Raw genomic sequence first — 49196 nt, forward strand, 5'->3', positions numbered from 1 at the left:
TCGTAGTTGATCACGCCGTGCTGCAGGAAGGTGAAGTGGAACCGCGGCTGCCCGAACTTCGACGCGGGCAGGGGCTTGGTGACGAAGTCCGCGATGTGCGACGACGCGACGTGCTCGGCGTGGAGCATCAGTTGCACCCACTCGAGCGACCGGAACGCGATCATCCGGAACCCCTCGCGCTGCAGGCGGTCCCAGTCCTTGGAATCGCGGTTGAGCACGAAGTAGGCGTTGATGTCCGGACGGTGCCGTCGAACGTACCGGTAGGCGTGTTCCGCGTTGTCGTTCGCGTCCGTGTCCCGATCGATGAACACCCACGCGCCCTGGAACCGTTCGCGTGCGCGGCGCGTGCGGGCCAGCGTCGGTGCCAGGGCGTTCCGGAGTGCGGTCTTCTGCAGGGAGTTCCGGGTCGTGATCGCACGCTCGCGCACCGCTCGCCAGACGTGCTGCTTGTTGGTCAGCTCCACCTCGTTGGGATCGACCACGCGTCGGCGCTGCGCCAGGATCTGCGGTTCGAGCTGGCGGCGGGTCAGGGTTGCGTAGTGGTTCGGCACTTCACCCCGGGCGAAGACGACCTGCTGTCCGTCCACGTGCATCTCGGTGACGTGGCCGCGGGGGATCCAGATCACGCGCCGGCGAACCAGCGGCCGACCGTAGAAGACGAAGTCCTGGACGGTCTCGAACTCGGGGACGACCTCGTGTCCGTCGACAGCGATCTGTTCCGCCGGGATCTCGCCGGTGAACCAGTACTGGAGCTGCACGAGTTGGTGGGCCTCATCGACCTGGGCGAGGTTGACGGTGTTCGGGCGGTCCGGTTCGTCCCGGTACCCGACGAGCATCGCCCGCCGCACCGCGAACTCCACGGGCAGTAGGTCGAAGGAGCGGACCGCTTCCGGACCGACTCGCTGCAGGACCGCAGCCGCCAGCTCGTGGAACTCGTCGAACGCATCGGCGGGGGCGAGGGCCGAGGGCGACCGGATCGCACGCTCGCGCCGGAAGTACCCGACAAGGTCGTAGAGGACGGTGTTCGCCACCCAACGATCGATGCGTCCGGTCGCCGACGCCTCGTCGAGGAGCCCGAGGTGACCGTGACGGAGCACATCGGTGTACTTCCGTCGGTCCTCGTGGCTGGTCTGCATGGTGGAGCTGCCGTCGCCGCGCTGACGGTAGCGGTACTTGGCCGAGGCCATCAGACCGATCCGGTGCAGTCCGTTGCGGAGCAGGTAGCGCGCGACGAAGTGGGCGTCCTCGAACGTGGGTCGGACACGACCGTCGAACCGGAGACCCGCCGCCTCGACGAGGTCACGACGCATGAACGCCGCGTTCACGCCGGTCTGCACGATGGGGTCCAACCGCATGTCGACGATGCGCGATCCCTTCTCGAAGCGCTTGCGGGACGGGTGCCCGTCCGTCACGCCGCCGTCGTCGTCCAGGAGGAGCTGATGGGCCGCGAGGAGCGCGACATCGTCCGACGCGTGCAACTCGATGAACTTCGCGACCTCTTCGAAGTAGCGTTCCTCCAGCTCGTCGTCGGCGTCGACGAAGGTGACCCACTGCCCGGTGGCCCGGGCCAATCCGGTGTTCCGTGCGTCGGCGATCCAGGCGTTGTCCTGATGGATCACGGTCACGTCGGCTCCGGCGGACCTTGCCCAGTCGTCGAGGAGCGACCCCGTCGAGTCGGTCGACCCGTCATCGACGAACACGAACTGCACACGGTCGTGGTCGAACGTCTGCCGTTCGAACGACCGCAGGAGCGTCGGGAGGTACCGTTCCACGTCGAGTGCCGCCACGACGACGGAGATGAGTGGTGTGGTCCGGATCGCTGAGTCCATCGGTCGATCGGCTCCCTGTCGTCGTGATGCACGTGCTGCGATAGTTTAGGGCTGAAGTCGAGGTTGGCTCGTCGCGCACTGCGCAACCCGAACGTGATGAACTCCAGGAGAAGTGCTGTGGGCGGACCCCTTCCCCTGCTGTCGGTCGTCGTGCCGGTCGGCAGCGTCGGCCCGTGGTTCGACGTCGCGCTGGAGGCGCTCCGGTCGCAGAGCCACCGTCGGCTCGAGATCATCCTCGTGCTCGACGGGCTCAGCTCCGGGGTGACGGAGTCCGTCCGGTCGCTCGCCACCGAAGACCCGCGCATCGTCGTGCTCGAGATCGGGGAACGTGGCGGAGCCGGCAACGCCAGGAACACCGGGCTGCGCGTCGCGACCGGCGACTTCGTCGTGTTCGCGGACGCCGACGACCTCGTGCCGCCCGCTGCCTACGAACGGCTCCTCGCCGTGTTCGCCGAGTCCGGTCCGGTGCTCGTCAGCGGCAGGGCTGAGCAGTTCACCGGGGACGGGCGCGAGTCGACCTACTGGACGACGGACGACGCACTCTGGACGACCGGGGGGACCGGCCTCCGACTCTCGGACACGCCGCAGCTGGCCTTCGACCACACACCCTGGAACAAGGTCTTCAACCGCACGTGGTTGCTCGAGTCCGGCGTCGAGTTCCCGACCGGCACCACCTGCGAGGACGTTTCCTGGTGGGCGCGGCTCGCGGTGGGAGCGAGGGTCGACGTGCTGCCCGAGGTGGTGTACCGCCACCGGCGACACGACGAGTCGGTGACGTCGGGCATCGGCCGGGGCGACGACCTGGACGACTGGGTCGAACAGACCCGTGCAGCAGTCGAGACGTACGCGGCACACGGGGCGGATGGGGCGACGGCGGCTTTCGGACGGCGGCTGATCCGCCGAGAGGCGTGGACGCGGGTCCGCGGGATCGGCGTGCTCGACCCAGCCGGCGCCCGCCTGCTCGCCGATTTCGTGCGGTGGATCGGCACCTGGGTCGACGAGACCGAGTTCGACGACCTCAGCGCCTACCCCGGCGCCGCCTACGCCCTGCTCCGGGCGAAGGAGCCGGGACTCGCGGCCGAGCTCGTCGAGACGTTCGACCGCCCGGCAGAGGACGTCGTCCTGCGGTGGGGCAGTCTCGCCGCCGAGTGCGAGCGGGCCCTCGGTCCCGATACGGAGCGCGGCGCTGACCTGTGGCGCGAACGCCTGTTCCGGCCGGTCGTCGATGCCGCACAGCGCGGCGATCCGCTCCCTGTCCGTCCAGAGCTCGTCGCGGCGTTCTGGGACGAGTTCGTCGGCCGTGGGCTGGACGAGCACGAACAGGTCGTGCTGTCCGCGTTGCGGGACGGAGCAGTGGACGACGTCGTGTTCCTCCGACGCAATCGTCGCGTCCGTGCGACCGCCGACCGACACCGTGGTGGTCTCCGGATCAGCATGACGGGTCTCGAGCACCCGGCACCGGGGAGTGTCGTGCTCGAGCGCGACGGAACCCGGACGGCAGTGCACCGGGGCGTGCTGTCATCGGACACGGTCGTGTCGTCGGCGAGGCCTCGGCCGGGTGACCGGTGGAGCGTCGAGTTCACGCTGCGCGACGGGCGGATCCACCGTGTCGAGGTGGCCGTCGCACCGTCGGCACTGCGCCGCGTCGCCGCCGTGCTCAGGACGAGGAGTCGGCCGTGAGCGCACAGCTCTCCGTCGTCATGCCCGTGCACGACGTCGCGCCGTGGATCGAGGAGCAGCTCGACTGTGTCCTGCGGCAGGATGTCGACCTCGAGGTGATCGTCATCGACGACCGGTCCACCGACGAGACGGTCGCGATCGTGGAGCGGATCGCGTCCGGCGACCCCCGTGTGCGACTGCACCGATCCCGAGCAGCGGGGGGAGGCGCCGCCCGCAACCAGGGGATCGACCTCGCGCAGGGCGAGTACCTGGTGTTCGCCGACGGTGATGACCTGGTACCTGACGGGGCGTACCGGCCGCTCATCGACGCAGCCGAGCGCAGCGACGCCGTGATCGCGCTCGGCCGGCACCTCAAGTTCAGCTCCGGGTCGACCTGGGAGCCCATGTCGAGTTGGTACGACGTCCTGACCGAGTCGGTGACGGACCTCCACGCCATGCCGAGGCTCTTGGCGAACCGCGCATGCTGGAACCGGGTCTTCCGCGCCGACTTCCTGCGGGCGTCGGGCGTCCGGTTCCCGAACGCCCCGCGCTCCAACGACATCGTGCCGATGGTCCGCGCGTTCCTCGCCGCGGACCGTGTCGCGGTGGTGCCGGAGGTCGTCTACCTCTACCGCGAGCGTCCGGGAGCCTCGTCCATGACCGCGAGGGCGTCGGGCATCGATGGCGTGCTGAGCTACTTCGATCAGGAGATCGAGGTGGCATCACTGCTCGCCGATGCCGCCCCGGAGGTCCGCCGCGCGCACGCCGAGGTCGTCCTCGACGCCGACGGGTACGTCCACCTCGAACGGTTCCTCCGCGGCCAGCCGGATGCGAACGACCTGCACCGGGTCATCGGAGCGGTGCACGATCTGCTCGCGGTCGTGCCGACCGCCGATCGTCAGGCGCTCCGTGCCGAGCGACGAGCGCTCTGGTTCGCGGTGGCCAACGGAGCGGGGGAGATCGCCGTGCGCCTCGCGTCTGCGCTGCACGACGCGCGCGACGACCGCGACGTGCCGCCGGTGCTGCTCCGCGCCTGGGTGGACGTGATCCGCTCGGTCGGTGTGCTCGGAGAGGAAGCGGTCTTCGCACTCGATCGCGGATCCCTTGTGAACGACGGGCCGTTGGTCCTGCTGGCGAACCGCGCGGAGCACACCGACGTGTCGGTGCTCGGATCCGCCGTCACGGACCTGGGTCCGCTGACGGCGGGGGTCGAAGGGAACTCCGAACTCCTGCGCGCGATGGCGGGTGCCGTCCACGGGCAGGACCCGCTCGCAGTGCAGCTGGTCTCGATGGTGCGGCACCTCGCACCGCTCGTCGTCGACGAGGCGCACCCGGACGCCGGCGGCCTGACCTTGAGCGGACCAGTGGCCGGGACGGTGCCTGACGGGGTCTCCCTCGACATGGTCCTGACCGCAACCCCGACCGAAAACGCCACTCTGACCGGAGCCGGGGCAGCGGGTACCCAGGCCGTCCTCCGGGTCGATCACCGCTCATCCCGCTGGTCGCTGCGCCTGGAGAACGGCGACATCGCCACCGGCAGACACCGTGCCGTGGTCCGGATCTCGTTCCGTGGTTTCCGGCTCGACTTCCCGGTCGTGACCGCGAGGATGCCGCTCCCGCCCGTTCCGAGCGGCGTGCAACTGCAGCCCCTGGCCGACCGTGCGGACGGCTGGCGGTTCCTCGTCGACCGTCGGGTGCCGAGCGGGCACTTCGCCCGACGGCTCCTGCGCGCAGCGCGCGCCAGGCTCAGGAACTGAGGCTGGCGAGTTCGTCGGCCGGGTGCCCGGCGATCAGGGCATCGCCGATGACCATGCGGTCGAGGTCGGCCATGAAGTCCTGGAAGAACGGTCGGCCGAAGTGCCAGGGCGAGATGCCGTAGGGGTGCGCGCCGTCGGAGTGGTACGAACGGTCGCGGTTGTCGATGGTACGGAGGTCGTGACGGGCAGCGATCGAACGGTAGAGCGAGTCGTACCGGTCGTTCTCCCGCAGCAGCCGCTTGTACAGGTCATCCCGTTTCTGGTCTCCGCGGTACTTCACGAACTCCAGGTCGCCGGTGCTCGTCCGGTAGTACGAGCTGTACCGGAAGCAGTTCAACACCAGGGTCGTCTCCGGGAGCGCCTGTCTCTGCCATGCCACGAGCTCATCGACGGCCTGCTCGAGGAGCGGCACGTACTCGGCGCTCGCGTTCGCCATGTGCAGGGTCGTGAACCCCTCACCCGCCGCGAAGAAGTCCGTCTTCCGGAAGCTGTTCGGGTTGTTCGTGATGGTCGCGTCGCCGATCCGCGCGAGCCCGTACCGGACGTCGGAGTAGAGGTCGAACAGCAGGTAGTCGGGCGCGAACGACTCGAGTTCTGCGCGGTCCGACTTGGCGATGTCGCGCGCCATCGTGCGCGCCCCGTGCTCGTTGACCTTGTCACCCGGCTGGATCCGTTGCGCGATGTCCGGAGCGACGGGCGCCGACAGGAAGCTCACGAGACCGGTCTGCCACGCGAGCGGACCGAGGTCGTAGACGTCCTTGTAGTGCGGGTTGTTCCGCGTGATGAACGCTTCTCGCGTGACGCACGAGCCGATGATGGCCACCTTGATCCGTGACACCGAGTTCTCCGTTCGATCGAGCATGAGCCAGCAACAAGGGTTGATTATGCCTCAGGGCGCGTGGCGGTCCGCGTCGGCAGGCCAGCCGTCGTGCGCCGCAGGAGCGCCTCGTACCGGCGGGAGACCGCGAACGGCGCGAGCCGGGCCGTGAACCCGAGTGCGGCACCGCCTTCCGGCAACGGCTCCGACAGCACCCGGGCGAGCGCGCCGGCATCACCGGGTTCGAACCACCGGACCCAGGCTTCACCGCCGAAGTCACTCCGGAGGTGCGCTTCGTCGGGCAGCACGACCGGCACGCCGAAGGTCGCGGCGAGGTGGAGGCTGCCGGAGTTCAGGACGCGCCGGTACGGCAGCACCGCGATGTCCGCGGCGTCGAACCAGCGCTTGACCTCGGCGTCGGCCACGTAGTCGTGGTGACGGACGGTGCGGAGCCCTTCGGGCACGAGCCGATCGATGGTCGCTTCGTCCTCGGCCGACGTCCTCCCGGCGAGCAGGAGGACGAACCGGCCGGCGGCGGACGCCTGCTGCAGGGCCTCGATCAGGACGTCGACTCCCTTGTACGGACGGATCTGTCCGAAGAAGAGCACGGCGACGTCGTCGTCATCGAGTCCGAAACGTGCTCGTGCCTCCGCCCGGGACCCGTTGCCGTCGTAGATGCCGCGGTAGCTCGGGTGGGGGAGGTGTTCGACCGTTCGCCCGGAGAGGTCGTAGAACGGCGCCACCACGTCGCTCGTGCGGGAGTTCATGACGTGCACCGTGTCCGCGGTCGCGGCCAAGTAGCGGTTCAGCGCGATCTCGTGCTCCTCGTGCCGGACGTCGTGTGCGAGCGCGTTGTGGATCGTCCAGACGACCCGGGCGCCGTGTGCCCGCGCTCCGTCGACCGCGGCTCGGAACCGAGCGAGTCGGGCAACGGCCTCGGCGGCGTCGTCCGCACGCTGCACGATCGGAGCTGTCCAGTGCACGTGCACGACGTCTCCAGTGCCGAGGGAGCTCAGGTCGTGCTCGAAACGCTCGAGCCTCGCGGACTCGAGGACGTCCCACCCCGAGGCGCGTGGAGCCAGGAGCATGAGGTTCAGGTACGGGTTGTCGCGGTAGACGGGGAAGACCGCGAGCCGCGGTGGACGGCCGTCGCGAGGACGCGAGCGCGCTGTTGGAGCCACATGGCGATCCTACGAGGGGTCGCCGGTGCTCCGGTCGATAGCATCGAGGGATGTTCAGAGCTCGATCCAAGATCACCACCGATACACCGCTGACCTTCGCCGTGTCGGGTGACTCGGTCACGGCCCGCCCCGAGTCCTGGCGTGACCAGCTCGGCGATCGCCGTCTTCGGCTGGTCGGAGGCTTCGCCGAGGACGGTGCGACGTCCGAGCGTGCGTTCGGTCAGGTCCGTCGTTCACTCGCCGACGTGCTCGTGGTCATGATCGGCATGAACGACGTCCGGGAGGGCGTGCCCTTCGAGGAGATGACCGCGAACATCGAGAAGATCGTGCGGTTCGCGGAGTGTCAGACACCCCTGATCTGCTTGGTCCCGCCGAACAACCGCACCAACGGCACGGTGAACCAGCGTACGAACGGTGTCGTGGCGAACCGGCACCTGTTCGACCTCGGTGCGCGACGAGGGTGGGTGGTCGCGGATCCGTTCGCCTTCGCCCGGGCCTCCAACAACTCGTGGGGTGGCGGCATGTCCGAGGACGGCGAGCACCCGCTCCCGCACGTCTCCGCAGAGGCGGCGGTCCGCATGCGCCTGTTCATCCGGCAGGCAGCGGCGACGATGGGTCTCAACCAGTGAGATGAGGTCGGTCGGCGCTCAGTCCAGCGTCGCGACGATGTACTCGGCCTCGTGGAGGACCGAGCAGAACGCCAGCCCCTCGTGGTCGAGCGCATCGCGCTTCCGGATGACCGCGCCGCACACAGCGCACTTGGTCGTGAAGGTCGACCGCATTGCATCCGAGAGGAGCGACATGCGAGCAGCCTGCTCCGGCAAGGTGAACAGCAGGCCTCGTTTGTCTCGGAACCTGGTGAACGTGCCCGAAGAATCCGCCTCAGAATCGAAACGCTCAGCTCCGCGGGCTCGTGGTGTTCGCTCGCCACCTGCGCCGAGGGAGCGCTCACAGCGACCGGACGACCTGCCCCGCCTCCGCTGCAGCACCGACCACGACGGCGAAGTCCCCCTCCGCGACGGACTGCCCCTCCGCCAGCCACACGACGTTCCGCGCCCCCGGCTGCGGCACGAACGACGAACCACCCGGCCCCGAAGACGGTGCCCCCACGACCAGCACGGTCACCTCGTCCAACCCGCTGGATCCCCGGTACCAGGACGTCGGCATGTCGACCTGCACCACGTGTCCCGCGGCTTCGAGTGCGATGACCAGTGCGGACACGTCCGCGACGCGCGTGCCGTCGTGCTTGACGGCGATACGGAAGCCAGCAGCCCCCTCCTCCCGGACGACGACCGGTCGCGAGGACCGCACCATCACGCCGTGGCCCTTGGGGAGCCCGGGGGCCACTCCGAGGTAGCGCAGTCCGGCTGCGTCGTACCGGTCGACGGCGTCGGCGTCGGGGTAGCGCCCGCGCCAGCGCTCGTCGAAGATGCGGCGGTTGTCGACCCGGGCGTCGTCCCGGCCCGGCGTGCGGCTCTCGTGGTGGACGACGACCGACGACGGGACGACGACGAAGGCGGAGCCCGCCGGTGACGCCGTCAGTGCGCGGAGGCACAGGTCCACGTCCTCCAGTCCGTTGGCGTACACGGGGTCGAACCCGTGCCAGCGGATCAGGTCGACGGCACGGAACGCCGCGGCGGCTGCGGTGATCGCCGAGAACCGCACTGCGCCGGCGGAGCCCGACCCGAACACGCGGTCGGCGTCGTGCCGCGGGTGCTCGCCGAGGAAGTGCCAGGGCAGCACCTTGTCCCCGCCGAACACCGTGCCGGCGGCCTGCACGACGCCGTCCGGGTACAGGAGCAGGGGCTGCGCGCCGAGGACCGACGGGTCGTCCAGCGCGCCGACGAGCGGCCGCAGCCAGCCGGTGGTGACCTCGGTGTCGTTGTTGAGCATGACGACGGTGCCGCCCGAGGACCGGGCGAGTCCGAGGTCGCTGCCCAGGGCGAAGTTCCGGTTCCGGTCCTCGCGCTGCAGGACCACCCGGGGTTCGTCACGGAACCATGCACCGAGGATCGCGGAGACCGATCGCGGAGAGCCGTTGTCGACCAGGACGACCTCGACGCGGTCGCCGTCGTGGTCGGCCGCGCCGAGGACGGCATCGACGGCGCGCCGGGTCATCGTCCAGTCGCGGAACACCGGGACGACGATCGAGACGAGTCCGGTGTCGCGCGTCGGTGCTGCGGACGCCAGGGCGTCCCAGTCGATGCGGTGGTGGGCGAGCGCGACCTCCTGCCACGACGCGGGCTGGGCGGAGGAGACCCGTCGCTGGTCCCGCACGTTGTCGTAGTCGACGCCGATGACGGGCACGTACGCGGGCACCCCGAACCGCTGCCCGATGCGGAGCAGCCACTCCCAGTCGATCCAGCGTCGGAGCGTCTCGTCGAACGGGCCGACCCCTGCGGCGACGTCACGGCGGACCACGAGCGCGTTGAGGTCGATGAAGTTGCCCGCGAGCAGGTCGTCGAGCGTGCCGTCCTCGCCGCGGTACGTCTCGACGGGAGCGGTCCGGTCGTCCGCGTTGTTCGCGCCGACCATCCGCAGCCCCGTGTGCACGGCGGGCCCGTCGGTCTCGAGCAGTGCCGCGAGGGCTGCGGTCAGGTGTTCCGGACGCCAGGTGTTGTCGGCGTCGAGGAACGCGACGAAGTCGCCACGCACGGCCGCGAGTCCGGTGTTCCGTGCGGCGCCGGCACCGCCGTTCTCCCGCTCGAGGAGCCGGATGCGCCCGTCTCCGGCAGCGAGCCCGCGCACGACGTCGACGGTGTGGTCGCCGGACCCGTCGTCGACCACGAGGAGTTCCCAGTTCGTGTGCTGCTGCGCTCGCACCGAAGCGATCGCCGCACCGACCACGTCGGCGCGCCGGTACACCGGCATCACGATCGACACGAGCGGTTGCTCCGCGTCGCGCCGCGCGACACCGCGCGGGTACCGGCCGAGGGCCTCGGCGACCTCGGGCCCGTCCCACGTGGACCGGTAGCGTCGCCGGGTGCGGTGCTGCGCACCGGCGAAGGCGCGCGCATCGGCGACGGCTGCGTCGCGTGCGGCGCCCCAGGTGGGAGCGTCGCCACGGCGGCCTGGAGGCACGGGGAGCGTGGTCGCGTCGGTCGCGTTCCGCAGGAAGTGCCGGAGCGCATCGAGCGTGGTCGCCGGGCGGTCGGCTCCCGGCACCGAGGCGGCGTACACGCCTGCGTCGAAGAGCGGCCCGGTCTGGAAGAGCTCGGGGCCCTCCTGGTGCAGGGCGTCGTACCAGGACATCGCGGGGACGGGCTGGTGCTCGCGCATCCACTCGTGCTCGATGAGCGGGTGCAGCGAGAGCCCACGCTGCCCGTCGTTGTGCACGTAGAACGCGACGGCGTCGGCGTCGGTGTCGAACGTCCGTCCGGTCTGTGCCTCGAAGTACGCGCGGTCCAGTACCTCGAACTCGGCGATCCGCCGGGCCCAGCGGTCGAGCCGGTCGGTCACGGTCAGTGGTCGGTCCGGGCCCCGGAAGGGTCGGGCGAGGCGCCGTGCGACGCGGCCGATGCCCTTCGCCTCGGCCATCAGCGGCGCCCCGGCAGTCGTGCGGCGACCTTCGCGATCGCCTGGCCGGTGCGGAAGGACCTGCTCGCGCGCAGGTCGGTGAGCTCCCGGCGCAGGCGCACGACCTCGTCCGCTGCGCTGGCCGCGGCGACGTCGGCGGCCGTGAGGTCGAGGGGGAGCAGCGCCGCCCACCGACGTTCGAGCGCGTCGGCCGTGCCCGCGAGCGGGGCCGTCAGCGCGTCCTCGATGCGTGCACGGGCGTCGGTGACCGCGCCCGGTGCGACGACCACGGCGAAGTGGTCCACGACGGCCGCGAGGGCGTCGGCGCCCGTCCGGTGCGCTCGCGACGACCACGGCACCGCGTTCTGCGCGGCCCGCACGACCACCAGGTGGAGCGCCCGCCGGTTGGCCGCGACGACGTCCGCGGGCGCCGGGTCCACGAGCACGGCGACCGTGACGAGGTCGTCCGGGCTGGGGTCTCCGGTGGTGACGGTCCACGCGGCCGGTGCCGACGTACCGGCGGGGAGCCGGGCCTCCAGGTCGAAGCCGTCCCCGAAGGCCGCGTCGACCTGGCGGACGAGCGTGTCGGCGTCCTCGACGTGCCGCAGGTCCACGGCGAGCCGCGGGCGCTGCCCCGAGGGGACGAGGACGTCGGCGAACCGCTCGGTCGCCGTCATGCCGTGCCGCTGGTACGCGGCCACTGCGTCCGGCAGGAACGGGTAGCGACCCTCGAGCACGCGCTGGTGCGCGGCGCGCAGCGCGCTGCGGTTGCCGGAGAAGCTCTTGCCGCCGGCGTGCAGGACCAGCGCGCGGTTGGCGATCTTGGCGAGCCAGCCGTGGGCGGCGATCCGGAGGCAGTAGTCGTTCTCCTCGCCGTAGCCGGGCGCGAAGGCCTCGTCGAACAGACCGTGCTCGGCGATCAGCTCGCGGCGGGTGAGGAAGCAGAAGCCCATCGCGACGGGCAGGACCTGGGACACCGGGAGCAGCGGTGCGAGCTCGCCCCAGACCCGTCGCGTGCGGTCCTCGGTGCGGGCGGCTCCCCGGTTGGTCAGGCGGTAGGGGATGCTCGCGATCGTCGCGTTGTCACTGCGCGCGGTCACGACACCGGTGCGGTCCTCGTCGAGGACCGCGAGCATCGCGTCGAGGAACCCCGCCGTCGGCACGGCGTCGCTGTTGAGGAGCAGGACGGCCTCTGTGCCGGCGTCGTCGGCGCCGCGGTCGAGTTCGTCCACGGCACGGTTGCACGTGCCGACGAACCCGAGGTTGTGGTCGTTCCGCTCGTACCGGAACCCGGGGCGGTCGCCGATCCGGTCGAGCAGCGCCCGCTCGATGGTGTCCGCCTCGGGCCCGCAGTCGTTGACGAACAGCGCGCGGTGCCGTTCGGTGTCGAGGTGCTCGAGGAGCCCGTCGACGCACCGCAGCAGGGAGTCGAGGTCGCCGTACACGGGCACGACGACGAGGGCGGAGCGGGTCATCGGGTGGACTCCTCTGCTTCGAGTGCACGTGCGAGGGCGTCGACGGCGGTCTCCAGCGGGCCACCGAGCACCCCCGCGGCCAGGGGCACGTGCCCGGTCGGGCCGTCCGCAGCTGCCTGCCGGACGGCGTCGGCGACGGCCAGGCCGAGGGAACGGGCGTCGGCGGGGACCGCCTCGAGGTTCGGGTGCAGGTGCGCCCGGGTGCCCCGGAACTCGTTCGTCACGACGCGTGCGCCGGACACCGCGCCGTCGAACGGCGGGTGGCTCGGGTGCGGGCTGTGCTGGAGCGACAGCACCACGTTCGTCGATGCGATGAACCGGAAGTAGTCGTCCCAGGGCATGGTGCCGTGCGAGACGAGCTTCACGTCGCCCCGGCCCCCGTCGAGCTCGACGTCGCCGTGCTGTTCACCGGCCGAGTGGAACTCGACCCGGATGCCGTCGTCGGCCAGCTCCTGCACCGCGACCCGCAGCGCGGCGACGCCGAGGCGGAACAGGTTCCGGTGCTTGCTCGGACGGCCGTAGAAGAGGACCCGGACCACGTCCTCGTGCTTGCGGGCAGCGGCCACGCGTTCGAGCAGCTCGAGGTCGAGGTGCGGTGCGAAGGTGTGCTCGGAGGGGACGTCGAGGCCCTCGACGTCGGCCAGGTACCGGCGCAGCGGCTCGGAGTTCACGAGCATGCGGAAGCCGGCGCGGTAGGTCGAGGCAGCGACCGCGTACTCGGTCGACCACGGGCTGAAGCCGGGTTCGTAGTCCTGCACCAGGTACACGACGCGGTGTCGGGGGACGACCCCGGCGGTGACGGCGACGTCGATCGGGTGCGCGGTCTTCCAGTGCGTGGCGACCCAGACGTCGTCGCGGCCGAACTCGGTGTCCAGGACGTCCTCGCGCCGGACCACGCGGACGCCGGGACGTCCGTCGACGCGCGACTCCGGGAACCGGTCGGCGACGAGCGCCTCGGCTGCGGCGGCACTGTTGCCGGGTGTCGTCCACCGGACCATGACGACGCGGACCCGCCGGCCGAGCCGGTCGCCGAGCGCGAGGGCGACGGCCAGGGCGGTCTGCACCCCGGCGAAGGCGGCACCCTCGCGGAGTTCGTCGACCACGAGCACCACCTCGGGATCGCGGTCCACGGTGCGGATGCCGGCGAGCGACAGGCTCGTCTCCACCAGGCCGTCGAACGGGCGCGCGGCCAGCGGCGCACGATCGCGTTCCCGCCGAGCCACACCGACGTCGACCCGGGACACCGTCCGGCCGAGTCGCTCACGGACGTCGTTGCGGTAGTGGCCGTCGCGTGCGTACCGCTCGTTCACCCGGACGAGGTCGCTCACGAGGCGCCGTGCCTTCTCGAAGTTCATCAGCCCTCACGTTACTGGGCGTCGGCGTTCGGCTCGGTAGGATCGGACCCCTCATGATGCAGCGAATCGACCTCCGCGGCGGCCTCCCCGCCCGTGCCGAACTCCTCCGACTCATGCCCCGCGCCGCGGGTGACGTGTCGCACGCGGTCGACGCCGCGCGCGAGTTGATCGAGGACGTCCGACACCGTGGGGCCGCTGCCCTGCACGACCAGGCCGAGCGCTTCGACGGCGGGGCTCCCGCGAACGTCCGGGTGCCCGCTGCCGAGATCACCGCCGCCGTGGCCGGGCTCACGCCCGAGGTCCGGGCAGCCCTCGACGAGGCCATCCGCCGGGTCCGGGCCGCGAGTGCCGCGCAGATCCCCGCCCCGTCCGTGACCACCCTGGCCGACGGCGCCGAGGTCCACCAGCGCTGGCAGCCGATGCGCCGCGTGGGGCTCTACGTGCCCGGTGGCAAGGCCGTCTACCCGTCCAGCGTCGTGATGAACGTCGTCGCGGCCCAGGTCGCGGGCGTGCCCTCGATCGCCCTCGTGTCGCCGCCGCAGCGCGACCACGGCGGCGCGGTGCACCCGACGATCCTCGCGGCGGCGGGGCTGCTCGGCATCGACGAGGTCTACGCGATGGGCGGCGCCGGAGCCGTCGGCGCGCTGGCGTACGGCGTCGCCGAGATCGACCTCGAGCCGGTCGACCTGGTCACCGGTCCGGGCAACAACTACGTCGCCGCGGCCAAGCGCCTGGTGCGCGGGGTGGTGGGCATCGACTCCGAGGCCGGGGCGACCGAGATCCTCGTGATCGCGGACGACACCGCCGACGCCGGGTTCGTGGCCGCCGACCTCATCAGCCAGGCCGAGCACGACGAGCAGGCCGGCAGCGTGCTGGTGACGACGTCCGCGACGTTCGCCGACGCGGTCGAGGCGGCCATCCCGGAACGCACGGCGGTGCTCGGGACGGCTGCGCGCCTCCAGACCGCCCTGGACGGACCGCAGTCCGCGATCGTCCTGGTGGACTCGCTGACCGACGCCGCGACGGTGAGCAACGCCTACGGGCCCGAGCACCTCGAGATCCAGACGGTCGACGACGACGCCGTGCTCGCCGACATCGACGCCGCCGGCGCGGTGTTCGTCGGGCCGAGCACGCCGGTGAGCCTGGGGGACTACCTGGCCGGGTCGAACCACGTGCTGCCGACCGGCGGCCAGGCCCGGTTCGGGTCCGGGCTGTCCGCGTCGACGTTCCTGCGACCCCAGCAGATCGTCCGGTACACGCCCGAGGCCCTGGCCGAGGTCGCGCCGCACATCGTCGCCCTGTCCACCGAGGAGCAGCTCCCCGCGCACGGGGCCGCCGTGACGGAGCGCACGAACCGATAGCCTGGGGAACGACATGTTCTGCCCCTTCTGCCGCCACCCGGACTCCCGCGTCGTCGACTCACGGACGAGCGACGACGGAACCTCCATCCGCCGCCGTCGACAGTGCCCCAACTGCGGTCGACGGTTCTCGACCACCGAGACCGCATCGCTCAACGTCGTGAAGCGCAACGGTGTCACCGAGCCGTTCAGCCGCGACAAGATCGTCTCCGGCGTCCGCAAGGCGTGCCAGGGGCGCCCGGTCACCGACGGTGACCTGGCCGTGCTCGCGCAGCGCGTCGAGGAGACCGTGCGGTCCTCCGGATCCAGCCAGATCGACGCGAACGACATCGGCCTCGCGATCCTCGCGCCCCTGCGGGAGCTCGACGAGGTCGCCTACCTGCGGTTCGCGAGCGTCTACCAGGCGTTCGACTCGCTCGAGGACTTCGAGGACGCCATCGGCCAGCTCCGCCGCGACCACCACGCGGCGTCCGACACGGCCGCCGGGTCGTCCACATCGTCCGGCACGCGCGCGTGAGCGGCATCGCCGAACGCATCGTGCGCGGCGGCTACCGCGTCGTGTTCCGCTCCGTGTTCGCGAACATGGACCCGGAGCGTGCCCACCACCTGGCCTTCGCCGTCATCGCCGGGCTGCCCCGCGTGCCGTTCCTGAGCGGCGTCGTCGAGCGGTACTGCCGTCCCGCGGCGGCCGACGGCATCACCACGATGGGCATCCACTTCCCGTCGCGCTTCGGCCTGGCGGCCGGGTTCGACAAGGACGCCCGCGGCATCGCCGGTCTGGGCCTGCTCGGCTTCGGCCACGTCGAGGTCGGCACCATCACCGCCAAGCCGCAGCCCGGCAACGAGCGCCCGCGCCTGTTCCGGCTGATCGGCGACCGTGCCCTGATCAACCGCATGGGCTTCAACAACCACGGCGCCGCAGCGGCCGCCCGGCGCCTCGAGCGCGCCCGCCGCAACCCCGGCCGACCGGTCATCGGCGTGAACATCGGCAAGAGCCGGGTCGTCTCCGTCGAGGACGCCATCGACGACTACCTCGAGTCCACCCGGCGGCTCGCGACGTTCGCGGACTACCTGGCGGTCAACGTCAGCTCGCCGAACACGCCCGGTCTGCGTGGACTGCAGGAACTCGACCAGCTCCGACCGCTGCTGTCCGCGGTGCGCGACGCCGCCGGCCGGACGCCGGTGCTCGTCAAGATCGCACCGGACCTGACCGACGAGCAGATCGACGCGATCGCGGGCCTCGCGGTCGAGCTCGGGCTGTCCGGGGTGATCGCGAACAACACGACGATCTCCCGCGACGGGCTGACCGCCGATCCGTCCGACGTCGAGGCGATGGGTGCCGGGGGACTCTCCGGTGCGCCGGTCGCCGCCCGCTCGCTCGAGGTGCTGCGTCGCGTCCGCACCGCGGTGCCCGCCGACTTCTGCGTCATCGCCGTCGGTGGTGTGACCACCGAGCAGGACGTGCAGGACCGCATCGACGCGGGAGCCACGCTCGTGCAGGGCTACACGGCGTTCCTCTACGAGGGACCGACCTGGGCCGCGCGCATCAACCGGCTGCGCCGTCGGCGGCTGCGTCGCGCCGCGCGGTAGACGCGACCACCTGACGGACTGGAGGCCCGTGGCGACACCGCCACGGGCCTCCAGTCCTTCCTGGGGGCGCGCCTGCGCCATCGGGTGAGCAGAACACGCCGTGGCTCGCCAGTCGACCCGTCGTGTTCTGCTCACTCGATCGCCGATGCGCGAGCGGGGGAGTGGGGAGCAGGGGAGCGGGAACGACGAAGCGCCGCCCGGCAGGCCGGGCGGCGCTTCGTCGCGTGCGTGTGGCTAGAGCGTGGGGTACTGCCCACGCCGGACCTGGGGCTTCGGCAGCCGCAGGAAGCGCAGCTGCCACGCCCGCGTGAGGATGTAGAGGAACGTGCCGCGCTGGAACTCGCCGAACTTGTTGGTGAGCTTCCGGCGGAGCGACAGCCACAGCACCACGCAGTCGATGATGAACAGCGCCACGAACGCCCACACGAGCAGGAGCGAGTAGGACGCGATGACCGTCTGCGCGGCCGCGAACCCGACGATGAGGAACAGCACGAGCACGGGCATCATGACCTCGCCGACGTTCCAGCGGGCGTCGATCCAGTCGCGGACGAAGCGTCGCTGCTCACCGCGGTCCTTCGCCGGCAGGTAGCGCTCCTCGCCGTTGGCCATGCCGACCCGGGCACGCTCGCGCTCCGAGTTGAGGCGGGCGCGGGCGGCCTTCTTGTCGACCGGCGTGTTGCCGACGAGGGGGCGGCGGTTCGCTGCCTCTCGCTCGCGACGGGACGGCGTGGGGCGGCCCTTGCCCTGCTCGAGGAGCTCGGCCTCGGTCGGGTTGACGGTCGTGTTGGTCTTGGGGGCTGCCTTCGCCACGGTGCGTTCCTAACGGCGGTGTGCGTGCGGGATCTCCTCTAGATTACCGGGCATGACCGACAGCGAACAGCACAGCCCCGCGACCGACCCCGCGCTCCTCGACGCCCTGCGCGAACACGTGCAGGGTGCACTGCCCACGACGATCGCCGACCTGTCCGCGCTGGTGCGCCTGCCGTCGGTGTCCTGGTCGGCCTTCGACCCGGCGAACGTGCGCGCGAGTGCCGAGGCCGTCGCGGACCTCGCCCGGTCGACCGGGGTCTTCGGCGCGGACGACGTCCGGATCGTGCGGTCCGCGGTGTCCGGGTCGACGGCCGACGTCGCCGAGGCCGACGCGGAGACCGAGCTCGGCCAGCCCGCGGTGCTCGCGGTGCGCCCGGCGCGGAACGGCAAGCCGACGGTGATGCTCTACGCCCACCACGACGTGCAGCCGCAGGGCGACGAGGCCCTGTGGGAGACGCCGCCGTTCGAGCCGACCCTCCGCGGTGACCGCCTGTACGGCCGCGGTGCCTCGGACGACAAGGCCGGCGTGATGACGCACATCGCGTCGCTCCGCGCGGTGCACGCCCAGTTCGGTGACGACCTCGACCTCGGGGTCGTGCTCTTCGTCGAGGGCGAGGAGGAGTTCGGCTCCCGCTCGTTCCGCACGTTCCTGCGCGAGCAGAAGGAGCACCTCGCCGCCGACGTCATCGTCGTGGCGGACAGCGACAACTGGTCCACCGAGGTCCCGTCGATCACGGTCTCCCTGCGCGGCAACGTCACCTTCAAGCTCACCCTCACCACGCTCGAGCACGCCAGCCACAGCGGCATGTTCGGAGGAGCGGCCCCGGATGCGATGATCCCCATGGTGCGGCTGCTCGCCTCGCTGCACGACGCCGACGGTTCGGTCGCCGTCGAGGGGCTGTCCTCGTACGAGGCCGACGTGCCGGAGCGCACCGAGGACGAACTCGCCGTCGACGCCGCGCTCGTGCCCGGTGTCCGCCCGATCGGCACCGGCGCCGTGCTGTCCCGCATGTGGTTCCAGCCGTCGATCACGGTGACCGGCATGGACGTGCCGAGCGTCGCGAACGCCTCGAACACCCTGCTGCCCACGGTCTCGGCACGGGTCTCGGTCCGCGTCGCCCCCGGTCAGGACGCCCGGCAGGCGTCCGCGGCCGTCGAGCGGCACCTGCGCGAGCACGTCCCGTTCGGCGCACGGATGGAGATCACCGAGCCGGACAGCGGCGACGGGTTCCTCGTCGACACCGCCGGCTGGGCCGTCCAGGAGGCCCGAACGGCCATGCGGGAGGGGTGGGGCGCCGAGGCGGTCGAGCAGGGCATCGGCGGGTCGATCCCGTTCGTGTCCGACCTCGCCGCGGAGTTCCCGGACGCGCAGATCCTGGTCACCGGCGTCGAGGACCCGGACACGCGCGCCCACAGCCCGAACGAGTCGCAGCACCTCGGCGTCCTGCACCGTGCCATCGCGTCGGAGACGATCCTGCTCGCCAGGCTCGCGACGCGCAGCTGAGGGTGCTTACAATCGACGCCAGGCGCGGTGACCAGCACCGCCCGGAGGGAGACGCGCGATGAGCGACACCATCACCGAAGCACCGGCGACCGAAACGCAGTCGCACGGCGTCCTCCTGAGCGACGCCGCTGCCGGCAAGGTGGCGAGCCTGCTCGAGCAGGAGGGCCGCGACGACCTGCGCCTGCGCCTCGCCGTCCAGCCCGGTGGCTGCTCGGGCCTGATCTACCAGCTCTACTTCGACGAGCGCCTGCTCGACGGTGACGTCACCGCCGAGTTCGACGGGGTCGAGGTCGTCGTCGACAAGATGAGCGTCCCGTACCTCGACGGCGCGACGATCGACTTCGAGGACACGATCCAGAAGCAGGGCTTCACGATCGACAACCCGAACGCGCAGGGCAGCTGCGCCTGCGGTGACAGCTTCCACTGATCGCCAGCGATCCGACACGCGAGCGGGGAGCGACCGGAAGGGTCGCTCCCCGCTCGCGTTCGTGTGACCGGACGTGGCGCGCCGGGGCGCGGTGTGACCGGGCGAAATCGTGCCCGCAGACGTGCGGATCGAGGCCAGAACCGTGTCGTGTGTGCGCGAGCGGTACCGAGCTGCGAGTAAGCTAGGAGTGTTCCAATCAAGCTGGGAGCCAGCCATGCGCCGCCTTCGTGCGGCTCGCCGTCGGACTCGACGGGCTGACCTCCGAAGCTCACGTCTTTTGCGAGAGGTAACAGTGCGTTCGAATCGCCGTATACGTTGGGCGGCCGTCCCGGTGGCCGTCGGTCTGGTCATCGCACTGGCTGGCTGCACGCAGCAGCAGATGAACGGATGGCTCCCCGGCACGGAGGAGACGAAGGACGTCACCAACCACACGAGTCGCATCGTCGGCCTGTGGACCACCAGCTGGGTCGTTCTCCTCGCCGTCGGTCTCATCGTGTGGGGCCTGATCATCTGGGCCGCGATCGTCTACCGCCGCCGGAAGGGCCAGACCGGCCTGCCCGTGCAGATGCGGTACAACATGCCGCTCGAGATCTTCTACACGATCGTGCCGCTGATCCTCGTGCTCGGCTTCTTCGCCTTCACCGCGAAGGACCAGGCCGCGATCGAGAAGCCCTTCGCCGACCCGGACGCCACCGTGCACGTGTACGGCAAGCGCTGGGCGTGGGACTTCAACTACATCAACAAGGACAACCCCGAAGAGAGCGTCTACTACCAGGGCATCCAGGCCCAGGAAGAAGAGAACGCCAACGGGGCGATCGACGAGTCGCAGCTGCCGACCCTCTACCTGCCGAAGGGCAAGAAGGTCGCGATCGAGCTCTCCTCGCGCGACGTCGACCACTCCTTCTGGGTCATCGACTTCCTCTACAAGAAGGACATGCTCCCGGGCAAGACCAACTGGGAGTACTTCATCCCGGAGAAGCTCGGCACGTACCAGGGCAAGTGCGCGGAGCTCTGCGGTGAGTACCACTCGCTGATGCTCTTCCAGGTGAAGGTCGTCACGCCGGCGCAGTACCAGGACTACCTCGACACCCTGAAGGACCAGGGCAAGGTCGGTCTGCTCGGTGACGAGTACAACACCAACACCAACGAACCGAACAACAAGGCGCCGGTCGAGGCGTCCAGCGAGAACAAGTAGGGGCTCGTCAGATGACAACGTCACTCGTCGGCCAACCGACCCAGACCTCGTCGCCGGACTTCCAGGCGTCGAAGGTGGGTCGGAAGGGCAACATCGTCGTCCGGTGGATCACCTCCACCGACCACAAGACCATCGGGTACATGTACCTGATCGCGTCGTTCATCTTCTTCCTGCTCGCAGGTGTGATGGCCCTCGTGATCCGTGCCCAGCTCTTCGAACCCGGCCTGCACGTGGTCGCGACGAAGGAGCAGTACAACCAGCTGTTCACGATGCACGGCACGATCATGCTGCTGATGTTCGCGACGCCGCTGTTCTCGGGCTTCGCGAACGCGATCATGCCGCTCCAGATCGGTGCGCCCGACGTCGCCTTCCCGCGACTCAACGGCTTCGCCTTCTGGCTCTACCTGTTCGGCTCGCTCATCGCGGTCGGCGGCTTCCTCACCCCGCAGGGTGCTGCATCGTTCGGGTGGTTCGCCTACGCGCCACTGAGTGACACGACGTTCACACCAGGGCTCGGCGGCACACTCTGGGTCTTCGGGCTCGGCATGACCGGCTTCTCGACGATCCTCGGCGCGGTGAACTTCATCACGACGATCATCACGATGCGTGCCCCGGGTCTGACCATGTTCCGCATGTCGATCTTCACGTGGAACACCCTCGTGACGGCGCTCCTCGTCCTGATGGCCTTCCCGGTCCTCGCGACGGCACTCTTCGGCCTCGGGCTCGACCGCGTGTTCGACGCGCAGATCTTCAACCCGGCCAACGGCGGGGCCCTGCTCTGGCAGCACCTGTTCTGGTTCTTCGGGCACCCCGAGGTCTACATCATCGCGCTGCCGTTCTTCGGCATCGTCTCCGAGGTCTTCCCGGTGTTCAGCCGCAAGCCGATCTTCGGGTACAAGACCCTGGTCTACGCGACCATCTCCATCGCGGCCCTCTCGGTCACGGTGTGGGCGCACCACATGTACGTCACCGGCGGAGTCCTGCTCCCGTGGTTCTCGCTCATGACGATGCTCATCGCGGTCCCGACCGGCGTGAAGATCTTCAACTGGGTCGGCACGATGTGGCGCGGTTCGGTCACGTTCGAGACGCCGCTGCTCTGGGCCCTCGGCTTCCTGATCACCTTCACCTTCGGTGGTCTGACCGGTGTCATCCTGGCGTCGCCGCCGCTCGACTTCCACGTGTCCGACTCGTACTTCGTCGTCGCGCACTTCCACTACGTGGTCTTCGGAACCGTCGTCTTCGCGATGTTCTCCGGCTTCTACTTCTGGTGGCCGAAGTGGACCGGCAAGATGCTCAACGAGCGTCTCGGCAAGATCCACTTCTGGCTCCTGTTCATCGGGTTCCACACCACGTTCCTCATCCAGCACTGGCTGGGCGTCATCGGCATGCCGCGTCGCTACGCGACCTACCTGCCGAACGACGGCTTCACCTGGATGAACCAGCTGTCGACGATCGGCTCGATGATCCTCGCGATCTCGTTCCTGCCGTTCATCTTCAACGTCTACGTGACCGCCCGGAACGCGCCGAAGGTCGCTGTGAACGACCCGTGGGGCTACGGCCGCTCGCTCGAGTGGGCGACCTCCTGCCCGCCGCCGCGCCACAACTTCACGTCGATCCCGCGTATCCGTTCGGAGTCCCCGGCCTTCGACCTGAACCACCCCGAGGCCGGTGTGCCGATCGGTGTGGGTCCCGCGAAGGACGCCCCCGATGCCCCGACCTACGACGCCGCGAAGGGCGAGGTGAAGTAACGCCATGCGCGCGAACACCAACCTGTTCTGGATCCTCTTCGGGTTCTTCATCCTGGCGGACGCCGCCTACACGATCTGGGCGCTGATCTACTACGGCGAGCCCGAGTGGGTGGGCACCGTCGCGATCGGCCTGACCGGCCTGATGTCGGCGTTCATCGCCTTCTACCTCGGCAAGGTGATGGCGTCCCAGGGCGGCGTCCTGCCCGAGGACCGCCCGGACGCCAACATCGAGGACGGCGACGCCGAGCTCGGGCACTTCAGCCCCTGGTCGTGGTGGCCGATCCTGCTGGCCGCCGCGGTCGCCGTGTGCTTCCTCGGCGTGGCCGCCGGCCTGTGGATCGTCCCGATCGGACTCGTCCTCGTGGCGATCACCCTGGTCGGCTGGGTCTACGAGTACTACCGCGGCAACTTCGGGCACTGACCCGGCGCTGCAGCGCACCTGACACTTCGGGCGGCACCAGAACGGTGCCGCCCGAAGTGCGTCCAGGCGACGATCTCCGGTCCCGATCCGGAACAAACGGGCCCGCCCGCGACTTGACTGGAGCGGACCTCCCACCACAGCGAAAGGAGTCACCTCAGGTGACCGACAAGCGCACCCTCATCATCTTCGGCGCGACGGGCGACCTCGCCTCCCGCCTGCTCCTGCCGGGCCTCGGCACGTTCCTGCAGAGCGGCCGTGCCGTCCCCGTGCAGCTGATCGGCACGGGCCGCAGCGAGCGCAGTCCCGAGAAGTGGAAGGACATCGTCACGCAGTCCTTCGCGTCGCAGGACGTCAAGGGGCCGGAGGTCGACGCGACCATCGAGTCGACGCAGTTCATCCAGGGCGACCCCACCGACCCGAAGCACCTCGAGGCGCTCCTGGCCGCGGCCGACTCCGAGCCGATCCTGTACTTCGCCCTCCCGCCGCAGATCGCCTCCGACATCTGCGAGGCGCTCGAGCACGTCGAGCTCCCCGAGGGCACGACCCTGGCCTTCGAGAAGCCCTTCGGCACCGACGTCGCCAGCGCCCAGGCCCTCAACGAGACGGTGCTGAAGCTGGTCCCGGAAGAGCGCGTGCACCGCACCGACCACTTCCTCGGACGCACCACGGTCCTGAACATCATCGGTCTGCGCTTCGCGAACCGCCTGTTCGAGCCGATCTGGAACGCCGACAACATCGAGAAGGTCGACGTCTTCTACGACGAGACCCTCGGGCTCGAGAACCGCGCCCAGTACTACGACGAGGCCGGCGCGATGGTGGACATGATCCAGTCGCACCTGCTGCAGATCCTCGGCATCGTGACGATGGATGCCCCGGCGGACATCGACGCGGTCGAGTTCCGCTCGTCCCTGGCCCGGGTGCTCCGTTCAACCCAGCTCAAGGGCGGCGACCCGAAGATCGCGTCGCGTCGCGCCGTCTACACGGCCGGCACGATCGACGGCAAGGAGCTGCCGTCGTACCAGGACGAGGACGGCGTCGACAAGTCGCGGAGCACCGAGACGCTCGCCGAGATCTCGGTCGAGGTCGACACGGCCCGCTGGAAGGGCGTTCCGTTCACGCTGCGGTCCGGCAAGGCACTCGGCAACAGCCGGAAGGAGGTGCTGATCACCTTCAAGCCGGTCACGCGTCTGCCCTCCGGTCTGAGCGGTCGCCCGAAGGCGGACACGCTCCGCATCGTCCTGAACCCGGACGAGATCGAGCTGTCGGTGTCGGCCAACGGCGGTGGCAACCCGTTCGAGATGGGCCAGGTCACCCTGTCGTCGTCGTTCAGCGACGGCGAGCTGACCCCGTACGGCGAGGTCCTGAACGGCATCTTCCACGACGACCCGCTGCTCTCCATCCGCGGTGACGTGGCCGAGCGCTGCTGGGAGATCGTGGAGCCGGTCGTTGCCGCCTGGAAGGCCGACGAGGTCCCGCTCGAGGAGTACCGCGCCGGTTCGCGCGGCCCGGCGGACTGGGAGTCGTCGTCCTGACGGACGCTGACGTCCTGAACGGACGCCCTGACGGACGGGAGGCCCGGTGCCAGCTGGCACCGGGCCTCCCGTCCGTCGTGGGGTCGCCATCAGGGCATGGCGAGACGCATCAGGCGGGGGAGCCGGCGCGCTCACCCTCGCCGGTCCACGACCGGGTGCCGCCGTCGTGGACTGGCAACCGCGTGCGGTGCCCGACGGTCGCGCCACGGGCGCGCTCGATGGCGTCCGCTGCCGACACGAGCGTCAGGTGCGACAGCACCTGCGGGGTGTTCCCGATGTGGTGTCCGGTGGCGACGTCGATCTCCTCGGAGAGCATGCCGACGTCGTTGGCGTACCCGACGAGCACGTCCATCAGGCGCTCGGCGTCCTCGACCCGGCCGGAGGCGGCGTACTGCTCCACCAGCCAGAACGAGCACGCCAGGAACGGGTGCTCGGCGCCGGACAGCCCGTCGAAGCCTGCCGTCGTGCGGTAGCGGAGCACGAGGCCGTCGTCGCCGACCCGCAGGTCCTCCTCGATGGCGCGCACGGTGCCCGTCATCCGGGGGTCGTCGGCGCGGCAGAACCCGACCTGCGGCAGGACGAGCAGGCTCGCGTCGACCTCGTCGGTGTCGTAGTGCTGGCGGAACGAACCGCGCTCCGCGTTCCAGCCGTGCTCCTCGATCTCGGCGCGGACCGTGTCGCGTAGGGTGCGCCACCGGTCGACGGGGCCCTCGAGGCCGAACTCCTCCACCGCGGCGACCCCGCGGTCGAACGCGGCCCAGATCATCACCCGCGAGTGCGTGAAGCTCCGCCGGGGGCCGCGCATCTCCCAGATGCCGTTGTCCGGCTCCTGCCAGTGCTCCTCGACGTAGCCGAGCAGTGCCCGCTGCAGCGCCCACGAGTCGGCGTTCTCCTCGACACCGAGCTCGCGGGCGTCGTGCAGTGCTGCGAGCACCTCGCCGAAGACGTCGCCCTGGTACTGCGTCGAGGCGCCGTTGCCGACGCGCACGGGCGTCGAGCCGAGGTACCCGGGCAGCTCGGGCAGCTCCCGTTCGGGCAGCTCGCGTTCGCCGGCGATGCCGTACATGATCTGCACGTCGGCGGGGTCACCAGCGATCGCGCGCAGCAGCCAGCCGCGCCAGTGCGTGGCCTCGTCGCGGTACCCGTGGGCGATGAGCGACGCGAGCGCGAGGGACGCGTCGCGCAGCCACACGTAGCGGTAGTCCCAGTTGCGTTCGCCGCCCGGGTCCTCCGGCAGGCCCGTGGTCGCGGCGGCGACGACGCCACCGGTGTCGCCGTGGGTCATCGCGCGGAGGAACACCAGCGACCGTCGTGCGGCGTCGGCGTACCGACCGGTGGTCTGCGCCGGGGCGGTCCACGCCGTCCACCACTGCACCGTGTGGGCGAGGGCCGCGTCGACGTCGAGTGGCTCCGGCGGCTCGCGGTGCGACGGGTACCAGGTGAGCACGGTGTCGAGCACGTCGCCGTCGTGGATCGTCGTGACGGCGGTGTGCCGGTGGTCGTCGGCGCGGAACTGCGGTCCCCGCACGATCACCGAGCCCGGACCGGCCGTCGCGAGCAGCGCCGGTTCGTCGTCGTCCCCGATCTGCCGGATCCACGGCAGGGCCCGTGCGTAGTCGAACCGGATCCGGAGCGTCTGCCGGAGCTCGACGGTGCCACGGAGCCCGCGCACCCGGCGGACGATCGAGGGGCGGTGCGCGCCGACGGGCATGAAGTCGGTGACCTCGACCACACCGTCACGGGTGGTCCACACGGTCGAGAGCACCAGGGTGTCGCCGTGGTACCGCCACTCGGCCGTGGCCTCGTCGTCGACGGGTCGCAGGGTCCAGTGGCCGTGGTCCTCCGTGCCGAGCAGTGAGGCGAAGGTGGACGAGCTGTCGAAGCGTGGCAGGCACGCCCAGTCGACGGTCCCGTCGCGGCCGACCAGGGCAGCGGTGCCGGTGTCGCCGATCAGGGCGTGGTCCTCGATGCGGTTCGGCGGTGTGTGCGGTGCGGCTTGGTTGGGTGCAGCTTGGTGCGGCGCGGCCGGCTCGGTGCTCATGGACCGATCGAACACCCGGTGCCCGAGCGCCGCGGTCGACCACGGGTGCTCCGGGCCGCGATCGTGATGAAGGGTCGCTCAGGCCGGGTCGGAGGCGTCGGACTCGATGATGCCGATCCGCGCGAGCTCGCTCCACAGACCGGCGCCGTCCGGTGCGTACACCCAGGGTGCCGACGAGTCACGGGAGCGTTCCTGCGCCCGCGAGCGTCCACCGGCCAGGACCGCTTCGCTCGTGGACAGCTGCCGGATGGCGACGCCCGCGACGTTGTCCGGGTGCTCCCGCGAGAAGTCGCCGTAGAGGCTCTCGTCGTGCTGTCCGTCGTCGCCGACCAGGAGCCAGCGGATGTCCGGGAAGTCCTTGGCGAGCCGGCGCAGGTTCTCCTGCTTGTGCAGCTGCCCACTGCGGAAGAACCGGTCGTGGGTGGGACCCCAGTCGGTGAGCAGGAGCGTGCCGGACGGGTACATGTTGCGCGACAGGAAGCGCTGCAGCGTCGGGGCGACGTTCCACGCTCCGGTCGACAGGTAGACCGTCGGGGAACCGGGGTGCTGCGCGAGGATCCGCTCGTACAGCACGGACATGCCGGGCACGGGGCGGCGGGCGTGCTCGGTCAGCACGAACGAGTTCCAGGCGGCGAGCATGGGGCGGGGGAGCGAGGTCACCATGACGGTGTCGTCGATGTCGGACAGCAGCCCGAAGCGGGTGTCCGGGTGCACGACGAACACGTCGGCCTCGACGTCGCGCCCGCCGCCCGCCGACAGCCGCACCGTGCGCCAGCCGGGCTCGAGGTCGATCGGGACGATGGTGTCGACGACGCCGCCACGGTCGGTCTGCACCACGTGGGAGACGCCGCCGGCGGTGACGGTGACCTCGGCGTGGTCGACGGCGACGCTCGTGAAGCTCTTCCAGCCGCGGACTCCGGCGTAGGAGACGTCGGAGGCGAGACCGCGGCGCGTCAGCAGCACACGGCAGAGGATGCGCACCCAGCCGGGCGCGCCGTAGCCGGTGTACGGGACCACCGTCGGGACGAGTCCGCGACGGCGTGCACGGTGCTCGCGGAACTCCTGGACGGCGTCCTCGATGCGGGCCGCGCGGTGCAGGAGCGGCTCGGCCAACGACGGCTCGTGGGGCGTCGGGTCGGGCATGGCGTCATCCTCCCACGGGCGGCTGACGAAACCCGCGCGCTGTACAGAACTGGTGCGTCGCAAGTGGTGAGTCGCAGCCACGTTCCAGGTGCGTTCTGCGAAAGTTGTCCCCGTCACACCAACCAACCGCGCTGGAGCGCAAGAGGAGAACACGTGCTCGTCACCGAGGTAACGAACGCTCTGCCGGGGGGATCATCACTGCTCAGGAACGAGCCGGTCCAAGCCCGCAGTTCGGCGCGCCTCGCCGGCCTCCTCGACGCCGCAGCCGCGGTGATCGACGAGATCGGGTTCGAACGGCTCACGACCGCCATGGTCGCCGAGCGCGCGGGGGCGTCGATCGGCACCGTCTACCGGTACTTCCCGGACCGCATCGCCGTGGTCGAGGCACTCGCGATCCGCTGCACCCAGCGGCTCGCCGCCCGCTTCGTCGAGGCGCTCGACGCCAGTGGCGCCGAGACCTGGCAGGACGCCAACGACGCGCTCATCGACATGACCGCAGAGATGTACCGCACCGAGCCCGGCTTCCGGGCCATCCGCTTCGGCGACCCGGCGGACACCGGAACGGGCGACGCGGAGGACCGCATGGGTGCGCTCGGCGCGGCCGTCGGCCAGATCATGCGCGACCGTTTCGGTCTGCCGGACGACGAGCGCATCACCCGCGCGTGGGTCGTCCTCGCCGAGTCCGGCCACGCGGTGCTGGCGCGGGCGCACCGCGACCGCGAGCAGCCCGACACGGAGCTGATCGAGGAGTACCGCCGGATGAACCGTGCGCACCTGGAATCGGTGATCGCCGCTTCCTGACCGTCCCGTCGAACCGGCGCGACACGCCGGAGACCGAACCGATCCGCCCGCGCCTCCGAACACCGAGGCGCGGGCGTCGTCGTCCCCGCCGATCCCGTGGTGCCCGTCGGCATCCCCACCGACCTGTGCACCGCCGCGGGTCCGTCACGGATCGTCACAGCGAACCGATGTCGGCACCCCCGGGTACTCTCATCCGGAGTCGGGCTACCTCCGAACAGAAGGGCACCCCATGATCGAGTTCCGCTCGGTGCGCAAGACCTACCCGGACGGCACGACTGCGGTCGAGCACTTCGATCTGGTCATCCCGTCCCGGACCACCACCGTCTTCGTCGGATCCAGCGGCTGTGGCAAGACCACGCTGCTCCGCATGATCAACCGCATGGTCGACCCCACTTCCGGAACCGTTGAGATCGACGGCTCGGACGTCGCCGGGATCAACCCCGTCGAGCTCCGTCGCCACATCGGCTACGTCATGCAGAACTCCGGGCTGCTGCCGCACCGCAAGGTCGTCGACAACATCGCGACCGTCCCGCTGCTGACCGGCGTCTCCAAGGCCGACGCTCGCAAGCGCGCCCTCGAGCTCATGGACACCGTCGGACTCGACCGTGCCTTCGCCGACCGGTACCCGTCACAGCTGTCCGGCGGCCAGCAGCAGCGCGTCGGTGTGGCCCGCGGGCTGGCCGTCGACCCGAACATCCTGCTCATGGACGAGCCGTTCGGTGCGGTGGACCCGCTGGTGCGCAACGACCTGCAGGACGAGCTCATCCGCCTGCAGCGCGAACTCGGCAAGACCGTCGTGTTCGTGACGCACGACATCGACGAGGCGTTCAAGCTCGGCGACCAGGTCGTCATCCTCAAGAAGGGCGGCGAGATCGCCCAGCAGGGGACGCCGGCCGAGATCCTCGCCGCACCCGCCGACGACTTCGTCGCCACGTTCATCGGCGCCGGCCGCGGGCGCCGCGCGCTCCGCGTCGAGCAGACCCCGACCGGTCCGATCGTCGTCGACGGTGAAGGCCGTGCAGCGGGCGTGCTGACGGGCCCCGTCGGGGTCGTCGACGCCGCCGAGGCCGTTCCGCAGTCCGACTCCCGAGCAGCAGAGGCCGGAGCGTCCCACGACGCACCGGGTGCTCCGGCGCAGGGTGGGGGCACCCGGTGAAGTGGGTGCTGGCGAACCTCGACACGATCTGGGACAACACGGTCTCCCACCTCGCGATCGCGATCCCGCCGATCATCGTCGCGTTCCTGCTGTCGATCCCGATCGGGTGGCTGGTGGTCCGGCTGCAGCGCCCCGGTGGGTCGCGCTTCGCATCGGGTGTGGGCAGCAGCATCGTGACCCTCGCCGGTCTGCTCTACGCCATCCCGTCGCTCGCCCTGTTCGTGGCGCTCCCGAGCATCATCGGCACCGGCCTGCAGAGCCCGATCAACGTCGTCATCGGTCTGACGCTGTACGGCCTCGCGCTGATGGTCCGTTCCACGGTCGACGGGCTGACCTCGGTCGACTCCGAGACCAAGTCCGCGTCGACCGCCATGGGCTACTCGCCAGCGCAGCGGTTCTTCCGTGTTGAGCTCCCGCTCGCCGGTCCGGTCCTGCTGGCCGGCCTCCGGGTGGTCTCGGTCTCCACGATCTCGCTGACCACGGTCGGCGCGGTCCTCGGCATCCCGAGTCTCGGCCTGCTGTTCACCGACGGCCTGGGGCGCGGGATCTACGAGGAGATCCTCTCCGGCATCGTGATGGTGCTCGTGCTCGCCTTCGCCCTCGACGGCCTCCTCGTGCTGCTCGGGCGCCTGGTCATGCCGTGGACCCGGACGAACTCGGTGTCACGCCGACAGGCTCGCCGAGTCCTGCAAGCAGCGGAGGTCTCCTCGTGATCATCGGTCAGGCCTTCGCGTGGGTGTTCGACCCCACGAACTACGGCGGGTACAACGGCATCCCCACGCGCCTCTGGGAGCACGTCTGGATCACCCTGCTCGCGGTGCTCATCGCCGCGGTCATCGCTGTGCCGGTCGGGTACGCGATCGGCCACACCCGCCGTGCTCGTGGCTTCTCGATCGCGGTGTCCGGCGGGGTGCGGGCGCTCCCGACGCTCGGCGTGCTCTCGCTGTTCGGGCTGCTGCTCGGCATCGGGCTGCAGGCTCCCTTGCTCGCCCTCGTCATCCTGGCGATCCCGTCGGTGCTCGCCGGTGCGTACTCCGGCATCGAGTCCGTCGACCCGGGGGTCGTCGACGCCGCGAAGGCCCAGGGCATGACCGGCTGGCAGATCCTGTGGAAGGTCGAGATCCCGCTCGGGCTCCCGCTCCTGATCGGTGGCATCCGCGCCGCGGTGCTGCAGGTCGTCGCGACGGCCACGCTCGCCGCGTACGTCGGGGCCGGTGGCCTCGGCGGGTACTTCTTCCTCGGCCTGAAGACCCAGGACTACGCCGAGATGCTCGGCGCCTCCATCCTCGTGATCGCCCTCGCGATCGCGTTCGAGATCGTGTTCGCCGTGCTGCAGCGGGCGGCGGTGCCGAAGGGCACCGCGGACCCGTCGGCCCGACAGCGTCAGGGGTCGCGTGAGCGAGCCCGCAATCCACTCCCGGAAGGAAATCCCTCGTGATCACAGCACCCAAGATCCGCGCCGGTGTCGCCGCCGCGATGGCGGTCGGCGTCGTCGCCGCCCTCGCCGGCTGCGCGTCGAGCGACCCGCTCGACAGCGGCTCCAGCGACTCGTCCGACTCGAAGACCATCGTCGTCGGCTCGCAGCAGTACTACTCGAACGAGATCATCGCCGAGCTGTACGCCCAGGTCCTCGAGAAGGACGGCTTCGACGTGAAGCGCAACTTCAACATCGGGCAGCGTGAGGTCTACATCCCGCAGCTCGAGAAGGGCGCCATCGACGTCATGCCCGAGTACAGCGGCAACCTGCTGCAGTACTTCGACAAGGACTCGGACGCGAAGACCGCCGACCAGATCGACGACGGGCTCGACACGGCCCTGCCGAAGGGCCTCCGGGTCCTCGACGAGGCCGACGCGACCGACCAGGACAGCTACACCGTCACGAAGAAGTTCTCCGAGGACAACGACGTCACGAGCCTGGCCGACCTGAAGAACGTCGACGAGAAGCTCACCGTGGGCGCCAACTCCGAGAACCAGACGCGGCCGTACGGCCCGAAGGGGCTCAAGTCGGTCTACGGCGTCGACGTCGACTTCAAGGCGATCGAGGACGGCGGCGGTGCCCTGACCGTCAAGGCGCTCAAGGACGACACCGTCCAGCTGGCCGACATCTACACGGCCGACCCGAGCATCAAGGCGAACGGCTTCGTCACGCTGAAGGACCCGGAGAACCTGATCCTGCCGCAGAACGTCGTGCCGGTCGTCTCGAAGAAGGTCAACGAGAAGGCTGCGGACGCGATCGACTCGGTCAACGAGAAGCTCACGACCGAGGCCCTGATCGAGCTCAACACCAAGAGCACGGCCGACAAGGAGAAGGCGTCCACCATCGCCGAGGACTGGCTCAAGGCCGAGGGTCTGCTGTAACCACAGCCCTCCGAACAAAGCGACAGGCGTCGGGTGTCCACCCGGCGCCTGTCGTCGTTCGTGGAGCAGGCAGCGCGAACATCTGTGCCGCACGGTTGTGCCGTGCAGGGGCCGTGCACGTTTGTGCAGAGACTGGTTCTACAAGTTGTCGAAGTGGAGTCCATAGCGATAGCGTTGGGGTGTCCCAAGGGCTGTGACACCTGATGTATCCGTTCCACAGGAAGCAACTGACGTGCACGAACAGCGCGCGGCCACCCGTCTCGGAATCGCCGCATGAACGACCTCCTCGATCCGCTCCTCCTGTCGCGGTGGCAGTTCGGTCTGACGACCATCTACCACTTCCTCTTCGTCCCGCTGACGATCGGCATGGCAGCCGTGGTGGCCGTGTTCCAGACCGCCTGGTACCGGACCGGCCGCGCGCACTACCTGCAGCTGACGCGGTTCTTCGGGCGGATCTTCCTGATCAACTTCGCGATGGGTGTCGTGACGGGCATCGTGCAGGAGTTCCAGTTCGGCATGAACTGGTCGAACTACTCGCGCTTCGTCGGTGACGTCTTCGGCGCACCGCTCGCGCTCGAGGGGATCCTGGCGTTCTTCTTCGAAGCGGCCTTCATCGGCATCTGGATCTTCGGCTGGGACCGCCTGCCCAAGGGCCTGCACCTGGCGAGCATCTGGTGCGTGAGCGCCGGCACGATCATGTCGGCGTACTTCATCATCGCCGCGAACGCGTTCATGCAGCACCCGGTCGGCTTCGCGATGAACGAGGCCAAGGGCCGTGCGGAGCTCACCGACATCTGGGCGGTGCTCGGCAACAAGGTCGCCCTGGCCGCGTTCCCGCACACGCTCTTCGCCTGCTTCATGGTCGCCGCGGCGGTCATCATCTCGGTCGCGGCCTACCACCTGGCCCGCAACCAGAACCTCGAGACGATGATGCCGGCGCTCAAGTTCGGCATGTGGACCATGCTCGCGGCCGGCGCGCTGACCGTCCTGACCGGCGACCAGCTCGGCCTGACGATGGTCGACACGCAGCCGATGAAGATGGCGGCGGCCGAGGCGCTGTACAACACCGCGACCGGCAAGGACGCCTCGTTCTCGATCTTCACGCTCGGCACGCCCGACGGCGTGCACGAGCTGTTCTCGATCCGGGTGCCGTACCTGCTGTCGTTCCTGTCGACGCACACGTTCAACGGCACGGTCGAGGGCATCAACGACCTGCAGGCGCAGTACATGCAGGTGTACGGCCCCGGCGACTACAAGCCGATCATCTGGGTCACCTACTGGTCGTTCCGCTGGATGATCGCCCTCGGCGTCGGCGCGGTCATGGTCTCGCTGGTCGGGCTGTGGCTGACCCGCAAGGGCCGGTTCCCGACGCAGCGCTGGGTGTGGCGCATCGCCACCTGGACGGTGCCGCTGCCGATGGCCGCGATGATCGTCGGTTGGGTCTTCACCGAGATGGGCCGCCAGCCGTGGCTCGTGTTCGGGCTGCTCCAGACGAAGGACGGTGTGTCGCCGAACGTGACCGGGCTCGAGGTCCTCATCTCGCTGCTGGTCTTCACCCTGATCTACGGCTCGCTGGCCGTCGTCGAGTTCAAGCTCATCAAGAAGGTCGCGCAAGAGGGGCCCGCCGACCCGGACGAGGTCGACGAGGAGACCGGCGAGGTCAAGCACGAAGTGACGGTCTACTAGAAATGGACGCTGCCTGATGGATCTCCCCGTTCTCTGGTTCGCGATCGTCGGCGTCTTCTTCGTCGGCTACTTCGTCCTCGACGGATTCGACTTCGGTGTCGGCATGTCCCTGCCGTTCCTCGGCAAGGACGACACCGACCGTCGGGTCCTGATCAACACCATCGGCCCGGTCTGGGACCTCAACGAGACCTGGGTCATCGTCGCCGGGGCGTGCCTGTTCGCGGCGTTCCCGGAGTGGTACGCCACGATGTTCTCCGGCTTCTACCTGGCGCTGCTGCTCATCCTCGCTGCACTCATCCTGCGAGGGGTGTCGTTCGAGTACCGGCACCAGAACAAACACCTCGAGTGGAAGCGCCGCTTCGACCTGATGATCATCGTCGGCAGTGCGGTGCCGTCGTTCCTGTGGGGCGTCGCGTTCGGCAACGTCGTCCGTGGCATCCCGATGGACGCCGGGCACAACTACACCGGCACGATCTTCGACCTGCTCAACCCGTTCGCGCTGTTGACCGGCGCCGCGACGCTGCTGGTGTTCTTCACCCACGGGGTCGTCTTCGTCGCACTGAAGACCGAGGGCGACATCCGCGTCCGCGCCAAGCGCCTGGCGACCCGTGCGGGCATCGTCACGATCGTCGTCGGCGCCGCGTTCCTGGTGTCGATGGCCTTCGTCCGGGCCACCCCGGCCTCGCTGGTGCTCTCCGTGGTCGCCGCCCTGGCCCTGGTGCTCGCCGTGCTCTGCAACGCCTGGGGCAAGGAGGGGCGTGCCTTCACCCTGATGGCGGTCACCATCGCCGCGATCGTGCTCGCGATGTTCACGGCGATCTTCCCCGACGTGATGCCGGCCTCGAACGACGTCGCCAACAGCCTGAACGTGTACAACGCCTCGTCCGGGTCGTACACGCTGACCGTGATGAGCTGGGTCGCGCTGATCTTCGTGCCCCTGGTCTTCGCGTACCAGGCCTGGACCTACTGGGTGTTCCGCAAGCGCGTCTCCCGCGCCCACGTCACCGCGGCCGCGCACTAGGCGGACGACGATGAAGCCCCTCGACCCCCGACTCCTGCGGTTGTCCCGGACGGCGCGCGGCTTCATCGTCGCCGCCGCCGGCACGGGTGTCCTCCGCACGCTCGCGACCATCGCGATCGCGTGGGGGATCGCCGCGGCCGTCACCCTCGGGGTCGACGCCGTCGGCGACGGCACGGTGCCGGCGGCGTTCGGGCAGGCGCTCGCGCTGCTCGGCGGGGCGTTCGTCCTGCGTGCGGTGGCCGCGTGGGCGACCGACGACCTGGCGGCACGCGCAGCGGCGAAGGTGAAGAGCGAGATGCGCACGACGGTGCTCGCCCGCGCCGCCGAGCGCGGTCCGTCGTGGCTCGCGGGCCGGTCGAGCGCCGGCTTCGCCACCACGCTCGGCCCCGGGCTCGACGCACTCGACGCCTACTTCGGCCGGTACCTGCCGCAGCTCGCGCTCACCGCGATCGCGACGCCGATGCTCCTGGTCGCGATCGGCCTGGGCGACCTGACGAGCGGGCTGATCATCCTGTTCGCCCTGCCCGTGATCCCGGTCTTCATGATCCTGATCGGCCTGGCCACGCAGTCGCTGCAGCGGAAGCAGTCGGACGCCCTCGCGAAGCTGGGTGGTGCCTTCACCGAGGCCGTCGAGGGGCTCGCCACGCTCAAGGTCTTCGGCCGTGCGCGCCGCCAGGTCGGTCGCATCGGGGCGGTCACCGACGAGTACCGCCGCGGCACGATCGGCGTCCTCCGGCTGTCCTTCGTGAGCGGCTTCGCGCTCGAGCTCGCCGCGAGTCTGTCCGTCGCACTGGTCGCCGTCTCGATCGGCATCCGCCTGGTGGACGGCTCGCTCGGCCTCGGTGCCGCGATGTTCGTGCTCGTGCTGGCACCGGAGGCCTTCGCCCCGATCCGCCAGGTCGGCGCCGACTTCCACGCCGCCCAGGACGGCGTCGAGGCCTCGGCCGCGGTGCTCGACGTGCTGGCCGACGACGACGGTGACGCCCCGGCCCCCGGCCGCAGCAGCCGGAGCCAAAGCGGCGGGAGCGGGACCGACGGCGCCGACACGGACGCCGTCACACTCGCCACCGCCCTGGACGTCCTCGGGCTCACCGTCCGCCGACCCGACGTCGTGATCGGGCCGTTCGACCTGCACGCCGAGCCCTGCACCGTCGTCGTGCTGGCCGGCCCGAGCGGTTCCGGCAAGTCGAGCATCATCGCCGCACTCCGCGGCGTCCTGCCGCACGACGGCGTCGTCACCGTGCCCGGCCCGGCCGATGCCTCCGTCGCCGAGCGCACCACCTGGGCCGACCAGCGGCCGCGTCTCGTCCGCGGGACGATCGCCGAGAACGTCGCGCTCAGCGCGACCCCCGACGACGCCGACGTGCGCACCGCCCTGGGCGACGCGGGGCTGGGACTCGACCCGGGCCTCCCGGTCGGCGCCGGTGGCAGCGGACTGTCCGGCGGCCAGGCACAGCGTGTCGCCGTCGCCCGCGCGCTGTACCGCGCACGCCGCGCCGCCACGCCCCTCGTGCTGCTCGACGAGCCGACGTCCGCGCTGGACGCCGAGGCCGAGGAACGCGTCATCGCGGCCGCCCGTGCCCTGGCGGCCGACGGCGCCGTCGTCGTGGTCGCCAGCCACCGACCCGCGGTCGTCGCCGCGGCGGACGTCCGCGTGGACGTCGGCGCCGGCGGGTCCGTGACGGTCCGCAGGGGGGTGCGCGCATGAGCCGGGAGGCCCGTGGCGGCTCCGTCCTACGGCTCGCGATGCCGCACGGGTCGGGTTGGGCGAAGGCGGTCGCCGCCGGGTCGCTCAGCGCGGTCTGCGCCGTCGCGCTCCTCGCCGCGAGCGGCTACCTGATCACCCGTGCCGCCGAGCACCCGCCGATCCTGTACCTGACGCTCGTGATGGTCGGCGTGCGTGCCTTCGCGCTGGGGCGTGCCGTGCTCCGGTACGTCGACCGGCTCGCCGGGCACGACGCGTCCTTCCGGCAACTGGCCGTGGTGCGGACGGAGATGTACCGGCGGCTGGCGTCGATCGCGCCCGCCGGACTCGGGCGGACCGGACGCGGCGACCTCATGACGCGCCTGGTGACCGACACCGACCGGCTGCAGGACCTGCCGATCCGCGTCGTCGGGCCGCTCGTCTCCGCCGGGGTCGTCGCGGTGCTGTCGGTCGTCGCCGTGGCGCTCGTGTCGGTACCGGCGGCGCTCGTACTCGTCCTCGCGCTGGCGGTCGCGGCCCTGGTCGGCACGATCGTCACCCGGGCGATCGCCGAGCGCTCGGACCGCGAGACCGCCGCCGACCGGGGTCGCGTCGCGGACCTGGTGCTCGACACCGTCCGGACGCTCGACGTCTTCGCCGCCTACGGCACCCTCGACGAGCGGCTCGCGCACATCGCCCGGCTCGACGCGGGGGTCACCCGGGCCGTCCGCCGCCGTGGCACGGTCGAGTCGCTCGTCGGTGCACTCGTCGGCCTGGTCGGTGGCGGTGCGGTGATCGGGATCCTCGCCGTCGGTGCCCCCGCCGTGGTGTCCGGTGCGCTCGACGGTCCGCTCTGGGCACTGGCGGTCTTCGTGCCGCTGGCGCTCTTCGAGGTCGTCGGGACCGTCCCGCTCGCCGTCCTGACGCTCCGCCGGGTGCGTGCTGCGGCCGAACGGGTCGAGCAGGTCGTGCCCGCCGAGGTGCCCGTCGGCATCGTCCCCGAGCCCGACGAGCACGCCGACCCGGCGTCGCTCGTGGTCGAGGGGCCGGTCACGCTCGCCGTGCAGGACCTGACCGTCCGCTGGCCTGGTGCTGCCGAGCGTGCAGTCGACGGGGTCTCGTTCACGCTCGCCCCCGGCGAGGTCGTCGTGCTCGAGGGGCCGAGCGGTGCCGGCAAGTCGACCCTGGTCGACGCGCTCGTCCGGTTCGTGGAGCACGAGGGTTCCTACACGCTCGACGGCGTCGAGGCGAAGGCGATGCACCCCGATGCGGTGCGGGCCCGGGTCGGCCTGATCGAACAGGACCCGTTCGTGTTCGACCAGTCGGTGCGGCAGAACCTGCTCTTCGCCCGCGAGACCGCGACCGACGAGGAACTGCTCGCCGTGCTCGACCGGGTCGGCCTGGGGGAGTGGGTCGTCCGGCGGGGCGGGCTGGACGCCTCGGTCGGGGAACGCGGCGTGCTCGTCTCCGGCGGCCAGGCGCACCGGCTCGCGCTCGCCCGCGCACTGCTGCACGCGTTCCCGGTGCTGGTGCTCGACGAACCGACCGCAGACGTCGACCCGGACCTCGGTGACACCGTGCTGCGTGACCTCGTCACCACGGCCCGCGCAGCGGGCCGGACGGTCGTCATCGTCTCGCACGTCCCGGTGGCGCCGGACCTGGTCGACCGCACCCTGCGGATGCGGGACGGACGCCTGCTCGCCGGGTGAGCCGACAGGCGGACGCGGGACGGGCCTCCCGGCTTGTATCGTTGACGACCGTGACCACCGAGCAGCACGCCGAGGACCCGAACGCCTACGACTTCCGTCGTATCCAGGAGAAGTGGCAGCCCCGCTGGGAAGAGCTCGGGCTCTTCACCACCGACCTCGACGACACCCGTCCGCGCAAGTACATCCTCGAGATGTTCCCGTACCCGTCCGGCGACCTGCACATGGGGCACGCCGAGAACTGGGCGCTCGGGGACTTCGTCGCGCGCTACTGGCGTCAGCAGGGCTTCAACGTGCTGCACCCGATCGGTTGGGACTCCTTCGGGCTGCCCGCCGAGAACGCGGCGATCAAGCGCGGGGTGGACCCGAAGGACTGGACCTACGCGAACATCGAGCAGCAAAAGGCGTCCTTCAAGCGCTATGCGCCGTCGTTCGACTGGACCACCGAGATCCACACCTCGGACCCCGAGTACTACAAGTGGAACCAGTGGCTGTTCCTGAAGATGTACGAGAAGGGCCTGGCGTACCGCAAGGACAGCTGGGTCAACTGGGACCCGGTGGACCAGACCGTGCTCGCGAACGAGCAGGTCCTGCCCGATGGCACCTCGGACCGCTCCGGCGCCGTCGTCGTGAAGAAGAAGCTCACGCAGTGGTACTTCAAGATCACCGAGTACGCCGACCGGCTGCTCGACGACCTGAACCAGCTCGAGGGGCGGTGGCCGGCGAAGGTCATCGCGCAGCAGCGCAACTGGATCGGCCGCTCGGTCGGTGCCGACGTCGACTTCGTGATCGAGGGCCGCGACGAGCCCGTCACGGTCTTCACCACCCGCCCGGACACGATCCACGGGGCGACGTTCCTGGTCGTCGCGCCGGACTCCGACCTGGCGGCTGAGCTCGTCGCCGACCCGTCGGTGCCGGCCTCGGTCCGTGACGACTTCGACGCCTACCTGACGGCGACGCAGAAGACGTCCGAGATCGACCGGCAGAACGCCGACCGCCCGAAGACCGGTGTGCCGCTCAGCCGTTCCGCGATCCACCCGCTGACGGGGGAGCGCCTGCCCATCTGGGCCGCCGACTACGTGCTCGCCGACTACGGCCACGGCGCCGTGATGGCCGTGCCCGCGCACGACCAGCGCGACCTCGACTTCGCGCGGGCGTTCGACCTGCCCGTCAAGGTGGTCGTCGACACGAACGCCGCCGTCACCGGCGCGATCCCGGTCATCCCCGAGGGCGCGACGCTCGACGACTTCGACGTGCCGACCCTCGACCCGGTCGCCACCGGCGAAGCGCTGACCGGTCAGGGCCGGATGATCAACTCCGGGCCGCTCGACGGCATGTCGAAGCAGCACGCCATCACCGCTGCCATCGCGCTGCTCGAAGAGCGCGGCACCGGCCGTGCCGCCAAGACCTACCGCCTGCGCGACTGGCTCATCTCGCGCCAGCGCTTCTGGGGCACCCCGATCCCGATCATCCACGGTGCCGACGGCACCGAGCACCCGGTGCCCGAGGACCAGCTGCCGATCGTGCTGCCCGACACCGAGGGGCTCGACCTCAAGCCGAAGGGCACGTCTCCGCTCGGTGGCGCGACCGACTGGGTGAACGTCCCGAACCCCGTCGACGGCACGCCCGCGCTCCGCGACACCGACACGATGGACACCTTCGTCGACTCGTCGTGGTACTTCCTGCGGTTCCTGTCGGCGAACGACGACACCCAGGCGTTCGATCCGGCAGCCGCGCGCCGCTGGGCTCCGGTCGACCAGTACATCGGCGGCATCGAGCACGCGATCCTGCACCTGCTCTACGCCCGCTTCGTCACGAAGGTGCTCTTCGACCTCGGGTACCTCGACTTCACCGAGCCGTTCTCGGCCCTGCTCAACCAGGGCATGGTGCTGTCCGGTGGCTCGAAGATGTCGAAGTCGAAGGGCGGCGTCTCGCTCGGCGACGAGCTCGACGCGAACGGCGTCGACGCGATCCGCCTGGTGATGGGCTTCGCGGGCCCACCGGAGGACGACATCAACTGGGAGGACGTCTCCCCGTCCGCCTCCGCACGCTTCCTGGCGCGGGCGTACCGCCTGGCGCTCGACGTCACGTCCGCACGCGACGTCGTGTGGGCCGACGGCGACCGGGCTCTCCGCCAGGTCACGCACCGGTTCCTCGCCGACGCCCCCGGGATGATGGAGTCGTTCAAGTTCAACGTCGTGATCGCGCGACTGATGGACCTGGTCAACGTCACCCGCAAGGCGATCGACAGCGGCCCCGGTGCCGGTGACCCCGCCGTGCGCGAGGCCGTCGAGACCATCGCGCTCGGGCTGAGCGTCTTCGCGCCGTACACCGGCGAGGAGATGTGGGAGCGGCTGGGCTACGAGGCCACCGTCGCCACGTACGGCTGGCGGAAGGCCGACCCGACGCTGCTCGTGCAGGAGACCCTGACGGCCGTCGTGCAGGTCAACGGCAAGGTGCGTGACTCGTTCGAGGTGTCGAAGTCGATCGAGGCGGACGAGCTCGAGCAGCTCGCACGGTCGTCGGCGAACGTGCAGCGGTACATCGGTGACCGGGAGATCGTGAAGGTGATCGTCCGGGCGCCGAAGCTCGTGAACATCGCCATCAAGGGGTAGCGACCGTCGCTGGCGTCGTCCCTCACAGCAGGGGCGTTCGCGGAACCCGTCCACGGGTGTGACCTCCGGAGCCCGGCCGATCGGCCGGGCTCCGTAGCGTTCGGGGCATGTCGTCCCCGTCGTCTCCCGGACCCTGGTGGTCCCGTCTCGCGCTGTCACCGCGGGCCGCCGTGGTGCTGGCGGCTGTCGTGGTGGTGGTCGCCGTCCTCGTGGTGCTCGTCGGGGCGCTGGTGTCGGGTGGTGGCGAGGGCGCTGGAGGAACGGGCGGGGTCGTCGTGCGTGGGGCGCCGACGGCCGGTGCGGCGTCGGGCGGCCCGTCGCCGTCGGCTGGTGCGTCTGCCGGTGCTGCTCCGTCCGCTCCTGGTGCGGGGCGCGTCGTGGTGCACGTGCTCGGGGCGGTGCGGCGGGGCGGTGTCGTCGAGCTGCCGGCATCGAGCCGGGTCGGTGACGCGCTCGAACGTGCTGGTGGGGCCACCGACGACGCCGACCTCGACCGCCTGAACCTGGCCCGGGTGCTGACGGACGGCGAGCGGTTGTACGTGCCCCGGGTCGGGCAACAGGAGGTACCTGAGGCGCTCGGGCCGGTGGCGGACGGTGCTGCCGCCGGGCCGACTGCCACCGCCGGAGCCGGGAGCGTCGGTGGCTCGGCGGGCACCGGGGGCGAGGGGTCGGCCGTCGTCGACCTGAACACCGCCGACCAGGCCGTGCTCGAGACCCTGCCCGGCATCGGACCGGGGCTGGCCGGCCGGATCATCGCCTGGCGTGACGAGCACGGCCGGTTCACCGCGGCCGAGGACCTGCTCGACGTCAGCGGCATCGGCGACGTGCGCTTCGCCGAGCTCCGCGATCGCGTGCGGGTCTGAGGGGCGACGGTGCAGCTCGCGCCGAGTGCGATCGACCTGCGGGTCGCGGTGCCGATGGCCGTCGCCTGGATCGCGACCACCGTGCTCATCGGCGTGCCCGACGTGGCACCCGTGGTCGGTGGGGCTGCGGCGCTCCTGACCGGCGTCAGCGGGATCGTACTCCGGTGGCGGTGGGGCACCGGGATCGTGGTGGTCGTCGCCGGGCTGCTGCTCGTCGCGGGGGCCCTGACGACGCTGCTCGCGGTGTCGGTCACCGTTGGGGAGTCCAGGCGGGCCCCGGAACCGCTCCGTGCGCTCGTCGCCGGTCCGGGGGCGGGGCGCGTCAACGTCGAGGCGGTGCTGACCCGCGACCTCGTGCCGGGTGACCGCTCCGTCACCGCGACGCTCGTGCGCGCCGACGAGCTCGACGGGCTCCGCGTGCCGATCCGACTCGTCCCCGACCAGCACAGCGGTGCACCGGGTGCCGTGCTGGCAGCCGGTGCCCGGGTCGCCGTGACCGCCGCCGTGCAGCCGGACGAACCCGGATCGGCGACCGCGTTCGTGGCGTTCGCGCGCGGGACGCCGTCGTCGGTGCCGCCCGACGGACTGCTCGGCGCCACCGACACCGCGCGACAGGCCTTCGTGCGGGCCACTGCCGACCTGCCGCAGCCCGGAGCGGCACTGCTGCGCGGACTCGCGATCGGGGACCGCTCCGGCCTCGACCCGATGACCGAGGCAGCGATGGAGACCTCGGCGCTGACGCACCTGACGGCGGTGTCCGGGGCGAACTGCGCGGTGGTCGTCGGCCTCGTCGTGGTCCTCGGCCGTGCCTGCGGGCTACCGAGAGGCCCCCGAGCGGCGGCGGCCGTCGGCGTGCTCCTGGTGTTCGTCGTGCTCGTGCGGCCCGACCCCTCGATCGTCCGGGCGACGGTGATGGCGATCGTGGTGCTCGTCGTGCACCTGGCCGGTCGACCGGTGCGGGGCGTCCCGCTCATCGCCCTCGCCGCGGTCGGCATGCTCGTCGTCGACCCCTGGTTCGCCCGGTCGTTCGCGTTCGCCCTGTCCGTGCTCGCCACGAGCGGGATCGTGGTGCTCGGCCCGCCGCTCACCGAGCTCCTGGCGCGTCGTGTGTGGCCGCCGCTCGCCGCGGCACTCGCGATCCCCGTCGCGGCGCAGGTGGCGTGCTGGCCGGTGACGATCCCGCTGTCGGCGGCGCTCCCGACCTACGCGGTGCCGGCGAACCTGCTGGCGGAGCCGTTCGCGCCGGTCGTCACGGTGGTCGGGCTCGCCGCGTGTGGCCTCGCTCCGGTGTGGCCGGTGGGTGCGCAGGGGCTCGCGGCCGTCGCGTGGGTCCCGGCCGCCGCCGTCGGGGGCATCGCACACGGGGCGGCCGCCCTGCCGTACGCCTCGGCGCCCTGGCCGGCCGGGGTGCTCGGTGTGGCCACCGCCGTGCTCGTGTGCGGCTGCATCGCGGTCGCCGTGCTGGTCCGGGGTCAGCTCGGCTCCCGGCTGCTGCTCGCCGCGGGGGTCGTGGTCGTGGTCGGTGTCGCAGCGGTCACCGTTCCGGTGCTCGTCGTCCGGGGATCGGTGCCGGATGACTGGTCGGTCGCCGCGTGCGACGTCGGGCAGGGGGACGCCGTGCTCCTCCGCGGTGACGACGCCGTCGCGCTCGTGGACACCGGCGACGACGAGGAACGGCTCCGGGCGTGCCTGGACCTGCTCGGGGTCACCCGGATCGACCTGCTCGTCCTGACGCACTTCGACCGCGACCACGTCGGTGCGGTGGATGCTGTGGCCGGCGCCGTCGAGACCGCCCTGGTCGGACCCGTCGGCCGTGCGTCAGACGAACGGGTGGTCGACGACCTCCGGCGTGCCGGTGTCGACGTCCGGACGGCGGACGACCGGGTCTCCGGCACCCTCGGGCCGCTCGCCTGGCGCGTGGTGTGGCCGCTGGTCGGCGACCGTGCCGCCGGCAACGACGCGAGCATCGTGCTGGCCACGGGGCCGGCCGACGGAGACTCCTGTCCGGCGTGCCTGACCGGGGTCTTCCTCGGCGACCTGGGGGAGTCGTCGCAGCGTCGGCTCCGGAACGCCGGGGCGCTGCCGGTGGGGCCGATCGACGTCGTGAAGGTGGCGCACCACGGCTCGGCCGACCAGGACCCGGAGCTCTACCGGGGGCTCGCCGCGCGGGTCGGGCTCATCGGGGTCGGCGCGGACAACACCTACGGACACCCGACGGCATCGGCCCTCGGCATGCTCGAGGCCGCGGGCACGCTGCCGCTCCGCACCGACGAGCTCGGCACCGTGGTGCTCGCCCGGTCCGGCAGCGACGAGGTGCGGGTGTGGACGGAGCGCTCGTCGTCGGCGGCCGCCCGTAGGATCGACGGTGCACCACTCGACCCGGCACCGTCCGGGCCGGCATCACCGGAAGGACCACATGGCCGCCAAGAAGCCCGCGCGCGCCGCAGCGAAGATCGACCAGGTGCCCTGGTCGGGGATCCGTCCGGCGCCCGTCGTGCTCATCACCGGGCCCGAAGCGTTCCTCGCCGACCGCGCCCGCGGTGTGCTGAAGGACCTGCTGCAGGGCGAGGACCCCGCGCTCGAGGTGCACGACCTCGAAGCCGACCAGTACGCCCCCGGGCTCCTCGCCACCCTCGCCAGCCCGTCGCTGTTCGGCGAGCCGCGACTCGTGCAGGTCACGAACGTCGAGAAGTGCACCGACGCCTTCATCACCGAGACGATCTCGTACCTGCAGGCCCCGGCCGACGACGTCACCCTGGTGCTCCGGCACGGGGGTGGTGTGCGCGGCAAGAAGCTCCTCGACACGATCCGCAGCGGTGTCGGCGGCGGGGTCGAGGTGCTGTGCGACGAGCTCAAGCGCGAGACCGACCGCATCGACTTCGTGAACGCCGAGTTCCGCGCCGCACGACGCCGGATCGCGCCCTCCGCCGTCCGCACCCTGGTGACCGCGTTCGCCGACGACCTCGCCGAACTCGCCGCCGCGTGCCGACAGCTCCTGGCGGACGAGGCCGAGGAGATCACCGACAAGGTCGTCGACAAGTACTACGGCGGTCGCGTCGAGACGAACGCGTTCAAGGTCGCCGACATCGCCCTCGCGGGCCGGTCGGCACCGGCGATCGTCGAGCTGCGGCACGCCCTGGCCACCGGCGAGGCACCCGTGCCGATCGTCGCCGCGTTCGCGAGCAAGATCCGCACGATGGCGAAGGTCAGCGCCTTCCGGGGCCCGAGCGGGCAGGCGGCCTCGGCGCTCGGTATGGCGCCGTGGCAGGTGCAGCGCGCGCAGCGTGACGTCGCCGGCTGGAGCGAGTCCGGGCTGGCGAACGCGATCATCAGCATCGCCGAGGCGGACACCGCGGTGAAGGGTGGCTCGCGCGACGCGCACTACGCGCTCGAGGTCATGGTCCGCACCATCGCCCGACGCGGCGAGCCCCGCTGAGGCGAGTCGGGCCTCCCGGCCGTCCCTCGCGCCGGTCGGCCGGCGCTTCGTGAGCAGAAACGGTCGGGTCCGCCCTCGCGACCCGACCGTTCCTGCTCACGAAGCGAACCCAAAGCCCCACACACGACGAAGGCCCCGCACCAACGGTGCGGGGCCTTCGGACCAGAAGGGTCAGGACGTCAGAGCGACGAGACCTTCTTCGCGATGGCCGACTTGCGGTTCGCGGCCTGGTTCTTGTGGATGACACCCTTGCTCACGGCCTTGTCGAGCTTCTTCGACGCGAGGGCCAGGGCGGCAACGGCCTTGTCCTTGTCACCGGCGGCGACGGCGTCGTTGGCACGACGGATGTGCGTCTTGAGCTCCGACTTGTACGCCTTGTTGCGCTCGGTGGCCTTGAGGTTGGTCTTGATGCGCTTGATCTGCGACTTGATGTTCGCCATGAATTGCTCCTGCTCGTCTCGTACGGGTGGGCGCGACCGCAGGGTAGAGGGGCCCTTGGTCGCATCGCGTTCCACCCGTGGGCGGGGAACGCGGAAGCCAGCCACCAACACTACCAGGCAAGCGGGCTGCCACCAAAGCACGAAACACCGCCGGATCGGCGGAAGCCCGCGGCCGACCGCGCCGAAACCCCACGGCAACACGCACCGGATACCGTGACGGACATGCCCTCCCTCGCACCGCGCATCGACACCGTGCCCGCCTCCGGCATCCGGAGGGTCTTCGAGCAGGCAGCCCTGCTGCAGTCGAGCGGCACGGACGTCACGATGCTCGTGATCGGCGAGCCGAACGTCCCGGTGGCGCCGCACATCGGTGAGGCCGCCCGTCGTGCCTGGACCAAGGACCGCACCGGGTACACCCCGAACGGCGGGATCGCGCCCCTCCGCGAAGCCGTCCGCGACAAGCTCCGCCGTGAGAACCGGATCGAGGCCGACCTCGAGCAGATCTGGATGACGATCGGTGCGACGCAGGCGCTGTTCCAGGCGATGACGCTGACGCTGAGCCCGGGCGACGAGGTCCTCGTGCCGGACCCCGGCTATACGACCTTCACGATGAACGCCCACATCATCGGGGCGACCCCGGTGCCGTACCGGCTGGAGCCGCAGCACGGGTTCGAACCCGACCTGCAGGCCCTCGAGGCGAGCGTCACCGAGCGCACCCGGGTCCTGATCGTCAACTCGCCGTCGAACCCGCTCGGCTCGGTCTTCGGCGAGGAGACCCTGCGCGCGCTGCTGGCCTTCGCGAAGCGGCACGACCTCTGGGTCATCAGCGACGAGGTCTACGAGTACTTCACCTACGGCACCCGGCACGTCAGCCTGGCGGCGCTCGACGAGGACGACCGCGTGTTCTCGGCGTTCTCGCTCAGCAAGACGTACGCGATGACCGGCGTCCGCGTCGGCTACCTCGTCACGCCGAAGGGGCTCGGCGCGACGATGCGGACCACGCAGGAGGCCATGATCAGCTGCGTCGCCGAACCCGACCAGTACGCGGCCCTCGCGGCGATCGTGGGGGACCACTCCGCGGTGCGCGACGCCCGGGAGCACTACCGCGCGAACCTCGAGGTCGCGAAGGAGACCCTCGACGCCGCCGGCATCCGGTACCTCGACCCGCGCGGGGCGTTCTACCTGTGGGTCGACATGTCGCACGCCTCCGACGGGGACATCGCCGAGTGGGCGCTGGGGTTCCTGCAGCGCGAGCGGGTCGCCGTCGCACCGGGCAGCGCCTTCGGACGCACCGGCGAGGGCTGGATCCGCGTCTGCCTCGCAGCCACCGCGGATGACCTCCGGCGTGGCCTCGGCGCCCTGCCGGCTCCGGCGCACGCGACCGTCTGACGCGCGGTCCACACGGCCGGGAGGCCCGGTGCCGGTCGGCAGGACGGCGCACGGTGCGTGGTCCTCCACCTGGTGCGAGGCTGCTCGCCCCGTGCCGCGCAGCATCCGGTCACCGGGCGGTCGACTGCGCACGGCCCCGCCGACGTCGCACCGTGCGGCGTCCAGCACGCCGGCGCGAGGGCGCACCAGACGCGCACCGAACGCGCACCGTGCGTGGCGGACGCGCGCCGTGCCTCCAGGTCGGGTGAAGCGTGGGAGACTGTTGCGACCGTCCGACCCACCTGAGGAACCGTGAGCCCACAAGCATCCGCACCGCTGGAGCCCGCAGCGACCCCGGCCGACGCGATCCGCAACTTCTGCATCATCGCGCACATCGACCACGGCAAGTCGACGCTGGCCGACCGCATGCTGTCGATCACCGGCATCGTCGAGGACCGCGCGATGCGTGCGCAGTACCTCGACCGCATGGACATCGAGCGCGAGCGCGGCATCACGATCAAGTCGCAGGCCGTGCGCATGCCGTGGGAACTCGACGGTGAGACCTTCGCGCTGAACATGATCGACACCCCCGGGCACGTCGACTTCTCGTACGAGGTCTCGCGCTCCCTGGCCGCCTGCGAGGGCGCGATCCTGCTCGTCGACGCCGCCCAGGGCATCGAGGCGCAGACGCTCGCGAACCTGTACCTGGCGCTCGAGAACGACCTCGAGATCATCCCGGTCCTCAACAAGATCGACCTGCCGGCGGCCGAACCGGACAAGTACGCCGCCGAGCTCGCACAGCTCATCGGTGGCAAGCCCGAGGACGTCCTCCGGGTGTCCGGCAAGACGGGCGTCGGGGTGCCCGAGCTCCTCGACCTGGTCGTCCGTCGTGTTCCGGCCCCCGTCGGCGACGCCGAAGCGGCGCCCCGCGCGATGATCTTCGACTCGGTCTACGACAGCTACCGCGGCGTCGTCACCTACGTCCGCATGATCGACGGCACCATCTCGCCCCGCGAGAAGGTCCAGATGATGTCGACCAAGTCGACGCACGAGATCCTGGAGATCGGGGTCTCGAGCCCGGAGCCGAAGCCCACGAAGGGGCTGTCCGTCGGCGAGGTGGGCTACCTGATCACCGGTGTGAAGGACGTCCGCCAGTCCAAGGTCGGCGACACCGTCACGAGCGCGCAGAAGCCCGCGACCCAGGCGCTGCCCGGCTACACGGACCCGAAGCCGATGGTGTTCTCGGGCCTGTACCCGATCGACGGCAGCGACTACCCGGTGCTCCGCGAGGCGCTTGACAAGCTCAAGCTCTCCGACGCCGCACTGGTCTACGAGCCGGAGACCTCGGTCGCGCTCGGCTTCGGGTTCCGCTGCGGGTTCCTCGGACTGCTGCACCTCGAGATCATCACGGAGCGGCTGTCCCGCGAGTTCGGCCTCGACCTCATCACCACGGCCCCGAGCGTCATCTACGAGGTCACGACCGAGGACAACGCCGTGACCGAGGTCACGAACCCCTCGGAGTTCCCGACCGGGCGCATCGTCGAGGTCCGCGAGCCGATGGTCCGCGCCGCGATCCTGGCCCCGAAGGACTACGTCGGCGCGATCATGGAGCTCTGCCAGCAGCGCCGCGGCTCCCTGCTCGGCATGGAGTACCTCGGCGAGGACCGCGTCGAGATCCGCTACGAGATGCCCCTCGGCGAGATCGTCTTCGACTTCTTCGACCAGCTGAAGAGCAAGACCCAGGGCTACGCGTCGCTCGACTACGAGCCCACTGGCGACCAGGCCGCCGACCTCGTCAAGGTCGACATCCTGCTGCAGGGCGACCAGGTCGACGCCTTCAGCGCGATCGTGCACCGCGACAAGGCGTACGCCTACGGCACGCTCATGACCGAGCGGCTCCGCAAGCTCATCCCGCGCCAGCAGTTCGAGGTGCCGATCCAGGCTGCCATCGGCGCCCGCATCATCGCCCGCGAGAGCATCCGCGCGATGCGCAAGGACGTCCTGGCGAAGTGCTACGGCGGTGACATCACCCGCAAGCGCAAGCTCCTCGAGAAGCAGAAGGAGGGCAAGAAGCGCATGAAGACCATCGGTCGCGTCGAGGTCCCGCAGGAAGCCTTCATCGCGGCGCTCTCCGGCGACGTCGAAGAGAAGAAGAAGTAGCGCCGGTTCAGCCGGTCCGGCGGGCGTGGGCCCGCAGGGCGGCCAGGCAGAGGGCCGGGAGGCTCGCTGCGGCCAGTCCCGCCAGTGCGGTCCGCAGGATGGCCCAGTGGGCAGCCGCGTCGAAGTCGGTCTGCTCGCCGGAGGCCACCCCGGCGATCACGGCGCCGACCACCATCGCGAGCGTCACGACCGCGAGGGCCAGCGCCAGCCGGCGGCCGCGATCACGCCGCACCGCCGACACCAGCGCAGCACCGAACAGCAGCACCCCGGCACCGGCGCAGCTCGCCCCGACAGCGGCGATGACGTTCGCGGTGTCGAAGCCGTTCCACGACTCGGGGGCGATCGCGGCGGTGGCGTACCGCGCGGGTGACGCTGCGGCCGAGGTCGTCACGTCCACCAGCACCCGGGCGGTCGCCGCCACGCCGAACGCGACGAGCGTGAGCGCGGCGAGGACGGCGGTCCGGCGGGTAGGTCATGAGGTCCGACGCCTGGGTCGCCCCCACCGCGCCGTACGTCAGGGCGGTCCGGTAGCTCCCGCGGATGC

Annotated in this window: 38 protein-coding genes and 1 pseudogene (1 of these 39 only partly in view); 27 read left to right on the top strand and 12 right to left on the bottom strand. The window is 70.7% G+C overall.

From position 1 onward, the window contains the following. A protein-coding gene (locus DEJ09_RS13600) for a CDP-glycerol glycerophosphotransferase family protein (protein WP_111088935.1) crosses the window boundary here: on the bottom strand, positions 1-1829 show its 5' portion. The gene continues 901 nt to the left of window position 1, outside the view; only the first 1829 of its 2730 coding nucleotides appear in the window; its start codon is at positions 1827-1829; its stop codon lies off the left edge, out of view. A gap of 117 nt (positions 1830-1946) precedes the next feature. Between DEJ09_RS13600 and DEJ09_RS13605 the strand changes: the two genes are divergently transcribed. Together DEJ09_RS13605 and DEJ09_RS13610 are read left to right on the top strand one after the other, a co-directional pair. Further along, positions 1947-3509, top strand: coding sequence for a glycosyltransferase (locus DEJ09_RS13605; RefSeq protein WP_181433127.1), 1563 nt, complete (start codon positions 1947-1949; stop codon positions 3507-3509). Next, positions 3506-5245, top strand: a complete 1740-nt coding sequence (locus tag DEJ09_RS13610) for a glycosyltransferase family 2 protein (RefSeq protein WP_111088936.1) — start codon at positions 3506-3508, stop codon at positions 5243-5245. Before DEJ09_RS13605 ends, DEJ09_RS13610 begins: the two co-directional genes overlap by 4 nt. On the opposite strand, the gene DEJ09_RS13615 is transcribed toward DEJ09_RS13610, so the two are convergent. Beyond that, positions 5235-6107 carry a DUF6270 domain-containing protein gene (locus DEJ09_RS13615; RefSeq protein ID WP_146245729.1) on the bottom strand — a complete coding sequence of 291 codons (873 nt, stop codon included), beginning with the start codon at positions 6105-6107 and terminating at the stop codon, positions 5235-5237. The two genes, DEJ09_RS13610 and DEJ09_RS13615, sit on opposite strands and share 11 nt — an antisense overlap. A gap of 20 nt (positions 6108-6127) precedes the next feature. Beyond that, positions 6128-7243 carry a glycosyltransferase gene (locus tag DEJ09_RS13620; RefSeq protein ID WP_111054963.1) on the bottom strand — a complete coding sequence of 372 codons (1116 nt, stop codon included), beginning with the start codon at positions 7241-7243 and terminating at the stop codon, positions 6128-6130. Positions 7244-7293: 50 nt separating this feature from the next. On the opposite strand from DEJ09_RS13620, the gene DEJ09_RS13625 reads away from it, so the two are divergent. Next, on the top strand, positions 7294-7872 hold the full coding sequence (locus DEJ09_RS13625; protein WP_111030345.1) for an SGNH/GDSL hydrolase family protein: 579 nt from the start codon (positions 7294-7296) through the stop codon (positions 7870-7872). Positions 7873-7890: 18 nt separating this feature from the next. On the opposite strand, the gene DEJ09_RS18200 is transcribed toward DEJ09_RS13625, so the two are convergent. The 4 genes from DEJ09_RS18200 to DEJ09_RS13640 all read right to left on the bottom strand — a co-directional run bounded on the left by DEJ09_RS18200 (position 7891) and on the right by DEJ09_RS13640 (position 13589). Continuing rightward, positions 7891-8046 carry a hypothetical protein gene (locus DEJ09_RS18200; protein ID WP_175529707.1) on the bottom strand — a complete coding sequence of 52 codons (156 nt, stop codon included), beginning with the start codon at positions 8044-8046 and terminating at the stop codon, positions 7891-7893. Between the two features lie 145 nt (positions 8047-8191). Then, positions 8192-10780: a glycosyltransferase gene (locus DEJ09_RS13630; RefSeq protein WP_111088938.1), complete on the bottom strand. Its 2589-nt coding sequence runs from the start codon at positions 10778-10780 to the stop codon at positions 8192-8194. After that, a complete protein-coding gene (locus DEJ09_RS13635) occupies positions 10780-12234 on the bottom strand; it encodes a glycosyltransferase family 2 protein (protein WP_111088939.1) in 1455 nt (484 codons plus the stop codon). Before DEJ09_RS13635 ends, DEJ09_RS13630 begins: the two co-directional genes overlap by 1 nt. Then, complete coding sequence (locus DEJ09_RS13640) at positions 12231-13589, bottom strand: hypothetical protein (protein WP_111023125.1); 1359 nt, start codon at positions 13587-13589, stop codon at positions 12231-12233. Before DEJ09_RS13640 ends, DEJ09_RS13635 begins: the two co-directional genes overlap by 4 nt. Positions 13590-13642: 53 nt before the next feature. Here DEJ09_RS13640 and hisD point away from each other — a divergent pair, with 53 nt between their 5' ends. Genes hisD through DEJ09_RS13655 form a run of 3 tightly spaced genes read left to right on the top strand, consistent with a single transcriptional unit; the run spans position 13643 to position 16537 of the window. Then, positions 13643-14950, top strand: a complete 1308-nt coding sequence (gene hisD / locus DEJ09_RS13645; RefSeq protein WP_111054960.1) for a histidinol dehydrogenase — start codon at positions 13643-13645, stop codon at positions 14948-14950. Positions 14951-14963: 13 nt separating this feature from the next. Then, positions 14964-15464 carry a transcriptional regulator NrdR gene (nrdR, locus tag DEJ09_RS13650; RefSeq protein WP_111047145.1) on the top strand — a complete coding sequence of 167 codons (501 nt, stop codon included), beginning with the start codon at positions 14964-14966 and terminating at the stop codon, positions 15462-15464. Then, positions 15461-16537, top strand: a complete 1077-nt coding sequence (locus DEJ09_RS13655; RefSeq protein WP_111088940.1) for a quinone-dependent dihydroorotate dehydrogenase — start codon at positions 15461-15463, stop codon at positions 16535-16537. The genes nrdR and DEJ09_RS13655 overlap by 4 nt, the downstream gene beginning before the upstream one ends. Before the next feature lie 234 nt (positions 16538-16771). Here DEJ09_RS13655 and DEJ09_RS13660 read toward each other — a convergent pair whose 3' ends face one another. Then, complete coding sequence (locus DEJ09_RS13660) at positions 16772-17347, bottom strand: DUF3043 domain-containing protein (RefSeq protein ID WP_111023129.1); 576 nt, start codon at positions 17345-17347, stop codon at positions 16772-16774. 52 nt (positions 17348-17399) lie between these two features. On the opposite strand from DEJ09_RS13660, the gene DEJ09_RS13665 reads away from it, so the two are divergent. The 6 genes from DEJ09_RS13665 to DEJ09_RS13690 all read left to right on the top strand — a co-directional run bounded on the left by DEJ09_RS13665 (position 17400) and on the right by DEJ09_RS13690 (position 24174). Further along, positions 17400-18851 (top strand): dipeptidase, encoded by a 1452-nt coding sequence (locus DEJ09_RS13665; RefSeq protein ID WP_111088941.1) that lies wholly within the window; start codon positions 17400-17402, stop codon positions 18849-18851. A gap of 58 nt (positions 18852-18909) precedes the next feature. Next, positions 18910-19278, top strand: a complete 369-nt coding sequence (locus DEJ09_RS13670; RefSeq protein WP_035808216.1) for an iron-sulfur cluster assembly accessory protein — start codon at positions 18910-18912, stop codon at positions 19276-19278. 292 nt (positions 19279-19570) lie between these two features. Further along, complete coding sequence (coxB, locus tag DEJ09_RS13675) at positions 19571-20473, top strand: cytochrome c oxidase subunit II (RefSeq protein ID WP_111030351.1); 903 nt, start codon at positions 19571-19573, stop codon at positions 20471-20473. A gap of 11 nt (positions 20474-20484) precedes the next feature. Further along, positions 20485-22221 carry a cytochrome c oxidase subunit I gene (ctaD, locus tag DEJ09_RS13680; protein ID WP_027465266.1) on the top strand — a complete coding sequence of 579 codons (1737 nt, stop codon included), beginning with the start codon at positions 20485-20487 and terminating at the stop codon, positions 22219-22221. Positions 22222-22225: 4 nt separating this feature from the next. Then, complete coding sequence (locus DEJ09_RS13685; RefSeq protein WP_111030352.1) at positions 22226-22642, top strand: cytochrome c oxidase subunit 4; 417 nt, start codon at positions 22226-22228, stop codon at positions 22640-22642. Positions 22643-22800: 158 nt separating this feature from the next. Beyond that, on the top strand, positions 22801-24174 hold the full coding sequence (locus tag DEJ09_RS13690; RefSeq protein ID WP_111088942.1) for a glucose-6-phosphate dehydrogenase: 1374 nt from the start codon (positions 22801-22803) through the stop codon (positions 24172-24174). A gap of 109 nt (positions 24175-24283) precedes the next feature. On the opposite strand, the gene DEJ09_RS13695 is transcribed toward DEJ09_RS13690, so the two are convergent. Together DEJ09_RS13695 and DEJ09_RS13700 are read right to left on the bottom strand one after the other, a co-directional pair. After that, positions 24284-26215 (bottom strand): glycoside hydrolase family 15 protein, encoded by a 1932-nt coding sequence (locus DEJ09_RS13695; protein WP_111088943.1) that lies wholly within the window; start codon positions 26213-26215, stop codon positions 24284-24286. Between the two features lie 78 nt (positions 26216-26293). Further along, the gene (locus DEJ09_RS13700) at positions 26294-27358 is read right to left on the bottom strand and encodes an App1 family protein (protein ID WP_111033335.1); all 1065 of its coding nucleotides are present in this window, start codon (positions 27356-27358) and stop codon (positions 26294-26296) included. A 153-nt stretch (positions 27359-27511) separates the two neighbouring features. On the opposite strand from DEJ09_RS13700, the gene DEJ09_RS13705 reads away from it, so the two are divergent. The 13 genes and pseudogenes from DEJ09_RS13705 to holA all read left to right on the top strand — a co-directional run bounded on the left by DEJ09_RS13705 (position 27512) and on the right by holA (position 44684). Continuing rightward, a complete protein-coding gene (locus DEJ09_RS13705) occupies positions 27512-28159 on the top strand; it encodes a TetR/AcrR family transcriptional regulator (protein ID WP_111088944.1) in 648 nt (215 codons plus the stop codon). Positions 28160-28388: 229 nt separating this feature from the next. Then, positions 28389-29315, top strand: a complete 927-nt coding sequence (locus tag DEJ09_RS13710; protein ID WP_027465271.1) for an ABC transporter ATP-binding protein — start codon at positions 28389-28391, stop codon at positions 29313-29315. Next, on the top strand, positions 29312-30028 hold the full coding sequence (locus DEJ09_RS13715; RefSeq protein ID WP_110864634.1) for an ABC transporter permease: 717 nt from the start codon (positions 29312-29314) through the stop codon (positions 30026-30028). The genes DEJ09_RS13710 and DEJ09_RS13715 overlap by 4 nt, the downstream gene beginning before the upstream one ends. Next, a complete protein-coding gene (locus tag DEJ09_RS13720) occupies positions 30025-30753 on the top strand; it encodes an ABC transporter permease (RefSeq protein ID WP_071405717.1) in 729 nt (242 codons plus the stop codon). The genes DEJ09_RS13715 and DEJ09_RS13720 overlap by 4 nt, the downstream gene beginning before the upstream one ends. Then, on the top strand, positions 30750-31673 hold the full coding sequence (locus DEJ09_RS13725; RefSeq protein WP_110864635.1) for an ABC transporter substrate-binding protein: 924 nt from the start codon (positions 30750-30752) through the stop codon (positions 31671-31673). Before DEJ09_RS13720 ends, DEJ09_RS13725 begins: the two co-directional genes overlap by 4 nt. Positions 31674-31946: 273 nt before the next feature. After that, positions 31947-33359 carry a cytochrome ubiquinol oxidase subunit I gene (locus DEJ09_RS13730; protein ID WP_111088945.1) on the top strand — a complete coding sequence of 471 codons (1413 nt, stop codon included), beginning with the start codon at positions 31947-31949 and terminating at the stop codon, positions 33357-33359. Between the two features lie 16 nt (positions 33360-33375). Further along, positions 33376-34380, top strand: a complete 1005-nt coding sequence (gene cydB, locus DEJ09_RS13735; protein ID WP_110864636.1) for a cytochrome d ubiquinol oxidase subunit II — start codon at positions 33376-33378, stop codon at positions 34378-34380. 10 nt (positions 34381-34390) lie between these two features. Continuing rightward, positions 34391-36088, top strand: coding sequence for a thiol reductant ABC exporter subunit CydD (gene cydD, locus DEJ09_RS13740; RefSeq protein WP_111088946.1), 1698 nt, complete (start codon positions 34391-34393; stop codon positions 36086-36088). Beyond that, positions 36085-37773, top strand: a complete 1689-nt coding sequence (gene cydC / locus DEJ09_RS13745) for a thiol reductant ABC exporter subunit CydC (RefSeq protein ID WP_111088947.1) — start codon at positions 36085-36087, stop codon at positions 37771-37773. The genes cydD and cydC overlap by 4 nt, the downstream gene beginning before the upstream one ends. 50 nt (positions 37774-37823) lie before the next feature. Next, entirely contained in the window at positions 37824-40385 is a 2562-nt protein-coding gene (leuS, locus tag DEJ09_RS13750; protein WP_111088948.1) for a leucine--tRNA ligase, read from the top strand. Between the two features lie 107 nt (positions 40386-40492). Then, positions 40493-41248: a ComEA family DNA-binding protein gene (locus DEJ09_RS13755; protein WP_111088949.1), complete on the top strand. Its 756-nt coding sequence runs from the start codon at positions 40493-40495 to the stop codon at positions 41246-41248. Between the two features lie 720 nt (positions 41249-41968). Further along, positions 41969-42994 (top strand): annotated as a pseudogene (locus DEJ09_RS18520) (ComEC/Rec2 family competence protein); the annotation flags it as partial. Between the two features lie 670 nt (positions 42995-43664). Continuing rightward, positions 43665-44684 (top strand): DNA polymerase III subunit delta, encoded by a 1020-nt coding sequence (gene holA / locus DEJ09_RS13770; RefSeq protein ID WP_027465301.1) that lies wholly within the window; start codon positions 43665-43667, stop codon positions 44682-44684. A 179-nt stretch (positions 44685-44863) separates the two neighbouring features. Here holA and rpsT read toward each other — a convergent pair whose 3' ends face one another. Beyond that, positions 44864-45124 carry a 30S ribosomal protein S20 gene (gene rpsT / locus DEJ09_RS13775; RefSeq protein WP_017886662.1) on the bottom strand — a complete coding sequence of 87 codons (261 nt, stop codon included), beginning with the start codon at positions 45122-45124 and terminating at the stop codon, positions 44864-44866. 222 nt (positions 45125-45346) lie between these two features. Between rpsT and DEJ09_RS13780 the strand changes: the two genes are divergently transcribed. After that, positions 45347-46513 (top strand): pyridoxal phosphate-dependent aminotransferase, encoded by a 1167-nt coding sequence (locus DEJ09_RS13780; RefSeq protein WP_111088951.1) that lies wholly within the window; start codon positions 45347-45349, stop codon positions 46511-46513. 291 nt (positions 46514-46804) lie between these two features. Next, positions 46805-48652 carry a translation elongation factor 4 gene (lepA, locus tag DEJ09_RS13785; protein WP_017886664.1) on the top strand — a complete coding sequence of 616 codons (1848 nt, stop codon included), beginning with the start codon at positions 46805-46807 and terminating at the stop codon, positions 48650-48652. 7 nt (positions 48653-48659) lie between these two features. Here lepA and DEJ09_RS13790 read toward each other — a convergent pair whose 3' ends face one another. After that, entirely contained in the window at positions 48660-49073 is a 414-nt protein-coding gene (locus tag DEJ09_RS13790) for a hypothetical protein (protein WP_111088952.1), read from the bottom strand. Positions 49074-49196 lie beyond the last annotated feature (123 nt).

The organism is Curtobacterium sp. MCLR17_055, from assembly GCF_003234305.1.
Classification (GTDB): domain Bacteria; phylum Actinomycetota; class Actinomycetes; order Actinomycetales; family Microbacteriaceae; genus Curtobacterium; species Curtobacterium flaccumfaciens.

What these genes read in the sequence shown, in the direction of transcription:
- DEJ09_RS13615 (WP_146245729.1), bottom strand. Translation starts at nt 6,107, where the DNA reads ATGCTCGATCGAACGGAGAACTCGGTGTCACGGATCAAGGTGGCCATC.
- DEJ09_RS13625 (WP_111030345.1), top strand. Translation starts at nt 7,294, where the DNA reads ATGTTCAGAGCTCGATCCAAGATCACCACCGATACACCGCTGACCTTC.
- DEJ09_RS18200 (WP_175529707.1), bottom strand. Translation starts at nt 8,046, where the DNA reads ATGTCGCTCCTCTCGGATGCAATGCGGTCGACCTTCACGACCAAGTGC.
- DEJ09_RS13630 (WP_111088938.1), bottom strand. Translation starts at nt 10,780, where the DNA reads ATGGCCGAGGCGAAGGGCATCGGCCGCGTCGCACGGCGCCTCGCCCGA.
- DEJ09_RS13635 (WP_111088939.1), bottom strand. Translation starts at nt 12,234, where the DNA reads ATGACCCGCTCCGCCCTCGTCGTCGTGCCCGTGTACGGCGACCTCGAC.
- DEJ09_RS13640 (WP_111023125.1), bottom strand. Translation starts at nt 13,589, where the DNA reads ATGAACTTCGAGAAGGCACGGCGCCTCGTGAGCGACCTCGTCCGGGTG.
- hisD (WP_111054960.1), top strand. Translation starts at nt 13,643, where the DNA reads ATGATGCAGCGAATCGACCTCCGCGGCGGCCTCCCCGCCCGTGCCGAA.
- nrdR (WP_111047145.1), top strand. Translation starts at nt 14,964, where the DNA reads ATGTTCTGCCCCTTCTGCCGCCACCCGGACTCCCGCGTCGTCGACTCA.
- DEJ09_RS13665 (WP_111088941.1), top strand. Translation starts at nt 17,400, where the DNA reads ATGACCGACAGCGAACAGCACAGCCCCGCGACCGACCCCGCGCTCCTC.
- DEJ09_RS13670 (WP_035808216.1), top strand. Translation starts at nt 18,910, where the DNA reads ATGAGCGACACCATCACCGAAGCACCGGCGACCGAAACGCAGTCGCAC.
- ctaD (WP_027465266.1), top strand. Translation starts at nt 20,485, where the DNA reads ATGACAACGTCACTCGTCGGCCAACCGACCCAGACCTCGTCGCCGGAC.
- DEJ09_RS13685 (WP_111030352.1), top strand. Translation starts at nt 22,226, where the DNA reads ATGCGCGCGAACACCAACCTGTTCTGGATCCTCTTCGGGTTCTTCATC.
- DEJ09_RS13695 (WP_111088943.1), bottom strand. Translation starts at nt 26,215, where the DNA reads ATGAGCACCGAGCCGGCCGCGCCGCACCAAGCTGCACCCAACCAAGCC.
- DEJ09_RS13700 (WP_111033335.1), bottom strand. Translation starts at nt 27,358, where the DNA reads ATGCCCGACCCGACGCCCCACGAGCCGTCGTTGGCCGAGCCGCTCCTG.
- DEJ09_RS13710 (WP_027465271.1), top strand. Translation starts at nt 28,389, where the DNA reads ATGATCGAGTTCCGCTCGGTGCGCAAGACCTACCCGGACGGCACGACT.
- DEJ09_RS13730 (WP_111088945.1), top strand. Translation starts at nt 31,947, where the DNA reads ATGAACGACCTCCTCGATCCGCTCCTCCTGTCGCGGTGGCAGTTCGGT.
- cydB (WP_110864636.1), top strand. Translation starts at nt 33,376, where the DNA reads ATGGATCTCCCCGTTCTCTGGTTCGCGATCGTCGGCGTCTTCTTCGTC.
- cydD (WP_111088946.1), top strand. Translation starts at nt 34,391, where the DNA reads ATGAAGCCCCTCGACCCCCGACTCCTGCGGTTGTCCCGGACGGCGCGC.
- cydC (WP_111088947.1), top strand. Translation starts at nt 36,085, where the DNA reads ATGAGCCGGGAGGCCCGTGGCGGCTCCGTCCTACGGCTCGCGATGCCG.
- DEJ09_RS13755 (WP_111088949.1), top strand. Translation starts at nt 40,493, where the DNA reads ATGTCGTCCCCGTCGTCTCCCGGACCCTGGTGGTCCCGTCTCGCGCTG.
- holA (WP_027465301.1), top strand. Translation starts at nt 43,665, where the DNA reads ATGGCCGCCAAGAAGCCCGCGCGCGCCGCAGCGAAGATCGACCAGGTG.
- rpsT (WP_017886662.1), bottom strand. Translation starts at nt 45,124, where the DNA reads ATGGCGAACATCAAGTCGCAGATCAAGCGCATCAAGACCAACCTCAAG.
- DEJ09_RS13780 (WP_111088951.1), top strand. Translation starts at nt 45,347, where the DNA reads ATGCCCTCCCTCGCACCGCGCATCGACACCGTGCCCGCCTCCGGCATC.